This window comes from Paenilisteria rustica (assembly GCF_013820765.1).
Classification (GTDB): Bacteria; Bacillota; Bacilli; order Lactobacillales; family Listeriaceae; genus Listeria_A; species Listeria_A rustica.
Genome location: NZ_JABJVM010000011.1, coordinates 1 through 57,671, shown reverse-complemented (window position 1 = coordinate 57,671; position 57,671 = coordinate 1). Strand labels below are relative to the sequence as shown.

At 44.0% G+C, this 57,671-nt stretch carries 54 protein-coding genes and 1 rRNA gene (1 of these 55 running past the window's edge); 9 read left to right on the top strand and 46 right to left on the bottom strand.

The window, feature by feature from the left end; all coding sequences use genetic code 11:
- A protein-coding gene (gltB, locus tag HPK16_RS11135; RefSeq protein WP_181677030.1) for a glutamate synthase large subunit crosses the window boundary here: on the bottom strand, nucleotides 1-2,586 show its 5' portion. Its footprint begins 2,010 nt before the window's first position; only the first 2,586 of its 4,596 coding nucleotides appear in the window; its start codon is at nucleotides 2,584-2,586; its stop codon lies beyond the left edge, outside the window.
- 223 nt (nucleotides 2,587-2,809) lie between these two features.
- On the opposite strand from gltB, the gene HPK16_RS11130 reads away from it, so the two are divergent.
- Complete coding sequence (locus HPK16_RS11130; protein WP_181677029.1) at nucleotides 2,810-3,706, top strand: LysR family transcriptional regulator; 897 nt, start codon at nucleotides 2,810-2,812, stop codon at nucleotides 3,704-3,706.
- Between the two features lie 57 nt (nucleotides 3,707-3,763).
- Here HPK16_RS11130 and HPK16_RS11125 read toward each other — a convergent pair whose 3' ends face one another.
- Nucleotides 3,764-4,249, bottom strand: a complete 486-nt coding sequence (locus HPK16_RS11125; protein ID WP_181677028.1) for a hypothetical protein — start codon at nucleotides 4,247-4,249, stop codon at nucleotides 3,764-3,766.
- A 221-nt stretch (nucleotides 4,250-4,470) separates the two neighbouring features.
- Nucleotides 4,471-6,255 carry a P-loop NTPase fold protein gene (locus HPK16_RS11120; RefSeq protein WP_181677027.1) on the bottom strand — a complete coding sequence of 595 codons (1,785 nt, stop codon included), beginning with the start codon at nucleotides 6,253-6,255 and terminating at the stop codon, nucleotides 4,471-4,473.
- Nucleotides 6,256-6,432: 177 nt separating this feature from the next.
- Between HPK16_RS11120 and HPK16_RS11115 the strand changes: the two genes are divergently transcribed.
- Entirely contained in the window at nucleotides 6,433-7,770 is a 1,338-nt protein-coding gene (locus HPK16_RS11115; protein WP_181677026.1) for an AAA family ATPase, read from the top strand.
- Nucleotides 7,771-8,427, top strand: a complete 657-nt coding sequence (locus HPK16_RS11110; RefSeq protein ID WP_181677025.1) for an RloB domain-containing protein — start codon at nucleotides 7,771-7,773, stop codon at nucleotides 8,425-8,427. It begins immediately after the preceding gene.
- Nucleotides 8,428-8,567: 140 nt separating this feature from the next.
- Here the strand turns inward: HPK16_RS11110 and HPK16_RS11105 are convergent, their stop codons facing one another.
- From HPK16_RS11105 to HPK16_RS11085, 5 genes are read right to left on the bottom strand one after another with little or no spacing between them, the layout of a single operon-like run.
- Nucleotides 8,568-9,062 (bottom strand): GNAT family N-acetyltransferase, encoded by a 495-nt coding sequence (locus tag HPK16_RS11105; RefSeq protein ID WP_181677024.1) that lies wholly within the window; start codon nucleotides 9,060-9,062, stop codon nucleotides 8,568-8,570.
- Nucleotides 9,059-10,171 (bottom strand): iron-containing alcohol dehydrogenase, encoded by a 1,113-nt coding sequence (locus tag HPK16_RS11100; protein WP_181677023.1) that lies wholly within the window; start codon nucleotides 10,169-10,171, stop codon nucleotides 9,059-9,061. Before HPK16_RS11100 ends, HPK16_RS11105 begins: the two co-directional genes overlap by 4 nt.
- A 6-nt stretch (nucleotides 10,172-10,177) precedes the next feature.
- Nucleotides 10,178-11,221 carry a sensor histidine kinase gene (locus HPK16_RS11095; RefSeq protein WP_181677022.1) on the bottom strand — a complete coding sequence of 348 codons (1,044 nt, stop codon included), beginning with the start codon at nucleotides 11,219-11,221 and terminating at the stop codon, nucleotides 10,178-10,180.
- A gap of 1 nt (nucleotide 11,222) precedes the next feature.
- Nucleotides 11,223-12,953: an adenine deaminase gene (ade, locus tag HPK16_RS11090; RefSeq protein WP_181677021.1), complete on the bottom strand. Its 1,731-nt coding sequence runs from the start codon at nucleotides 12,951-12,953 to the stop codon at nucleotides 11,223-11,225.
- A 37-nt stretch (nucleotides 12,954-12,990) separates the two neighbouring features.
- Entirely contained in the window at nucleotides 12,991-13,437 is a 447-nt protein-coding gene (locus HPK16_RS11085; protein WP_036077661.1) for a hypothetical protein, read from the bottom strand.
- Nucleotides 13,438-13,770: 333 nt separating this feature from the next.
- Between HPK16_RS11085 and HPK16_RS16710 the strand changes: the two genes are divergently transcribed.
- The gene (locus tag HPK16_RS16710) at nucleotides 13,771-13,860 is read left to right on the top strand and encodes a putative holin-like toxin (protein ID WP_220132323.1); all 90 of its coding nucleotides are present in this window, start codon (nucleotides 13,771-13,773) and stop codon (nucleotides 13,858-13,860) included.
- A gap of 99 nt (nucleotides 13,861-13,959) precedes the next feature.
- Here HPK16_RS16710 and HPK16_RS11080 read toward each other — a convergent pair whose 3' ends face one another.
- From HPK16_RS11080 to HPK16_RS11060, 5 genes are all read right to left on the bottom strand, one after another.
- Nucleotides 13,960-14,838 carry an NAD-dependent epimerase/dehydratase family protein gene (locus HPK16_RS11080; protein ID WP_181677020.1) on the bottom strand — a complete coding sequence of 293 codons (879 nt, stop codon included), beginning with the start codon at nucleotides 14,836-14,838 and terminating at the stop codon, nucleotides 13,960-13,962.
- Nucleotides 14,839-14,851: 13 nt separating this feature from the next.
- On the bottom strand, nucleotides 14,852-15,529 hold the full coding sequence (locus HPK16_RS11075; RefSeq protein WP_181677019.1) for a response regulator transcription factor: 678 nt from the start codon (nucleotides 15,527-15,529) through the stop codon (nucleotides 14,852-14,854).
- 57 nt (nucleotides 15,530-15,586) lie between these two features.
- Entirely contained in the window at nucleotides 15,587-17,566 is a 1,980-nt protein-coding gene (locus HPK16_RS11070; RefSeq protein ID WP_181677018.1) for an ABC transporter permease, read from the bottom strand.
- Nucleotides 17,553-18,320 carry an ABC transporter ATP-binding protein gene (locus HPK16_RS11065; RefSeq protein WP_181677017.1) on the bottom strand — a complete coding sequence of 256 codons (768 nt, stop codon included), beginning with the start codon at nucleotides 18,318-18,320 and terminating at the stop codon, nucleotides 17,553-17,555. Before HPK16_RS11065 ends, HPK16_RS11070 begins: the two co-directional genes overlap by 14 nt.
- Before the next feature lie 203 nt (nucleotides 18,321-18,523).
- A complete protein-coding gene (locus tag HPK16_RS11060) occupies nucleotides 18,524-19,000 on the bottom strand; it encodes a hypothetical protein (protein ID WP_181677016.1) in 477 nt (158 codons plus the stop codon).
- Nucleotides 19,001-19,128: 128 nt separating this feature from the next.
- On the opposite strand from HPK16_RS11060, the gene HPK16_RS11055 reads away from it, so the two are divergent.
- On the top strand, nucleotides 19,129-19,467 hold the full coding sequence (locus HPK16_RS11055; protein WP_181677015.1) for a DUF898 family protein: 339 nt from the start codon (nucleotides 19,129-19,131) through the stop codon (nucleotides 19,465-19,467).
- 49 nt (nucleotides 19,468-19,516) lie between these two features.
- Here HPK16_RS11055 and HPK16_RS11050 read toward each other — a convergent pair whose 3' ends face one another.
- Together HPK16_RS11050 and HPK16_RS11045 are read right to left on the bottom strand one after the other, a co-directional pair.
- Nucleotides 19,517-19,846: a helix-turn-helix domain-containing protein gene (locus HPK16_RS11050; RefSeq protein ID WP_246369394.1), complete on the bottom strand. Its 330-nt coding sequence runs from the start codon at nucleotides 19,844-19,846 to the stop codon at nucleotides 19,517-19,519.
- A gap of 240 nt (nucleotides 19,847-20,086) precedes the next feature.
- Nucleotides 20,087-20,647, bottom strand: coding sequence for a molybdate metabolism regulator (locus tag HPK16_RS11045; protein ID WP_220132322.1), 561 nt, complete (start codon nucleotides 20,645-20,647; stop codon nucleotides 20,087-20,089).
- A 153-nt stretch (nucleotides 20,648-20,800) separates the two neighbouring features.
- Between HPK16_RS11045 and HPK16_RS11040 the strand changes: the two genes are divergently transcribed.
- Nucleotides 20,801-20,992, top strand: a complete 192-nt coding sequence (locus HPK16_RS11040) for a DUF3311 domain-containing protein (protein ID WP_220132321.1) — start codon at nucleotides 20,801-20,803, stop codon at nucleotides 20,990-20,992.
- On the top strand, nucleotides 20,989-22,446 hold the full coding sequence (locus tag HPK16_RS11035) for a sodium:solute symporter family protein (RefSeq protein ID WP_181677013.1): 1,458 nt from the start codon (nucleotides 20,989-20,991) through the stop codon (nucleotides 22,444-22,446). Before HPK16_RS11040 ends, HPK16_RS11035 begins: the two co-directional genes overlap by 4 nt.
- Nucleotides 22,447-22,462: 16 nt before the next feature.
- On the opposite strand, the gene HPK16_RS11030 is transcribed toward HPK16_RS11035, so the two are convergent.
- The 16 genes from HPK16_RS11030 to pcrB all read right to left on the bottom strand — a co-directional run bounded on the left by HPK16_RS11030 (nucleotide 22,463) and on the right by pcrB (nucleotide 39,734).
- Entirely contained in the window at nucleotides 22,463-22,738 is a 276-nt protein-coding gene (locus HPK16_RS11030) for a hypothetical protein (RefSeq protein ID WP_181677012.1), read from the bottom strand.
- 103 nt (nucleotides 22,739-22,841) lie between these two features.
- Nucleotides 22,842-24,197, bottom strand: coding sequence for an APC family permease (locus HPK16_RS11025; RefSeq protein ID WP_181677011.1), 1,356 nt, complete (start codon nucleotides 24,195-24,197; stop codon nucleotides 22,842-22,844).
- 1 nt (nucleotide 24,198) lies between these two features.
- On the bottom strand, nucleotides 24,199-25,104 hold the full coding sequence (locus HPK16_RS11020) for an acetamidase/formamidase family protein (RefSeq protein ID WP_246369392.1): 906 nt from the start codon (nucleotides 25,102-25,104) through the stop codon (nucleotides 24,199-24,201).
- Between the two features lie 163 nt (nucleotides 25,105-25,267).
- Nucleotides 25,268-25,525 (bottom strand): hypothetical protein, encoded by a 258-nt coding sequence (locus tag HPK16_RS11015; RefSeq protein WP_181677010.1) that lies wholly within the window; start codon nucleotides 25,523-25,525, stop codon nucleotides 25,268-25,270.
- Nucleotides 25,526-25,656: 131 nt separating this feature from the next.
- Nucleotides 25,657-26,010 carry a hypothetical protein gene (locus HPK16_RS11010; RefSeq protein WP_181677009.1) on the bottom strand — a complete coding sequence of 118 codons (354 nt, stop codon included), beginning with the start codon at nucleotides 26,008-26,010 and terminating at the stop codon, nucleotides 25,657-25,659.
- A 24-nt stretch (nucleotides 26,011-26,034) separates the two neighbouring features.
- Nucleotides 26,035-26,634: a YdeI/OmpD-associated family protein gene (locus tag HPK16_RS11005; protein WP_181677008.1), complete on the bottom strand. Its 600-nt coding sequence runs from the start codon at nucleotides 26,632-26,634 to the stop codon at nucleotides 26,035-26,037.
- 73 nt (nucleotides 26,635-26,707) lie between these two features.
- Nucleotides 26,708-28,072 (bottom strand): 23S rRNA (uracil(1939)-C(5))-methyltransferase RlmD, encoded by a 1,365-nt coding sequence (rlmD, locus tag HPK16_RS11000; RefSeq protein WP_181677007.1) that lies wholly within the window; start codon nucleotides 28,070-28,072, stop codon nucleotides 26,708-26,710.
- A 60-nt stretch (nucleotides 28,073-28,132) separates the two neighbouring features.
- Nucleotides 28,133-28,897 carry a hypothetical protein gene (locus HPK16_RS10995; RefSeq protein ID WP_181677006.1) on the bottom strand — a complete coding sequence of 255 codons (765 nt, stop codon included), beginning with the start codon at nucleotides 28,895-28,897 and terminating at the stop codon, nucleotides 28,133-28,135.
- A gap of 174 nt (nucleotides 28,898-29,071) precedes the next feature.
- A complete protein-coding gene (locus HPK16_RS10990) occupies nucleotides 29,072-30,013 on the bottom strand; it encodes a diacylglycerol kinase (protein WP_181677005.1) in 942 nt (313 codons plus the stop codon).
- 195 nt (nucleotides 30,014-30,208) lie between these two features.
- A complete protein-coding gene (gatB, locus tag HPK16_RS10985) occupies nucleotides 30,209-31,639 on the bottom strand; it encodes an Asp-tRNA(Asn)/Glu-tRNA(Gln) amidotransferase subunit GatB (protein WP_181677004.1) in 1,431 nt (476 codons plus the stop codon).
- Nucleotides 31,640-31,654: 15 nt separating this feature from the next.
- Nucleotides 31,655-33,106 (bottom strand): Asp-tRNA(Asn)/Glu-tRNA(Gln) amidotransferase subunit GatA, encoded by a 1,452-nt coding sequence (gene gatA, locus HPK16_RS10980; protein ID WP_181677003.1) that lies wholly within the window; start codon nucleotides 33,104-33,106, stop codon nucleotides 31,655-31,657.
- A gap of 26 nt (nucleotides 33,107-33,132) precedes the next feature.
- Entirely contained in the window at nucleotides 33,133-33,426 is a 294-nt protein-coding gene (gatC, locus tag HPK16_RS10975; RefSeq protein ID WP_181677002.1) for an Asp-tRNA(Asn)/Glu-tRNA(Gln) amidotransferase subunit GatC, read from the bottom strand.
- 227 nt (nucleotides 33,427-33,653) lie between these two features.
- Nucleotides 33,654-34,775, bottom strand: coding sequence for a CamS family sex pheromone protein (locus HPK16_RS10970; protein WP_181677001.1), 1,122 nt, complete (start codon nucleotides 34,773-34,775; stop codon nucleotides 33,654-33,656).
- Nucleotides 34,772-36,787, bottom strand: coding sequence for an NAD-dependent DNA ligase LigA (ligA, locus tag HPK16_RS10965; RefSeq protein WP_181677000.1), 2,016 nt, complete (start codon nucleotides 36,785-36,787; stop codon nucleotides 34,772-34,774). The genes HPK16_RS10970 and ligA overlap by 4 nt, the downstream gene beginning before the upstream one ends.
- 14 nt (nucleotides 36,788-36,801) lie before the next feature.
- A complete protein-coding gene (gene pcrA, locus HPK16_RS10960; RefSeq protein ID WP_181676999.1) occupies nucleotides 36,802-38,997 on the bottom strand; it encodes a DNA helicase PcrA in 2,196 nt (731 codons plus the stop codon).
- A gap of 71 nt (nucleotides 38,998-39,068) precedes the next feature.
- Nucleotides 39,069-39,734: a heptaprenylglyceryl phosphate synthase gene (gene pcrB, locus HPK16_RS10955; protein ID WP_181676998.1), complete on the bottom strand. Its 666-nt coding sequence runs from the start codon at nucleotides 39,732-39,734 to the stop codon at nucleotides 39,069-39,071.
- 453 nt (nucleotides 39,735-40,187) lie between these two features.
- Between pcrB and HPK16_RS10950 the strand changes: the two genes are divergently transcribed.
- Entirely contained in the window at nucleotides 40,188-41,537 is a 1,350-nt protein-coding gene (locus tag HPK16_RS10950; RefSeq protein ID WP_181676997.1) for a sodium-dependent transporter, read from the top strand.
- 76 nt (nucleotides 41,538-41,613) lie between these two features.
- On the opposite strand, the gene HPK16_RS10945 is transcribed toward HPK16_RS10950, so the two are convergent.
- Nucleotides 41,614-41,907, bottom strand: coding sequence for a YerC/YecD family TrpR-related protein (locus HPK16_RS10945; protein ID WP_036130617.1), 294 nt, complete (start codon nucleotides 41,905-41,907; stop codon nucleotides 41,614-41,616).
- A 128-nt stretch (nucleotides 41,908-42,035) separates the two neighbouring features.
- Between HPK16_RS10945 and HPK16_RS10940 the strand changes: the two genes are divergently transcribed.
- Nucleotides 42,036-43,883, top strand: a complete 1,848-nt coding sequence (locus tag HPK16_RS10940) for a DUF2207 domain-containing protein (RefSeq protein ID WP_181676996.1) — start codon at nucleotides 42,036-42,038, stop codon at nucleotides 43,881-43,883.
- 57 nt (nucleotides 43,884-43,940) lie between these two features.
- On the opposite strand, the gene purD is transcribed toward HPK16_RS10940, so the two are convergent.
- The 14 genes from purD to rrf form a co-directional block, all read right to left on the bottom strand.
- Nucleotides 43,941-45,203 (bottom strand): phosphoribosylamine--glycine ligase, encoded by a 1,263-nt coding sequence (purD, locus tag HPK16_RS10935; protein ID WP_181676995.1) that lies wholly within the window; start codon nucleotides 45,201-45,203, stop codon nucleotides 43,941-43,943.
- A 17-nt stretch (nucleotides 45,204-45,220) separates the two neighbouring features.
- On the bottom strand, nucleotides 45,221-46,750 hold the full coding sequence (gene purH / locus HPK16_RS10930) for a bifunctional phosphoribosylaminoimidazolecarboxamide formyltransferase/IMP cyclohydrolase (protein ID WP_181676994.1): 1,530 nt from the start codon (nucleotides 46,748-46,750) through the stop codon (nucleotides 45,221-45,223).
- On the bottom strand, nucleotides 46,747-47,307 hold the full coding sequence (gene purN, locus HPK16_RS10925; RefSeq protein ID WP_181676993.1) for a phosphoribosylglycinamide formyltransferase: 561 nt from the start codon (nucleotides 47,305-47,307) through the stop codon (nucleotides 46,747-46,749). The genes purH and purN overlap by 4 nt, the downstream gene beginning before the upstream one ends.
- A gap of 1 nt (nucleotide 47,308) precedes the next feature.
- Nucleotides 47,309-48,358, bottom strand: a complete 1,050-nt coding sequence (purM, locus tag HPK16_RS10920; protein ID WP_181676992.1) for a phosphoribosylformylglycinamidine cyclo-ligase — start codon at nucleotides 48,356-48,358, stop codon at nucleotides 47,309-47,311.
- A gap of 16 nt (nucleotides 48,359-48,374) precedes the next feature.
- Nucleotides 48,375-49,805: an amidophosphoribosyltransferase gene (gene purF, locus HPK16_RS10915; protein WP_181676991.1), complete on the bottom strand. Its 1,431-nt coding sequence runs from the start codon at nucleotides 49,803-49,805 to the stop codon at nucleotides 48,375-48,377.
- Nucleotides 49,790-52,015, bottom strand: coding sequence for a phosphoribosylformylglycinamidine synthase subunit PurL (gene purL, locus HPK16_RS10910; RefSeq protein ID WP_181676990.1), 2,226 nt, complete (start codon nucleotides 52,013-52,015; stop codon nucleotides 49,790-49,792). Before purL ends, purF begins: the two co-directional genes overlap by 16 nt.
- Entirely contained in the window at nucleotides 52,008-52,691 is a 684-nt protein-coding gene (purQ, locus tag HPK16_RS10905) for a phosphoribosylformylglycinamidine synthase subunit PurQ (RefSeq protein ID WP_181676989.1), read from the bottom strand. The genes purL and purQ overlap by 8 nt, the downstream gene beginning before the upstream one ends.
- A gap of 2 nt (nucleotides 52,692-52,693) precedes the next feature.
- Complete coding sequence (gene purS, locus HPK16_RS10900) at nucleotides 52,694-52,939, bottom strand: phosphoribosylformylglycinamidine synthase subunit PurS (protein WP_036066366.1); 246 nt, start codon at nucleotides 52,937-52,939, stop codon at nucleotides 52,694-52,696.
- Complete coding sequence (gene purC / locus HPK16_RS10895) at nucleotides 52,940-53,647, bottom strand: phosphoribosylaminoimidazolesuccinocarboxamide synthase (protein WP_425487931.1); 708 nt, start codon at nucleotides 53,645-53,647, stop codon at nucleotides 52,940-52,942.
- Nucleotides 53,648-53,746: 99 nt separating this feature from the next.
- Complete coding sequence (purB, locus tag HPK16_RS10890; protein WP_036061607.1) at nucleotides 53,747-55,039, bottom strand: adenylosuccinate lyase; 1,293 nt, start codon at nucleotides 55,037-55,039, stop codon at nucleotides 53,747-53,749.
- A 19-nt stretch (nucleotides 55,040-55,058) separates the two neighbouring features.
- Nucleotides 55,059-56,183 carry a 5-(carboxyamino)imidazole ribonucleotide synthase gene (gene purK / locus HPK16_RS10885; RefSeq protein ID WP_036061605.1) on the bottom strand — a complete coding sequence of 375 codons (1,125 nt, stop codon included), beginning with the start codon at nucleotides 56,181-56,183 and terminating at the stop codon, nucleotides 55,059-55,061.
- On the bottom strand, nucleotides 56,176-56,664 hold the full coding sequence (purE, locus tag HPK16_RS10880) for a 5-(carboxyamino)imidazole ribonucleotide mutase (protein ID WP_036061604.1): 489 nt from the start codon (nucleotides 56,662-56,664) through the stop codon (nucleotides 56,176-56,178). The genes purK and purE overlap by 8 nt, the downstream gene beginning before the upstream one ends.
- 172 nt (nucleotides 56,665-56,836) lie before the next feature.
- A complete protein-coding gene (locus HPK16_RS10875) occupies nucleotides 56,837-57,358 on the bottom strand; it encodes a DUF2179 domain-containing protein (RefSeq protein WP_220132324.1) in 522 nt (173 codons plus the stop codon).
- Between the two features lie 193 nt (nucleotides 57,359-57,551).
- A 5S ribosomal RNA gene (gene rrf / locus HPK16_RS10870) occupies nucleotides 57,552-57,667 on the bottom strand.
- Between the last annotated feature and the right edge of the window lie 4 nt (nucleotides 57,668-57,671).

Here is a 57,671-nt window from a genome sequence, read left to right as displayed (position 1 = left end):
CTTGCGACCATGCGAATTGAATGTCAGCAAACCGCGAAGGAAAGCGTTATTTTGATTCTGCATTAAATCCGAGTATAGATTGTACGTTTCGCGATTGTTTTCACGCGTCGCCTGTTGCAACGAATGGATCGCGAGCGGATTGAAAACGTGATATTCGCCGTTCGAGCGCCATTGATACTCGCCACCTGTGTTCAACGTGAACTCTTGGAAACCGATATCATGAAACGCCTCGCGGTGACGCAACCATGACTCTTGCGCAATGACTTCCAGTGGAATCCCGCCGAGTTGCGACGCCGTTCCTGGGAAGTAATCCGCAATCACATCATTGCCAATGCCAATCGCTTCAAAAATCTGCGCGCCCCGATAACTTTGCACGGTAGAAATGCCGATTTTTGACATCACCTTCAAAATCCCGTCCGTAATCGCCTGAATGTAACGCGACTCCGCTTCATCAACTGTAAAGCCTTTAATACGGCCATCTTTGATCAAATTCGTAAACACATCGATCGCCAAATATGGGAAAATCGCGTCTGCACCGTAGCCGACCAGCATCGCACAATGATGCACGTCGCGAGCCTCCGCTGTTTTCACAATCAAGCTCACTTTCATCCGCGTGCCCCGTTTCACCAAATGATGATGCAGACCACTCGTGATGAGTAGCGCCGGAATCCCGATAAACTCATCGTTCGTGCCGTCATCTGTAATCACGAGCAACTCCGCTCCAGCCTCAATTTTCGCATCCGCTTCCGCAAAAAGTCGATCCAGCACTTCCGCCAAATTCTCCTTTTCCTCCGCCTTAAACAACGCATTAATGAACGCTGTCGGTTTCGCAAATTTCTTCTGTAACGCAATCGAAGCGTACTGTTTCCGAGACAAAATCGGCGTCTCCAAACGGATTCGGTTCGCATTTTCAGCCGTCGGATTTAAGATATTGCCCTCATTCCCAAGAAGCGTCATCGTCGAAATAACCGACTCCTCACGCAACCCGTCAATCGGCGGATTCGTCACTTGCGCAAACAACTGCTTGAAATAGTTAAACAACAACTGCGGTCGGAAAGAAAGCACAGCAAGCGGCGCATCGTAACCCATCGCCCCCATCGGATCCTTTTTCTCCGTTACCATCGGAATCAATATTTTGCTCAGCTCGTCCTGCGTATAGCCAAACGCCCGCTGCAACTTGAAGCAATCCTTCTTATTCAATGAAATATATTCCAAACGATCCTTATCCGTCAACGTTCCAATCTCCGTCAACTCCGCGTCCAGCCATTCACGATACGGCTTATCCGTCGTCAACTCCGATTTAATCACATCATCCGAAATAATCTCGCCTTTTTCCAAATCGATTAACAACATCGTACCCGCGCCAACCGTCACTTTGCGAATTACTTCCTCCGGGTCAACTGGCACAACACCCGTCTCCGAAGAATAAATAATCGTGTGATCTTTCGTCTCATAATAACGCGCAGGACGCAAACCATTCCGGTCCAAAATTGTCCCAATCACGCGCCCGTTCGTAAACGAAATCGACGTCGGCCCATCCCAAGGCTCCATCAGCGTGCTGTGATACTCATAAAACGCCCGTTTCGGATCGGTCATCGCCTTATTTTTATCCCAAGGCTCTGGAATCAACATCATCGCCGCGTGAGGCAGTGCCCGCCCCGTTTGCACCAAGAATTCTAGCGCATTATCCAGCGTCGCCGAGTCACTCCCATCCTCATCAATAACCGGCAAAAGCTTCGCCAAATCCGCGCCAAACAAATCCGATTCCGCGCGTTTCTCACGAGCCTTCATCCAATTCAAATTCCCACGCTGCGTATTAATTTCACCATTATGAATCAAATAACGATATGGATGCGCCCGTTCCCAACTCGGAAACGTATTCGTACTAAAACGCGAATGCACCAGCGCGTAAGCCGACGTATAAGCAGGATCCGCCAAGTCCAAATAATACTGATTAATCTGTTCCGGCGTCAACATCCCTTTAAAAATAACCGTCCGCGTCGACAAACTCGGCACATAAAACGTTTCCGTAATCCGCGCATCGCCCACCGCAAAACGCTCCACTTGTTTCCTAATTAAGTATAATTTCCGCTCAAAAGCTTCCTCATTAAGCGTCTCATCTTTCGCGATAAAAAGTTGATACACAGCCGGTTCCGTTTTTTGCGCACCCAGCCCGACTTTCGTCACATCCGTTGGCAACTTGCGCCAGCCCAAGAACGTTTGCCCCTCTTGCTCGATAAAGCACTCCGTCGCCGCTTGTAAAATTTTGCGTTGCGCCTCGTTTTGCGGGAAATTAAACATCCCGACCGCATACTGATATTTTTCAGGTAATACAATATCTATTTTCGCACAAGCATCGCGGAAGAAGTCATCCGAAATTTCCAGAAGAATACCCGCACCATCGCCCGTATCGCCGCCAACTTCGCCGCCACGATGTTTCAGCTGACAAAGCATGTGAATTCCCTGCTCGACAATTTTATGCGAAGAACGCCCTTTGATATTCGCTACAAAACCAATACCACAAGCGTCATGTTCATTTTTCGGATCGTACAATCCATGTTTTTCAGGCATATTCGTCTGTTTCATCCTAATTCCTCCTCGGTCTTGCTTATTTTTTAAGAGTTCAGATAATTCGATCCCCAACTAACTGACCGTAATTATGTATTTCCATCCCGTTCTATTATTCTACCCATTAATTTCTAGTTTGTAACGTTTTGGTGTAATATCTATTCTAATGCTTTTCATTTATCGAAACAATATATATAATAGAATAAAACGATCTCATTTCGAGATAGATCGGAGACAAGCAATGGAATTACGACAATTAAAGTACTTTATCGAAGTCGCGCGCGTCGAACATATGACCCAAGCATCGGAAAATTTGCACGTCGCCCAATCTGCCGTCAGTAGACAGATAACAAAACTCGAGGAAGAGCTCGGAATCAAGCTGTTCGACCGGATTGGCCGCAATATGCAACTGACAGCGGTAGGTCAGGATTTCTTGCGCCAAGCCAAAATCGGTTTACAGGAGCTACAAAAAGCCCAAGCAATCGTGGAAGAATACGCCGACCCAACGATTGGTGAAATCCGCATCGGACTGCCAAACTCGATCGCCACAAAAGTGCTGCCCGCCGTTATTTCCGCGTTTCGGGAAAAGTACCCGCAGATTACGTATCGTTTTATGGAAGGTTCGAATCGTGATTTGAAGCAGATGTTGGTGGCTGGCGCGCTTGATGTGACGTTTTTATCACCGGTGCCGGAAGAAGATGACGAGATTATGCCCCATCGTTTTTTTGATGAAAAGTTGAAGTTGATTGTGCCGAGCGGGCATCGATTAGCTGGGAAGCACTCGGTTTCGCTTGCAGATTTGGCGGACGAGAAATTTATTTTGTACCCGCAAGATTTCGATTTGTATCATTTAGTGGAAGATACGGCGCGGATGAAAGGCATTGAACTCGAGACAATTTTTCAAAGCCGTGATTTTCATACGATTCAAGGATTGGTTGGGGCGGGACTCGGAATCAGCATTTTGCCCGAGATGATTTTGGATGGGGCGATATTTAAAGAGACGCGAAGCATTGCGTTGATGGACCAGGAGTTGCGGCGGTCGGTTGGGATAATCACGACAAAAAGACGGAACATGTCGCCGTCTGAGACACTGTTCCGTAATTTTTTATTGGGGTATTTTGAGGAGGAAAAACAATGATTACTGAATCTCATGCAAAAATTACAGTTCTAAATAAACTTTAATTTCAATGAATAGTCAAAAGAATTTTTTCTGTATTATCATGCTTATCTTATTATATTTTTGATTAGTACTGTTAATAAACTTGGCAAATTCGTCATTATCGTAAGTACTATTCATAGTTTTCACCAGGTCATCTTCAAATTCTTGGACATTCTTGATTAGCTTTAGATAAAATTTCTCATCAGTATTCTTATAGAATATAGAGTCTTGACGCAAATCATTTAAAACTTGAACTAACGTGTCAGTCCCAGTAACACGCGATTCGGAAAATGTTAAAAATGACTTTGCTTCTGGTATTTTTTTTATCAGATATTCTTTATAGATATCATTAAAAAGATTAAACTCTAGGTTCTTTTTATTAACTTTCTTTTCAATTACAATTTGAACTATCAAAACTCCCGCTGAAATAATGATAGCCAATATTGATAAAGCATTATCAATGTTAAAGCCTTCCAACTCTTGCACTGCTCCTACTAAAAGATTAGAAAAATACATGTTCATACTTTAGGTTCACCTACTTCTACTTAAAATTACATCAGTCAATTTTTGAGATTTAGTTGAAATTGTTATGTTTTCCAAAATAAAATTATAACCTTTTTTGGAGACTATCTCCGAAAAAACCTTGGATAAAAGATGATGCGACATTTTCAATATGATCAGGAAATTCTATGTTAATTGGTTCATCAAGGCCTCATAATCTTTTTTTATTTGCTGACTAGTACCTACAGACCTTGGTTCTCATTTAGTTGTTTATTTATTAACTTATCTAAAAACGGCTTCAAATTTTCCCCTCTTTGCACCATACTTTGATTAATAGGTAATTCAATATCTATATATATTATTTCATTTTCATCTAAATAGGATAACATCTCATAATACCTATGACCTACTTCAAAATTCCACGCAAAACCTTTATGATTAATATAAGCCACAGGTTGCATATAATCAGATGACACTAAGATAGTTGCTGTATATGAAATATTAAATTGCGTATCAGCCTGCTCTTCCTTGCATATAATTACCCCATCAATACTGTCATGATAGATTCCTATTAACCTGTACAGCATGCTTATTTCAGTGGTTTCAATTAAGACTGGACGATAATTATTTCCTTTAAAGTTTGGATGCTTAGAGCCGTAATATTTAGAAATCTCAGTTGCTAAGCTCTCCTCACTCTCCGGTACATTTATACATTTGTAATCACTAATTATACTACCTACCCTTTTAATTACACTGTTTACTGTGGGATTCAGCATTAGGTATTCTTCTTTTACCTCATTAAGTTCTTGGCTAGTTATACTTTTATTTATTTGATACATATCAATAATATCAAAGATAAAATCAATAGCTATCTCTTTTAAAGGTTCTGGCAAATCACTGATATAATCATTCTCAACTAAGCCTACAACAATATAAAATGAATCATTTATATACTCTATATCTCTTAGACTACTTTGATGATCTAATTTAGCATTGAATCCGTAAAGATTATTGTAGTCTTTTTTTATTTTTACTACTTCCCTATAATTCCCCTTTGAATAGTAATAGATACTTCTGAGCGTTCTCAAATTTGATATTTTTAATATTTTAGGAACAACCAGAAGAAACTCTTTCCAATTCAATCTAGGAAGATATATGTAATCTCGAATCAGATTATGCATAATCGCAAAACTTTTATCATATTTTAATGAAACATACTTTATATGATCCACTAAAAGGAAAAAGACTGCCGAGCTTTCTGTAAAGATTGTTTTATTCTCTCGCATGAACTTTTTAAAATCTGTATTATTCATCTTATCTAATTCATCCATAATTATAACAATCGCAACTTCTTTTGAAAGAATATCTATTAAGTCAATAACTTCTGCTATTAAATCTTCTTTTCTTTGCCTTGGAGATTTTATTCGCCTATTTCTTATTTCTTTATATGCCAAATGTTTAATCTCCTTATTGATACCTAATTTAAAAGGAATCGCATTTAGAAATATATCTTTTAAAGAAAAAGTAACATTCATATATCGATTCCTTCTATCTGCAACTGAGTCTTCTTTAATTTCCTCAAGAAATATGTCAAATAACACTTTCTCTTTAAGACTATTTATTCGTTCTTCATATCTTTTATTCATAATTTTTTTCTTTTTAAAAATTTTTTTATCATCCACAATTTCTTCGTATTTTTCCCAATTTTCATCATATATTTTTTCAATAAATAAAACAAGTTCTCTCAATAAATCCGTTTTATCATTGGCAACATTCAAATGTAGAAATTTATATCTAATATGCTTGGGTTGACCTAAGTGTTGGTATGAATCCATAACAAATTTTTTCTCAATTGAATTTATAAGAGTGGTTTTTCCTGCTCCTCTATGTCCACCAATAATATATGTACCTAAATACAGATTTCTTAATATACTTTCAATATCCGCTATTTTGATCATTAATGTCGATGAAAAAATAGCATGTTCTAAAAATTCATTATCTAAAGGTTTCATATCATGCTCAATCATCCATCATCCCCCCTTGTCTCACTATTATATGAAAAATATTCCCATATGTACAGTTTACAATTGAAATAAAAGCTAATATTATTCAAAATATAATTTGCAGTTTGGGATTACAATTCAGTAAATTCCCCCCCTCATACATGGTATAATAAAACAAAAAAAGACAAGGAGTCGAATCCGATGTTTTCTAAAATAACTATCAGCAATTTCTTTTCCATCCACGACCAAATAAGCCTGACACTAGATCACAGCTACAGCCCAGCCGATATTTTCAACCAAAACACCCTCTACACCTACTACGATAACCAGAAAAAGCGCAGCATCCTAAACGGCGCAATACTTTACGGCGCAAACGCATCCGGCAAAACAAACCTACTCTACGCCTTCGAATTCATGCGTATCATGATCCAAAAAAGCCATACCTACAACGAAAAAACAGATTTTGATATCGCGCCCAACGCCTTCAAATTTTCAACGGCGAAAGAAACCACTAGCCGCTTCACCATCACCTTTACAGAACCCAACTTCCAGGAAAATCAAGACATCCAATACACCTACGAACTCGCCATCGACGCGGGCACCCTAGAAATCCAAGAAGAATCCCTAACGTACAAAAAAATACTCAAAACAACATTATCCAAGCCAATTATCGTTTTTGAACGTCTAAAAAGCCAAATTCCCAAAAAAAGCAGCCAACTAAAAAGCCTTTTTACCAAAATCGAGCAAGAAAACATCACCTACAAATCCATCCTATCCATGCTCATCCACGACATCAATAAAGCCTATTTCAGCAAAGAAACCGCATCTCTAGCCTATAAAATCGTCGAAAGTCTGGCAACCGAAGTTACCAAAGGCTTCCAAACCAAACAATTCGATGGCAATTCCCTAGAAGCATTCGCTGAACAAATCAACAAAGACAGCGATTTCAAAAAAGAAATACTAGAAACCCTTTACGATTTCGATTTCGCGATTCAAGATTTTTCCGTCACCGACATGACCGATAATCTCGTCGAATCCATTGAACAAGCCACTTTTTCCGATGACGTCAAAGCCCAACTAATCGCGACAACGAAGAAAAACCGCCGCTTTGAGATCAGCACCGCGCATATCGTGGACGACGTGACATACCCACTAAGCATGAGTATGGAATCCGATGGCACCAAGAAATTCCTAGAAAGCTCGATCCGACTTTTCGACGCGCTGCAAAACGAAATCCTATTTATCAGCGATGAATTCGACAATAAATACCACACGAAAATCCAAGAAGGTCTGCTAAACAAATTCATCCATCAAGAAAACGACAAAAAAGCGCAGTTTCTAATCGCTTCCCATAACCCGCTTCTACTAAATCCCGATCGTTTCGCCAAAGAACAAGTCATTTTCATCCAGAAAGACCGCAAAACCCAGGCCAGTGAAGTTTTCAGCCTCAGCGAATTCCATGAAATCACCTACGACAACCACAATTGGACGAATCTCTATTTAGACGGTCGTTTTGGAGCCGTTCCGGAGGTGTTTTAAATGAGCCGTGAAATCAGGAAAATCGTCCACCTCTTCATCCCCGAAGACAGCGGTGGCATCAAACCAAACAGCTGCGAAGCCCACTACTTCAAACTACTTTTCCAGCGCAGGCTAAAAAACTACCAACTAAAAATCTACACACACGCCCAAGAAACGAAATTCAAAAAAGCACTGAAATTCAGCGCCCATCCCGATGATAAATTTTTCATAATAACCGATCTAGATTTCACAGAAGATCGCTCCAACCTCCGATACGTCAAGAAAAAGATTCGCAACCTCGCCGCTCTCGGAGAAAACGCCCAACTCTTCGTCTCCGGCCGCAGTTTCGAAGTCTGGCTCTGCATGTACCACGGCGTCTACACCAAACGTTTTATATCCCAAAGCGCCCTCAACAAAGCAGTCACCCGAGACTACACAAAAAAAGAACGCTGGTACATCAAGGAACGCGGGCGACTCTACAACAATTTGAAACCAGCCAGCGCCAACGCAAAAAAATCCCGACGCATCATCCTGTCAGGCGGCTCGCGCGACCACAAACGCTATGTAACAGAACTTCCCAATTTCAACGACGAAGCCCTGCTTGACTATTTTATTGCTCGCGAAACCTTCACATATGTGGATTTGTTAGTGAAGGAATTGCAGCATTTGAGTCGGTGATAGGAAAGTTAAAAGTGGAGAATCCTATACCTGGATTTCTCCACTTTTGACTTTCTGAACCATTTGAGCATTATTTATAACCGCTAAATAAGATTCATATTCTTGTTGGTCCGACATTTCCACTCCGTAGAGATTCACCCTTAAACCACATCAAAACTCGCTGGGTAACGCACCACTCCCGACGGAATCCTTTCCGCCAACGGATACACCATAAAATTCACATCCGGAACTTCAAACGGCGCCGCGATTTGGTAGTTTTTCGCTAATTCAAAGCCGAATCGCGGATAATATATCTCATGTCCCAAAACACTAATACAGCTATAATTCGTGTTTTTCGCCTTAGCAATCCCAGCCTCAATCAACTGTGCGCCAATGCCTCGTGACTGCCATTCGGGTTTCACGGCAACCGGAGCCAACACAAGAATCCGTTCCTCGCCGACAAAACACTCACTCAGCAGACTGTAACCAATGACTTCCGCACCATCCTTCGCAACGAGCGCAAGTTCTGGCAAATAGTGCTCGGAAGCCACAATCGCATCCACTAAATCAGCTTCAGCAGGCGTCGGAAAACTTGCCTCCAACACGTCACGAATTCCTTTTGCATCTTCAATTTTTGCCACCTCAATCAAAATCATGAGGCATGCACCTCCGCGCGTAGTTTTGCTATTAAAACTTCCAAATCTTTCATTGCATCGAAAACCGTCGTCGCCGTGATTTCGCCGGGCATCAAATGAATCGTCTCATCCGCTATCGTCGCGCGTTCCGCCACCTGTTTCAGCGCCTCATCTGATAATCCGTCCAGCCCCATATCAAGCAAACACGTCGGCAATCCCAATTCCTCATAAAAACCACGCAATGTCGCAATCTCGTCCGGCCGATTCTCAATCATCAACTGCACAAAAACACCATACGCCACCTTATTCCCATGCAACAAATGATGCGTCGCGTCAAGCACCGTTAGCGCATCATGAATCGAATGCGCACCAGAAGTCCGGCCGTAATCATCGCCGAATCCTCCGACCATACCACCGATCATAATATTCGTCTCGACCACCTTCACAAACGCCTCGCTCAATTTCCCATCACGCATCGCCTCAAGCGCGCCAACACTCGATTCCAGCAGAATATCCCGACACAATTTTGCCGTGTAATGTGACATATCAATCGCAACAGACCGTTCCGTGAGCTGCGAAATAATCACGTCAGCCTCATACCATTTTGCCAGCGTGTCACCAATTCCCGCGACCATCAATTCGATCGGCGAATCCAGAATCACCGCAGGATCAAGCAGCACCAACGCATTACTCCGCGCAAAAATATCATATTGCAACATCTCGCCACGCGTATCATACATCACACTAAGCGGCGTCCAAGCAGCACACGTCGCCGCCAATGTTGGCAAAATCACAACCGGCATCGCCAAATAAACCGCAACAGCCTTCGCTAAATCCGCAACTTTTCCGCCTCCGACACCAATAATCACGTCCACATTCGCCGTTTTCGCAAGCACCGCCATCCGGTCCCGCTCCTCAAACGAACATTCACCGTTATACTGCTCAAAAATCGCGTCCACACCCGGCAACTCGGGAAAAAACCGTCTCGCCTTATCCCAAGAAACGCCACCATGAATCACCAAAACCCGCTTCAAACCGCGGCGTTCCAAATGGTTACCAAGCGCGTCCCAAGCACCGACCCGACATTCAAATTCCTGCGGCGCACCGCGAACAATCAAATTTTTCTCCACAAGTCCTCAGTCCTTTGCAATTAATAAATAATCCTCTTTTTGCTGGAAGGTAAGCACGATTTCCGTACCAACACCGTGCTCCGACGAAATAGCGATTTTATGCCCAAGCTTACAAGACATTTGGCGCGCTAAATAAAGCCCCATTCCCGTCGCTTTTTTCTCCATACGTCCAATCATTCCTGTAAATCCCTGCTCAAACACACGAGGCAAATCCTCTTCCTTAATCCCGATGCCATTATCGCGAATATGTAACGCTACCGTTCCACCAGACGCACTCACATCGCACCAAATCTTGACTTCGCCACCCGCATCCGTATATTTCAGCGCATTCGTCATCACCTGATCCAAAATAAAACCAAGCCACTTACTGTCACTACGAACATCGATTTTAATCTCCGCCAAATCAAGCTTCATTTTTTTCGAAATAAACAGCTTCGAATGCCGTTTCACACATTCACGAATAACCGGGCCAAGCGCCATTTCCTGAATGAAATAATCCTTCGCAAACGTGTCCAGCCGCGAATAATAAAGCGCCTGCATCACAAGTCGATCAATCGAATCCAGCTCCGCCTCCACCCCGCGATAAATCGTCGTAGGATCATTCAAATCCGGATTATTAATCAACATTTTACTTGCCACAATCGGCGTCTTCACCTCATGCACCCAATACAAAATAAAATCATGATATTCCTGCTGTTTATCACGCAATTTCGTCAGCTCTCGTTGCTCCTCCAGGTGTTTTTTACGCATCAATTCATTGAAAAAAGCCTGCTCACGCGTCCTCGGTTTTGGCAATAATTCCAGAATATTTTCCTCGATTTCGCCATCTACCAATTCCTTCATTTCATTCCAATACGTGCGTTTAAACGAATAACCGAGCACCAAATACGCGATCAAAAACAGCAACATAAAGACATACAAATAAATAATATTCCCCAGCGTCAACTGACTATTCGGATCAACCGCAAGCAACACACCAATAAAAAACATCACGACCACAAAGAACAGCAAGAAAAACTTTTTATCGCGCACATAGCTCCACCAATTCATGTTAAACCTCCACTTCAATAAATCCAAACTTGTTAAAATCAAATAACCCCTGATCCGTCAATTTCAAATTCGGAATAACTGGCAATGTCAAAAATGATAACGTCAAAAATGGGTCAAATCCTTGTTTCGCACTCACATCACGGAAAGCATCATTCAAACGTCCTAACTGTTGCTGAATCTCCTCATACGGTTGCACACTCAAAAGCCCTGCAATCGGTAACGCCAGATCCGCTGCGACTTTTCCGTCCTTCACGACCGCGATGCCGCCACCAATTTTTGTAATATGTTCGATTGCCGCCAGAATATCTGCGTCCGTCGAGCCCACCGCCACGATATTATGTGAATCATGCGCGACCGTCGTTGCAATGGCACCATTTCTGATGCCAAAACCTTTCACAATTCCAACGCCAACACAACCTGTGCCCTTATGCCGCTCGACAACAACCATTTTCAGCTGATCCGCTTCGACCGATGTCTGGAATTCGCCGTCTTGCACCGTAACCGTCTCCACCAAATGCTCCGTAAATAGGCTATTCGGCTGCATTCCAATCACGTTCGCCGTGCTTTTCACCATCTCAAGCTTCAAATCCTCACGCTTTAACGAATGCCTAATCGCCGGCGATACAAAACCACTATCCGTTTTTTGAAATAACGCTTCGACACGCAAACCATCATCCACAACCACCTGACCACGCTTCATCACCTTCGTAATCATCACCGTTTCCAAATCACGCAAAAACAAAATATCCGCCTGATATCCCGCCGCAACAGCACCAAGATGTGGCAACTTATGACACGTCGCCGCATTAATCGTCGCCATCTGAATCGCCATCACCGGATCAATCTCATTCGCAATCGCGAGCCGTATATTATAGTTAATCGAGCCCTCTTCCAACAAATCATCAATCAATTTATCATCCGTGCAAAAACAGAAACGATGACTATTCTTCGGATTCACCGCCGGCAACGTATGTATCATATCACGACCAACCGTACCCTCACGAAGCATGACGAACATCCCAGCGCGCAACCGATCCATCGCCTCAACCGCCGTCGTACTCTCATGATCCGTACGAATCCCGACCGCCAAATAATTGTTTAAATCCGCCTTAGAAAGTCCAGCACCATGCCCATCAATCCGACCACCATGCCGTTCCGCGTCCACAATTTTTTGCAACATATCTTTATGCCCTTCCGCTACAGAAGGAAAATCCATCACTTCCGCGAGTCCAATCACTTTTTCATGCTGATAAAGCGCGCGTAAATCACTCGCATCAAGCGTCGCACCATTATGCTCAAACGGCGTTGCAGGAACCGAAGACGGTAGCATCACGTACATATCAAGCGGCGTTTCTTCTGCATCATCCAACATAAACTCAATACCCTTTACACCCGCCACATTCGCGATTTCATGCGGATCCGTCACAATTGTCGTCACACCATTTGGCAACAACACCCGTGCAAATTCAGAAGGAGGCACCATCGCGCTCTCCACGTGCACATGCGCATCAATGAAACCAGGCACAATAAACTGACCTCTTGCATCAATAATTTCGGTAGCCTCATCAAAGTCACCAATCCCAACGATATAACCACTCTTTATCGCGACATCGCCCTCCATGATTTCACCCGAAAAAACATTCACAATCCGGCCATTTTTAATCACAATATCCGCTGCAGCACGCAAATCACTCACCGCAACCCGTTCCTGCAATTGCTTTACTTTCCGCATCAACGTCTCCCCCTTTCACGTCTCACTCGGCTTTAACTCACTGAAAACCTTCGTCGGCCAAATAACCATCCGCCGCTTCACGAGAAGGGAAAATCGCCTCTAAATGATCGTCCGAATAAATCGCCCACATTTTGTTCTCATAACGCAAAATCACGACCGTCCGATACGCATCACGAAACGCTTCCTCGTAACCCTCTTCGAACTCATCCCCATCCGTACTCAAAAACGCGATTGCACCCGTAATCAACTCCCGAATCTCACTTTCCGTCGCCTCACGAATGTTAATAAAGCCGTTCTTGTCCGCATCATCCAAATAAGGCGCATACACAAAAGCATTCCCATTCGGATGCAAATGATTGACCGCAATTCTTTTCTCACGCACACTTTCCGGGAAGTGATAATTAATCCGCCCCATCGAAACGGGATGTGCCTCTAGTTCTGTATATTCATCAATAATATTCTTTTTTTCTTCAAAGGAAAGCATTCCTTCGTCACATCCTTTTTCTCATTTTTCTTCACTGCCTTATTATACACTAAATCCACTGACAAAACGCGGAATCTAAAGTATAAACCCGACTTTTATTCCAATCCCAACACGCGTTTTCCAAAAACCCCTAACAAAATCAGTTTTTCATTAGGTCAAAAACTACTATTTTGCTTTAAAAAACAATATTCAAAAAATCCGATACAGCAACAAATATCTCTGTTATAATAGCCTGATAGAGAAGTTGCGATGGTGCTGAACCTGATGAAGGGGTGATGCTTTGATTTCTAATGTTTCTATGCTGTTACTCCTTTTTCAAGAGAGGAATATATCATGTCTACTTTTGAGACACTTACACTAATGATCGCATTTGCGGGCTTAGTGGTTCTCATTATCGGCCAGCAAAACGACAAAAAGAAATGACCTCCAACTTTTGACGAGTTAGGTCATTTCTTTTAATGTACTGAACTATGTCACCGTTTGTAACGGCTCTGTTAGGAAGCCATGTTAGCGCATGGCTTCTTATTTCTTTTTCATTATAACAGATTCCACCAACTTCGGCAACCACTCGTGCAAATTTTGAAACGCAAATCCTGCCTCGTTCGCCTTCGTATTATCCAAGTAATACGTCTTTTCCACGCCAAAAGGAGAATCGTCATTATCTTCGGTATTTTCTTCCACGATCGCAGTTTTTCCAGTCGCTGTCTCGATCAAGTTCATCAGTTCAGACAACTGGTACACCGAATCACTCGCCGCATTAATTGGCCCAACAATATCTGACTTCGTGCCGACCCAACATAAGAAATCTGCCGCTTCATCCGATGAAATAAAGCCCATTTCAGCATCCTCATTCGGCATGCCAATCTCTTCTCCCGCCTGCACATGGTCGATATGAAACTCGAGTCTACCCGTGTAATCATCCTCGCCAAGCACAATCGGAAAGCGCACCGCTACAACAGGAAAGTTCGCCTTTTGGAAATAAACCGCCTCCGCCAAACGTTTCCCTTCCCCATAATCAAAATCTTCGCGCGAACCCGTCACAATTTCATAATGGAACGGATCAAAATCAGCTTCCACTAGCGCGCGGTCTCGCATCCGATATACAGAAAGCGACGACGTATACACATACTTCCCAACCTTATCCCGAAAAGCAGCAATCGAATACAGCGCATCTTGCGGCGAAAAACAAATATTGTCATAGACCACATCCCACTGCTCCTGCCCCAAACAAAACAAAGCCTCACGCGATTCCCGATTCATCGTTACACGTTTCACCGTATCACCAAAATCATCCGCCGTTTTACCCCGCGTCGCAATCGTCACATCATGCCCATCTGCAAGCAATCTCGTCACCAATTTCTTACCAAAAAAACGCGTTCCACCAAAAACTAGAATTTTCAAACCAAGCACTCCCTTACTCGATCATGTATCCCTGACCTTTTTTAGTTGTAATAAAATTTGCCAAGCCGATTTCCGTCAACTTTTTGCGAATCCGAACAACATTCACCGTTAGCGTATTATCATCCACAAAGCTCTCATCTTCCCAGAGCACACGCATAATCTCATCGCGACTCACAATTCGACCTTTTTGCTTCAATAACTCATATAAAATCAAGAATTCATTCTTCGTCAATTCCACTTTTTCATCGAGATAAGTCAGTGTATTTGTGTCGATATGCAGGAAAACATTATTATGCTCCATCACGTTCGGCTCCTCAAGCTCCACATACGAATACGTACGGCGAATCAGCGCATTAATCCGCGCCATCAGCACATCCAAATCGACCGGTTTTTCAATATAATAATCCGCTCCCATATTCATACCCATAATCTGGTCCATCCGCGAATCCCGTGACGACAAGAAAATAATCGGAACATTCGAGACCTCGCGAATCTGATTACACCAATAAAACCCATCAAAATACGGCAAATTCACATCCAGAATCACCAACTGCGGCTCCACTTCCAAGAACTCATTTAAAATATTATTATAATCAGCCACAACAGCGACCTCAAATCCCCATTTTGACAAGTGTTTCTGAATCGTATCACGAATAACGATGTCATCCTCAACTATATAAACCTTTACCATGCTCATCTCTCCTTCGCCTCATTCCATTGTACAGAAAATTCGGCCACCATTCAAACCTTAATCATCACCACTTGCCACCATCTTCGTATACGTATTCACACAAACAAAATAATAAACAATGAAAAACACCGTATAAATCGTCGTACTAATCATAACCGGCGCACCAACACTATACATCAGATTCACCGACAAACCAATCAACGCTGCCACACTATGACAAATACCCAAAATAAGCGGAATCAAAAAGACTGGTAACACTTGTTTCGCGATAACAGAACGGACCTCTTTCTGGCTCATTCCCAACTTCTGCAATACCTCGAACCGTGGCTTTTCATCCACAGCCTCCGTAATCTGTTTGAAGTAAATAATACTCCCTGTCGCCGCAAAAAATACAATCCCAATAAACATTCCAATATACAAAATAACACCGATAAGCGTACTCATCCTATGATAATTCGAATAAAAGCTCGACATACTAACATTATACATATAAGGATTCCCGCCGATTATTTTTTGGATTCTGTGATCTAAAACCTCGGCCCTATCCTCATTTGTCACCTGGAAAATATCAATATGTTTCGGCATCGTTTTCTGACTGATTTCCTGATAAATCCTATCGCTCACAATCAAAGTGGAAGAAACCATATCCATATTAAACACCTCATGATTATAAATAGCTTTTATTTCCAAACTATATTGAACTGGGTTATTCTTAAAAGTCACCGTATAAGGATCCTTCATCCACAAATCGGCGCGCTGCTTATTTTCAAACCCACCAACCGGACTAAGAAAAATAGCCTCCCCATCCGCTAAATACTTTATTCGCTTCGAATCATTGTCTAATTTCGTCGCCAATCGATTGTAATCCGACAAGCCCATCACCGAAAATTGAGACATCCGTTGATCCCTATAAGGAACACTTTCATCAACCTTATCAATCACTTCCCCCTTATAAACATCGACTGCTTCATGATACACCAACGTATGCAACTTACTTTCTCGAATAGCCTCCAAAATTTCCTCTCGCTCCGTCTCCGTACTCCAAGCCGTCTGATAACTATTGGGATTCGAGCTCTCCGCAAAAGAAATAATATTCGTATAAAAGGAACTCAGCGTGCCAATAATCGTTAATGTCGTCGCGCTTAGTACCGCAATCATCGTCAATGTCCCCGCCGTTTTTTTCATGCGATACCGCAGCCAAGTAAGCGTTAAAATATTCGTCCCACTATAGAAAAAGGACTTACGCAAAAACAATTTATAAACAATATATGGAAACAAAAAGCGCAATACTAGCCACGTTCCCAAAATCACGCCAAATAGGATAAACAACATCGACGAAAAGAAAAAATTATCCGTCCAAAAAATAGAGTCCTCAACGGGTCTTGTCGCTAAAAAATAACCAAATCCAATCAAACAGACACCAACGATCGATAATGTAAGCGATCCCTTCGCTGGATTTTTTTCCCGAACATCCGCTTTAAAAAGTTCGACCATACTATACCGGTACACAATCCAGTACCCATTCGCCGTCGTCACAACCAAAATAATTCCAAATACGAGCATGGTAGATAACATGGCGGACACCGAAAACGTGAAACCACTGTCAATCGACAAATCCATGATCCAAAATAACAACATCGAAAAGAATTTAGAAAAGAAGACACCAATCACAATACCCGATACGACAGCCATAACATGCATCATCAAATTCTCATAAAAAATAATCCGCCCAATCTGCGACTTACGCAAACCAAGCAACGAATACAGTCCCAGCTCCCGCTTCCTGCTTCGCGTAAAATAATTACTAGAATAAAAAACAAAAAAGGCCACAAATAAAATCAACACAATCGCCGCAGCCATAAATACGCCCTGACCACCGATTTCCCATTTTTCAAAAATCACACCGATACTTTTCGTGTACGCCAAAGAAACGAATGTAAAATAAATCAACACGCTCAAAATCAAAGAGCCCAGATACATCGAAAACTGACCGAAATTTTTGCGCATGTTCGTAAAAGCAATATTAAATAGTGTCATTCAAACCACCACCAAGCATTGCCAACACATCTAAAATCTTCTGGAAAAACTGCTTCCGAGTCGCCGTCCCGCGATAAATCTCCGTGAACAACTCCCCATCCTTAATAAACAAAATCCGCTCACAAAAACTCGCCGCAAACGCATCATGCGTCACCATCATAATCGTCGCATTCCGCGCTTCCTTCGCCTGCACCAAACCCTCCAACAGGTTTGTCGCAGCCTTCGAATCAAGCGCCCCAGTTGGCTCATCCGCAAAAATCAGCGCAGGATTCGTCACCATCGCACGGCTCACCGCCGTCCGCTGCTTCTGTCCACCAGAAACCTGATTCGGATATTTCGCCGCCAAATCTGAAATCCCAAACTGACACATCACCTCAGCAACACGCGTCTCCACCTCACTCGGCTTCACTTTTGAAAGCGACAACGGCAACGCAATATTATCCTTAATCGTCATCGTATCCAACAAATTATAATCTTGAAAAATAAAACCCAACTTATCCCGTCTAAAAATCGCCATCTCTTTCGCACGCATATCCTCAAACGGTTTTCCAGCGATTTCAATACTACCCGAAGTCGCCTTATCAATCGTTGACAACACGTTTAGTAACGTCGATTTCCCAGCGCCACTCGGACCCATCACACCGACAAATTCGCCTTCATGCACCTCTAAACTCACACTATTTAAAGCAGGAAAAAGCGTACTTTTCGAGCCGTATACTTTTCTCACATTTTTTGCTTGTAAAATAACACTCATTCACTGAAACCTCCGCTCCAAAATCTCTCTTACCCATTGTACACTAAATGCCAGCAGCTGCCCACCTGACCTTAAGATGTAGTTACAAAAAAAGCCTTTCATGACGATACTATATCCATCAAGAAAAGCTCTATTTGTCGTCATGCTGAAGTTGGCGGAATACCCACGTAAAGCAGTTTATCTACAGCCTGGCTCTACTTCCTTTACTCGTTTGTTTTATACAATTCCATGCATTCTTTAATCAACATTTCCAAGTCCGCAAGTGGCATATTCACATCCGCGGCAACGATATCCCAAGCCATTTCTTGCTGATCCTTGATTTTCGTATAAACCAACATTCTACCTTGAGAGAAAAGTTTAAATGAAGGTATTGTAACCCGCACTTCCTCCACCCGATTCCAAGCTTGAAAATCCCCACGATAAGCCATTCCTTCTGTGGAAAGTTCTAGCGTCGGCGATAGATTAAGCAATCGAAATAATGGTCGCAAAACAATAAAACCAATAAAAATCAGTAAAATCAGTTTTTCAGTTCCATTCACTGCCTTTACATGATCAAAAATAACATACAACAATAATCCAATTGCAATCCACAAGAGACTGCTTGAAATAACTAGCACATGATTCACCTTAAACTGCGCCTTTTCCCCACTTGCAATTTTCTCTGCAAAATTTTCTGTCAACATCAAAACCTCATTTAAATTTAGACTTATCTTTATTGTACCTTGAATAAAACAAGAAAGATAGGGCTAATCTAGACAATTTTTCGATTTTTGCGTTAAAATAGACCTATACGGAAGGTGGTTTAAATATGGCTCGAGAAGATTTTTATGAAACAAAGAACGGAAGAACTTCTTTTTTTGACGGCGGCTTACTGCAATTTATCGGTTGGAGTATCCTTGGAATCCTTGTTACTGTTGTGACGCTAGGCATTTGTTATCCCTGGGCGTTGACGATGATTTACGGTTGGAAAATCAATCATACCGTCATCGAAGGCCGCCGGATGCGCTTCAATGGTTCCGCGTTTGGCCTATTCGGAAATTGGATTAAATGGTTACTGCTCATCATTATCACGCTAGGTATCTACTCTTTCTGGGTTTTCATTAAATTGGAAGATTGGAAAGCGCGAAACACAACGTTTGTACATTAATTTATACATTGAGAAAGGTCTCGAGTTCAGTATGAACTCGAGACCTTTCTCAATGTATAATCGCTGCATTTTCTATCGTAAGCTCACCCATAAATACTTCTGGATTCGCCTCAAGCAATTGCAGAAGGCGTGACGCTGAGCCGTTTGGTTTATTTCGCCCGCTCTCCCACGCTTCTACCGTTTTGACAGAGATACCCATCAATTCAGCAAAAGTGCTTTGCGTAAGCTCCAATTTTTGACGAAATGTCTTGATATCTTTCGCTGTATAAGTTGGAAGTTCGGTAATCATGATTTTCTTAGTACGTGCTTTCTTCGTATTGTCCGCGTGAGCAACTGCCTGCTTCAATCCTCTTTCTAGAGAATCAAATAGTTCCGTCATGTCCATCACTCCTCATGCAAGGTATAATTCCTTCAATTGAGACACGAACTTACCGAGATACTTGAGCTGTGCGTCGGTAAGGTTATCAGCAGAATCAAATGATGGCTCTCGATATCCAGATAAAAAATCCGAAATCCGCCTCGCTTTCTTTTATTACACCCTACTAAATAGGGTAAGTCAATTTTTTATGTTTCCTAACTATACTAAAGAAGCTCCCCCAGAAACCTTGTTATTCCCCGCTTACATCTGACATCTCTTACACCAAAGATCCGGCAGTACCGACACATAAGTCTTATCAAATGTCATCAAATCATACAACATTTTGTCATAGTAACCGAATTCATCTTCGTGCCCTAAAAGATCATTCGTCGCTTTCATCCGACCAAGAGCATCATGTGCCATATCCTTCAGCGCAGGAATAATATACCCTGTTATCTTGATTTGCCCAAATGCCGTTGCCAGAACAACCTGATCCGACTGCCACACATCATGCTCACTCGCCGCAAGCAACTTAGCAAGCGAACCTTCATCCATATCTTTCGGAGGAAAATACGTCATGCCCCACTGATCCTCCACAATATGCCTCGGAAAATCCGATAAACTGATTCCCTCCACTTCCTTATCTTGAAAAAATTCCTCCAACGCGACCAATACATCCGCACCTTCATCACTTCCAAACGGCGCTTCCTCGTCCCCACAATCGAAATAAAAGTCTGATTTAAAATGCGCCACAAAATGCGGATGGCTCGTCTTGCGGTCTGGCCCAACTTCCGGATCATCAAAATACATGTCAATTGCCATTCTATTCGTCTCCTCTTCACGCTTCATTTGTGATTCTTTATACAATCCTATTCTATCAAAGCTAACCGAAAAACAAAAGCGTTTCCCCATTGAAAAAAACGGCACAGTATTGTAAGATGAAAGCAGTTTTCAATTAGGAAAAGAGGGATTGTCATGGTCAAGCTGCTACTCATTATTCCATTTATTTTTATACTAGCCGGAATGCCCTTTGCCAACCGAATCCAGCCGATGGTTCTTGGCATGCCGTTCAATCTATTCTGGGTTGCCGCGGGAATACTGCTCTCCACATGCATCCTAGGCATCGTCTACCATTTCGATAAACAAAATAAGGGGGAAGAACAATGATCGCACTCCTTATTTTAACCGCTTTTTTCATACTCACCTTAGTCATCGGAATTAGAGCGCGCCAAAAACAGAAAATGAACCTAGAAAACTGGGCAGTCGGCGGACGTAGTTTCAACACCGTCTTCGTATTCCTACTCACAGCAGGCGAAGTATACACTACCTTCTCCTTTCTCGGCGGAAGCGGCTGGGCCTACTCCAAAGGGATATCCGCAGTCTACGTCATGGTTTACATCGCCCTATCTTATGTAACATCCTACTTTTTATTACCACTTATTTGGAAATACGCACACGAACACCGACTCGTCTCCCAGTCCGACTTTTTCGCTAAAAAATACAACAGTGATTTGCTCGGCGTAGTGGTCGCCGTCGTTGGGGTCATTGCCATTATTCCAATCGTGGTCATCCAATTAAAAGGACTTGGCATCATTGTTTCCTTGACATCATACGGCGCAATTCCAATGAAAGTTGCCGTCGTCGTTGGAACCATCGCCATCATTATTTATTCCGTCATCTCCGGTATTCGCGGCATCGCTTGGATTGCGGTCCTGAAAGACTTCATGATTCTGGCGGTTATCGTCTTTATGGGTATCTATTTACCAATCCATTATTACGGTGGTATCGGCCAAATGTTCGACCAAATTGCAGCGGTAAAACCCGAATTACTCACGTTTCCGCATACGACTTACACCGTGACTTGGTTCATCTCGACCGTCCTATTTTACGTGCTTGGTTTCTACATGTGGCCACAAGTTTTCGCATCGACATTCACGGCCAAAAACGCCCGAACCTTTCGTAAAAATGCGATTATCAGTCCAATCTATACATTAATGCTCTTATTTGTTATTTTTATCGGACTTACCGCTGTTTTGCAGGTTCCGGGGCTAGAAGGCGACGCAAGCGATCTTGCCCTATTGCAACTCGCGATGAAGACGTTCGATCCATGGTTTGTTGGTATCATTGGCGCGGCAGGCATGCTCACTGCCCTCGTTCCAGGCTCCATGCTCCTCATGAGCGCGGCGACCTTGCTAACGAAAAACATCATTTACAGCTATAAACCCGACACCCCCGACGCAAAAATTGCGAACCTATCCAAGTTTTGCGTCCCAGTCCTTGCGATTATTTCCTGTCTATTCGTTTTTCAAGGTGGAAATGCCCTCGCGGCTATTCTGCAAGTCGGCTATAGCTTGATTGTGCAACTTTGTCCGTCATTATTCGCCAGTCTAATGAAGCGTAATCCAGTAACAAAACAAGGCGCACTCGCTGGAATTATCGTCGGTATCTTGATTACGATTTTCATCAGTAACTACAGCATGACACTCGCGACACTACTTCCAGGCGTACCAACTGCGATTAGCGATATCAATATTGGCTTCCTGCCTCTAGTCGCAAATGTCATCGTGACGCTGGTTGTAAGCCTCCTAACACGCAAAAAACTCGGAACAGACACCATTTGATGTCTGCTCCGAGTTTTTATTTCTTCCTGCGTTTCGTCTCTATTCCTGATAATCTCTCTGCTTCTTTTAAATGAAGTGGCGTGTCAACACTTTCATGCACCTTGTCATGACTTGGGGCTGTTGCGCTCCATGTAACTGTTTTATCCAAATCAGGCATCTTTTGTTCAACAACAGCCGCATGTACAACTTGCTGCGTATTTAAGAGCATCTCACTCGTCGTACCAAATCCTGTGAAGAAGCTAAGAGACAGCATGATAACAACGCTGAGTTTTAAAATCGAGTTTTTCTTCATGGCTACCTCCTATTATGTTGTGAAGTTACAGAGCAAGTATAACAGATAGGAGACTGCTGTATCATGAATAAATGATAATATTTGTGCCATTTTTCTTTCATAATTAATCCATATCAATCGTCGTTTTCTTCTTCGTCAAACGCAGAATCGTGTAGTACACAACCCCAACCGCAAGCCACGAAATACCGATGATTTTAGCCAAGTTATCCAGATTAATCATCACATATAGAATAATCAAGAAGCCAATCACTGGCACCACCAAATGTAGCAGATAATTTTTTGATTTCATTTTGATGATGTAATGGTAAACCACCGAAACGTGAATCACTAGAAACGCCGTCAACGCACCGCAGTTAACGATTGATGACAGAATACCGATATCATTTACGAACACAAGTCCGACAACCAACGATACAAAACCAACCATCAATGTGCTCAAATATGGCGTCTGGAAACGAGGATGCACTTTTGCGAGGAACTTTGGTAAGTTCTGATCCCGTGCCATTCCGAACAGAATACGTGAAATAGCGGCCTGTGCTGCAAGAGCATTCGCGAAGCCCCACGAAAGAATCGTCGCAATAATCGTTACATTTTTCAAAAACGGTCCGCCAGCTTCTCCCGCAATTTGATAAAATGCCGTGTCAATATTATCAAAATTAAGATAATCTGGATGAATCAACGCCGCAATGTACGTCTGAATGATAAACAAGAATCCAACCAACATCAGCGCCCACAAAATCGCTTTTCCGACCGTCTTATTACCACCTTTTGTCTCTTCAGCAAGCGTACTAATCCCGTCAAACCCTAGGAAACTAAGCACCGCGACCGAAACCGCAGTCATCACAAATGGCAAATTAAAATCGGCTGCGTTATAAATCGGCTTCATCGTCACACCATCACCCGCACCATTCGAAATCGCGACAACGCCTACAGCAATGAAAATCGCCAAAACAATCAATTCACCGACTAGGAAAATAATGTTCGCCCGCGCCGTAAATGCAATCCCGCGAATATTAATCCAACTGTTCACCAAAATAAACACCACAAGCCAAATCCAAACTGGCACATCCGGAACAATCGCTTTTAACGAATTCGCCGAAACCACATAGAGTAGCGCCGGTACAAAAACGTAATCCAGCAAAATCATCCAACCGGCGAGAAATCCGACTGTTTTGTTAATTCCACGCTGTGCATAGGCGTAAACCGAACCAGCGATTGGAAAAGCCCGCGACATCGAGCCGTAGCTAAGCGCCGTAAACAGCATCGCGACCATACCAATCATATATGTAAGTACGATCATTCCCTTCGATGCTGTTACTACCTCCCCGTAAATTCCGAACGGGGCAATCGGGACCATAAAAATCAGGCCGTATATAACTAAATCTTTCAACGTTAGCGTTCTCTTTAACTCTTGCTTGTAGCCAAAAGACTCCAAACTCCCTTTTTCTGGTTGTGTCATGTTAGTTCAGCTCCTCTGTGCTCCAATTTGTAAGATACGTAAGTGGTAATTCCATTCGCGCCGTTTTATTCGGATCGACAATTTGACAAACCCGCAAATCCGCCGCAAGGGATAGTAAATGCGCTGCGTTTCCTTTTGACAAATTCGTGTACTGCTCCACAAAATGAACCATCTGCTTCGTCGCCATCACGCTTGCCTCATCTAACGTTTTCGCAGAAGCAATCGTCGCCAATTTCCCATCACGAATTAAAAATGGCGTCGGCCAATCCTTATTTTTGACAACTTTCACCGTCACTGTGATATCGCAAGACACTTCCGCTCCGCAAACCGAAACTTCACCGTCGCCCATCGCCGCATGACAGTCACCCATCGCAAGCAACGCGCCAGCCACATTGACCGGTAAAAATAGCGTTGTTCCTTCGCCAATCTCCTTACAATCCATGTTCCCACCATGCGCATCTGGCGTCCCACATGAAACCGCATCTCCCGCTGGCGCCGTTCCAATTACACCAATCATCGTATTTAGCGGTATATCTATCTTTTCTGAAAACTTAATCACGCCGTTCTCAATCGGAAGGCGGCGAATCGTGTTCTCCGTCAACTCATCACCCATCACGCCCGAATCAGGCCCTGTGAATAGCGTCGCCGTATCACCGATATCCAATTTCTCAATCGTCACCGCCAGAATATCGCCAACCTCCGCGCCTTCCACATAAACCGGCCCAGTCGCAGGGTTAATCCGATTCCAATCCAATTTTTCAAATGCGCCATGTTCGTCTGTAATTTGATCCTCAAAACAGTCATAAGCTTCAAAAATCAGCTGGTCGCCATCTTTTGCCGTTGCAATTGCTTGATTCGCTTTATCCATCGCATAAATCGGCGCGCCTTTTTTAATTATCTGTACCATTTCTATGTCACCCTCTCCACTTGAATGCATCTATCTTATAGCTAAAATCGCCGTTTGTCAATGTAGATTTTTGACAATTGCGAACATAAAAACTAGACACAGAATACACGCATCCATGTCTAGCTTTTGATTCTGTGCCATAACGTCTAAAATCGGCGTACCATTATTCCAATATAATATCCGCCTTCCTTGTCCAATCAAACGTGATACCATATGGATTTTTACGATTAAACGCCTTTGTAGCACGCCCAAGCATCACCTCTGGATGCAAAAAGAAGGTAAGATATTTCGTGCTATGCTCAAATCCGTCCCCAACATCATTTCTAGCAATGATTGTAATATGCGTATACATCTTCGTACTTTCAGACACTAATCGAATTTGAAAACCATCCATCTTTTCTTGAAAATGAAGTTCCCGCATAGTACCATCGCCTCTCGCTAAATTATATGTATATAAGCCTTTTACCACAAAAATTAACATACCAAACAAAAAAACACCATACAGAATTCCGTACGATGTCACATTCCTTATTTTTTGAAACGTATGCACCTCTACCCGTTTAATTGTTTATCTAACCTCTCTTTAAAAGCCATAATCATATCAAATGCAATCACAAAATCAAAATCACTCATACTGTAATTACTTACAAATTCGCCGTCACGATAACGAATCATTAATGAAGGACGAATCGTGTCACCAATCGCATCCTTACTCGTAGCACCACCATAAAACACCCAATGCGTCGCAGTCGGTGCATTCTCCGATTTCTGTGCCAAATCCGTTTTCACAGTCGACACAATGGTTTCTTGCAACGCCGCGTCTAGGTCCCCTTCTACATAACCATACCAAACCGTACGATAGTAACGAGCCTCAGATTCATGCGTTTCATCGAATAACTTTTTCATTTCTGTCTCCTCCTCATGTCTCTATTAAAATCGATCATTCAATCCAATACCATCCATAATTCGGTCAACATTCTTCTCAATCCGCGATTCCCGCGTTTTCGCTTGTTTCGGCGTCGCAAAAAACAGGATATAAGCGCGCTGACGTCCCGGTGTTAATCCCTCAAACGCCTCTTTAAAAGCCGGCATTTCATCGAATTTCAGCTGTAACTCTTCCGGAATTCCTACCTCTTCCTGCTTTTTAAATTCCACTTCCGCCCCTGATTTTTCAACGGCGATTGCTTCCTCCATATAAGCCTTAATAACCGGCTCCATCTCCAAAACCTGCTCCAAACTCGTGAACCGGATCTGGCGCGCCGACTGCACATTGGGCGTTTGCTGAATTAGAATACCATTCGGATCCTTAAACAGCACACCTTTCATAAATAAAATCGCGAAATACTCTTTAAAACCATGTATCAAAAAAACATTCTTGCCCTCCGACATGAAACAAATATTTTTCCATTTAATATCTTCTGTTACGCCACATTCCAGCGCTATTCTTCTCAATTCCGCAAATTCGTCCTTATACCTCTTCGCCTTACCTAAATATTCATCTACTTTAGGCGTCATTTCACCTGCTGCCATCAAAGAACACCTCACTCTAAAATTCTATACTATATCACGTGTTATTTTAACTTAATTTAGGAGGACTTGCAAATTACGCGCGTCTTTCTAGAACCGTTACACACTCCACATGCGTGGTATGAGGGAACATGTCTACAGGCTGAACAACTTTCGCCACATAACCACCATCCGTCAACACCAACATATCCCGCGCTAATGTCGATGGATTACACGATACATACACGACCCGCTTCGGTTTCATTTTTAAAATTGTCTCAAGTAGCGCCTCGTCACAGCCTTTACGCGGTGGATCAACGACAAGCACATCTGCCACGATACCATTTTTAAACCAAGCCGGAATCACCTCTTCCGCTTTCCCAACTTCAAACGTGACATTATCCATCTTGTTCAATTTAGCATTCGCGCGCGCATCCTCAATCGCTTGCGGCACAATTTCCACACCATACACATGCTTTGCCTCTTTCGCCAAGCAAAGCGATATCGAGCCGATCCCGCAATACGCGTCAATCACCGTCTCCTCGCCCGTCAGTTCCGCCAATCGCAGCGCCTCCGCATACAAAACTTCCGTCTGCTCCGGATTCACCTGATAAAACGACCGCGCCGAAATTGCAAAAGAAATCCCGTGAATCGTGTCCATAATGTACTCACGACCCCACAAAACATCCGTACGATCCCCAAAAATCACATTTGTATTCGCCGCATTCACATTCTGAACAAGCGATGTCAAACCAGGAATCGCCGTCTCCAACTCCGCCACAATCTGCTCCTTATTCGGAAAATTCGGCTTCGTTGTAACGATCACAAGCATCAATTCGCCTGTCGTCGTCGCAAAACGCGTCATCAAATGACGCAGCACTCCTTTTCGCGTCGTTTCATCGTACGGTTCAATATGATACTTCGCAAAAACACCACGCGCTATCTGGATTGCCGCGTCATTTTGTGCGTGTTGAATCAAGCACGTATCCATATCAATAATCTGATGCGAGCGCTGCTGATAAAATCCCGCGACCAATTTCCCGTTCACAAACCCAACTGGAACCTGCGCCTTATTCCGGTAACGCCAAGGCTCCGCCATACCAAGCGTCGGAAATACCTCGACATGCTGCTTCCCAATCCGCTTCATCACTTGCTCCACTTGTTTCTGCTTCACGCGCAGTTGCCCGTCATAACTCAAATGCTGCAACTGACAACCCCCACATTGCGAATAAACAGCACAAGGCGGCGTCACTCGATCCGCGCTTTCCTTCATCAACTCAATAATTTTGCCAAATCCGTAGTTCTTATTCGTCTTAATAACCTTAATCCGCGCCATCTCTTCCGGCAAACCCTGCGGCACAAAAACCGGATAACCATTTATCTTCGCGACAGCATTGCCATCATGCGTTAAATCCTCAAAAACAACATCAATACACTCATTCTTACTCACTGGAGCACCCATATTTGCCCTCCCTCTCATATCTAGACTCTTCATTATACCAAAAAAAAGATAGGTGCACACCTATCTTTTTTCCTTAATCACATATTCCAATCCAACTGGTTGCGTAATCTCCTCGTCGCTATCCCCTTTAAAAAAGACAAGCGATGTTTTCTCAGCGCTAAACTGATATTCCATCTGTCTAGGATAGGCAGTCACTGTTTCCCCAGTCTTAATATTGAATTCATCTTCTAAATATTGACTCGATATCTTCGGATTGATGCCTAAAACTGGTGCGATTTTTGAAGCGAGATTACTTGAATACACCGTCTCCAACTTCTCATTGACCTGCATCGTTGTTCCTGATTTTGCGGTAAGCCCAAAGCTTTTTCCCGCCGTTTTATCCAAGGTTCCATTCAAAATCGAATAGCTCGTCAAAAAGCCATCCACCTTATCATGTGTATACTGGAATGCTGCTGGGTTCATCACCGTTGATACCTTGTTCGCAAAAATTCTAACTCGAAAACGATCCATCGCTTGATATTTCGAGTCTACTTTGGCCATTTTTGTTAAAACAGCTTCATTCGTTGTGTCGAGAATTAAATCGCCATTGCTTGCGATGCTCGTTACCGTGCTGTCCCCTTTGATAGGAACATTCAGATTCGGTCCAATCGCAATGCTTGTGTTCGTTTTAATCCACGTTCTATTACTATCCATTAATTTCGCTTGATCAACCTCAGGCATCACTTCTTCTGCCTGCACATTCCAAAATATAAGAAAGGCTGCACCCCCGATGGCTATGCATGCCAACAAACCAATAATAAAACGGCTTACACGACTGCTTTTCAAGTCGCAAACACCTTCTTCCTTGTTTCTAACTGTGTCATAACAGCTTACTCCATTATATCGCATTTTACGGATTAATACAAGTTCTTTACAAAGATTACAGTTATGGTGAGGTATATTACGAATATCAAATGACATTGTCCTGTCTAAGAGTCATTCAGCTTATAATTTCGGTTACTAATCAATCATTTCCATTTGTTTGTTATTTAAATCCGATGCTGGAATATCCGCCACATTCGCAAAGAAGGAAATATGTTGCTTCAAGTTTTGGAAGGTCATTGGTGTTTCGCCGCCAAGTTCCCCATCCAAATTGATTAACATCTGTTCGTCTGAGTGCACAATGACCTTTTCCGATTTCACATAAATTACGTTTGGCTCCTTGATATGATCCCCTCGCAAGGCTAGTGTCACCAGACGAATAAACTCCGCTAGGTTCACTTTTTTCACGATAATCAATGAGAATTTGCCATCATCTAATTTTGCATCTGGCGCAATTTTTTCAAAGCCGCCAATCGAATTCGTAAGTCCAAGTAAGAAGAACATCGCTTCGCCCTCAAAAATTCCATCATCATATTCGACCTTCACCTGTGTTGGTTTGAGTGATGGCAACATTTCAATGCCTTTCAAATAGTACGCCAACTGACCAAGCATCGTTTTCAAGCGACTCGGAACATCATACGTCAGCTCGGTAATCCGTCCACCGCCGCCAATATTAATAAAATACGTGTCATTCGCTTTTCCAATATCCATCGCGACACTGGCGCCTTTGGCAATGATTTCCGTTGCTTTGATCACGTCTCGTGGAATTTTAAGCGCCCGTGCAAAATCATTCGTCGTACCAGTCGGGATAATCCCAATTTTCGGTCGATAATCCTGCTCTGCGATGCCATTAATAACTTCATTGATTGTACCGTCGCCGCCCGCCGCAACAACTAAATCATAGCGATCTTCCACCGCTTTTCGCGCCTCATTTTTCGCGTCATTTTCCGCTGGTGTCGTCGCATGGGAGCTCGTTATATATCCTGCATTCTCCAATATTGTCAGCACATCGGCCAGGTTTTTCTTGATAATCTCTCGCCCTGATGTTGGGTTGTAAATCACCCGCGCTCGTTTTTGCATAGTATATTCTCCGTCCTCTCAAATCTGAATACAAACGCTTCGTCCATATCATCAGACTAATTTTTACGTTTGTCACAGCCCCGAATACTTACCATTATACCAAATTACTACTCAAAAACCCATTTTGAAGATAACCAATACGCAAAAAAAGTTACTAGGAGCTGTATCGATGCTCCCAGTAACTCTGGATATTATTTAGCGTTTATTCATTTCATCCACTAAAATTTCATTGACCATCGTTGGATTTGCTTGGCCTTTTGTGGCTTTCATAACTTGTCCAACTAGGAAACCAACCGCGCGATCTTTTCCGTTTTTGAAATCAGTCACGGATTGCTCGTTTTGGTCAAGGATACCAGAAATGATACCTCTTAGTTCGCCAGCGTCGGAAATTTGAATTAGACCTTTCGCTTTTACAACTTCTTCCGCGTCGCCACCGTTCATAATCAACTCACGGAAAACTTTCTTCGCGATTTTAGATGAAATGGTACCTTTTTCAATAAGCCCAATCATGCCCGCTAGATTGTCAGGTGTTAATTTCGTATCTTCAAGCTCTTGTTGCTCTGCGTTTAGATACGCCGAAACTTCACCCATTAACCAGTTAGAAACTTGTTTGGCATCGGCACCTTTTGCGATCGTTGCTTCAAAGAAATCGGACATCTCTTTTGTAAGCGTAAGTACCATCGCGTCATATGCTGGAAGGCCTAAATCAGCAACGTAGCGCACTTGGCGTTTATCTGGAAGCTCTGGAATTTCAGCACGAATACGTTCTTTCCAAGCGTCATCAATATACAAATCTACCAAATCTGGCTCTGGGAAATAACGATAATCATCCGAACCTTCTTTAATACGCATCAACGTCGTTTTACCCGTCGCTTCTTCAAAGCGGCGTGTTTCTTGTTCAATAATGCCACCCGCCATCAGAACTTCTGCTTGACGCTTGATTTCATATTCGATACCTTTACGTACATTGGTGAATGAATTCAAGTTTTTAAGCTCGGTTTTCACGCCGAATTCTTCTTGACCAACTGGACGAATTGAGATATTTGCATCGCAACGCATCGAGCCCTCTTCCATTTTCACGTCCGAAACGCCTGTGTATTGGATAATCGACTTGATTTTTTCAAGGTAAGCATATGCCTCATCAGCTGTACGCATATCTGGTTCAGACACGATTTCAACAAGCGGCGTCCCTTGACGATTAAGGTCAACAAGTGAGTAACCGTGCGATGTATGCGTGTTTTTACCAGCATCTTCTTCTAAATGAAGGCGTGTGACACCGATACGTTTCTTCTCGCCATTTACTTCCACATCAATCCAGCCGTGTTCGCCGATTGGTTTATCGAATTGCGAGATTTGGTATGCTTTCGGATTATCCGGATAAAAGTAGTTTTTACGGTCGAATTTCGTATGTTCTGCGATTTCACAGTTGATTGCCATCGCTGCTTTCATACCATATTCCACTGCTTTTTTATTCAAAACTGGTAAAACGCCTGGCATCCCAAGGTCGACCACATGTGTGTTTGTATTCGGTTCAGCGCCAAAATGAGCAGGTGCCGGCGAAAAGATTTTGGATTCTGTTTTCAATTCTACGTGGACCTCAAGTCCGATTACTGTTTCAAAATTCATATGTCTCGCCCTCCCTTATAAACTTGGTTTTTCTTTATGGAATTCTGTAGCTTGTTCAAACGCATGTGCGACACGGTAAATCGTTTTTTCATCAAAGTAGTTACCAATCACTTGCAAACCGACTGGCATACCTTCTGAAAGCCCACAAGGAACCGAAATCGCCGGAAGTCCAGCCAAGTTAATCGGAATCGTCAACAAATCGTTCAGGTACATTGTGATTGGATCATGAATCAAGCCACCGATATCAAATGCGACAGTTGGTGCACTTGGACCGATAATAACATCATAATCTTTAAACACATTCGCGAAATCTTGCTTAATCAGCGTACGTGCTTGTTGCCCTTTTTTGTAGTAAGCATCGTAATAACCCGAGCTAAGCGCAAAAGTTCCAAGCATAATACGACGTTTGACCTCATCGCCAAAGCCTTCTGCACGTGATTTTTTGTAAAGTTCTTCTAAAGTGTGGGCATTTGGTGAACGATAGCCGTAACGTACGCCATCAAAACGAGCCAAATTGGAAGATGCTTCACTCGATGCTAAAATATAATAACTTGCAACGCCATATTCAGAGTGAGGTAACGATACTTCATCCCAAGTTGCGCCTAAGTCTTCTAATGTTTTCAATGCTTTTAGAACCGCTTCTTTCACGCCTGGCTCCACGCCTTCACCGATATATTCTTTCGGCACGCCAATGCGCAGACCTTTAATATCCCCTGTCAAATGAGCAGCGAAATTCTCGACTGGTTGATCGATAGACGTTGAGTCATAAGGATCCACACCAGAAATAGCTTCTAACAAATACGCATTATCTTCCACTGTACGCGTAATTGGTCCAATTTGATCAAGTGATGAAGCAAAGGCAATTAAACCATAACGGGAAACGCGGCCATATGTAGGTTTCATCCCAACAACACCACAGAATGCAGCAGGTTGACGAATCGAACCACCAGTATCTGATCCCAATGAAAATAATACTTCACCAGCAGCAACACTTGCAGCACTACCACCCGAAGAGCCACCAGGTACTTTATTTAAATTCCACGGATTCGTTGTTGTTTGGAAATAAGAGTTCTCCGTTGATGAACCCATTGCAAACTCATCCAAGTTCACTTTTCCGATATTGATTGTTTGTGCCGCTTTCAATTTTTGCATAACCGTTGCATCATAAATCGGATCAAAGTTCTCCAAAATTTTACTCGCAGCAGTCGTACGCAGGTTTTTCGTCACGATATTATCTTTAATTCCGATTGGAAGTCCAGCTAGCATATTTTTCGGATCAATTCCAGCATCCCCAAGTTCTTCCGCAACATCTAGCGCTTTCTCGCGATTTAACGTAATGAACGATTTCACTTTATCCTCAACAGCATCAATACGGTCAAACGATTCTTTCACAAGATCGTATGGCGCGATTTCTTTTTTCACAAGCTTTTCATGTAAGTCTTTTACCGAATGCTCAAATAATCCCAAATTAATTCCCTCCTGATTTGTCTGAATTAGTCTTCCATAATTGTCGGTACTTTAAACATGCCATCTTGTTTATCTGGCGCATTCTTTAGTACTTCTTCACGCGGCAAGCCTGCAATCGATTTATCCTCACGTAGCACATTTGATACTTCAATCGCATGCGACGTTGGCTCGACATTCGCCGTATCCAGCTCATCTAATTTCTCCACCATATGAATGATGTTTCCTAATTGTTTCGCAAAGTTTTCCGCCTCTTGGTCACTCACTTCTAAACGCGCCAAGTTCGCCACTCGCTCTACTGTTTCTTTTGAAATAGTTGTCAAAATTTTTCCTCCTTTAATATTTCGATTACCCCAGCCAACTGAGCCTATATTTTATAGTTTAGGCTCTCCATTTCGCTTTAAACAAATCGAGCGAAAGCGTTTGTGTTCCGCAATTTTGGTTGGAGCCGGAAGCGGAGTGTACGATTTGTACACGAGAACCGGAAGTCCACCAAAATTGTGGAGTACGAGCGCTTGTCGCCGATTTATCTGGAGTAACATCCATTTATTTAGTCAAAGATGTGTGCTGTTGGTGTATCATCATTCGCTTTACGCGTAATCAGAGCCGCAGTACCATCAGTTGTAGTAATATTAACCTGAATTGCTGCATTTGTCGAGAGATGTTTTCCGAGTAAATCGGTCACATACTGTGTAAACCCAATAATTTCAGCTTCCCCATAAAATTGTAACGGGATATCAATATTTAAATCTGCCATCTCCCCGTCTTCATAACGAGCACGCCCAACGACGCCTGTATAGTTTGGATAATATTTCTCAATATCAGCTTTAAAATCTTCAAATGATGTGTTATCCGTCTTATGATCCGATTTCGCATCGGCTGACGGCAAGACATAACTTTTCTCATCGATTGTTTTCCATTTGCCAAGACTCGCGGCATCCGCACTCGCCGAAGCAATAAAGTTACCTGGAACAACACCGTCACGCTTCCCTTGCTTATAAATCGCAAACGTTACTGGTACAGAATCCAAGCCTTTTGTCGCCCGAATTCGGTTCAATACAGTAGCCGCCATTTCTTTCCCTTGCGAAAGCAGTTGGCTGTCCGAAATATTTTGCTCAAATGTAGCGCCATATTTCTCTTTCTGATAATAATCCACAGAATTCATCGCCAAAGCAATCGAAATACCGCCAAGTCCTACCGTATTCTTATCCGTTTTCTTCAAATAATCTTGTTCTAAAATATGCGCCAAATAAATCGGGGCACGTTGATCATCACTTTTGCCATTATCTTTCGGATTCAGACCATCTTTATTCTTATCGCTCGAACGATCTAACCACTTCGTCAACGTCTCTGTTGTCAAATATTGCCCCTCTTGAAAAAGATAATCATCTGGGGAATAACTTTGTTGGGAAACGCGCATCAAGCCTGATTCCAACTCATTGATGTCATAGCGCGAGTTGATATTCGAAACGACTAATCCACGTGATTTACTGGCCTTATACGGCAAAACAGTTTTATAATAATCCGCGGAAATCTGATTTTTTGTCATGATACCTGTTTCCGCTTGCTTCGTGTCTTTTTTCTGTACAACCTGTTCATCCGAATTGAGGCTCGGGGCACATCCTGCAAGTAAAAGAGCGGTGCTAAGGGAAACGACTAGTAATTTTTTCATTTGTTTTGACCACCTTCATCTGGTAAATATTCCATTAATTTTTGCTCACTCCATACGGCTATCCCTAATTCTTCAGCTTTCGCCAATTTGGAGCCTGCATCACTTCCTACCACAACAACATCCGTGTTCTTACTTACACTCCCCGTTACATTTCCACCTAAACTTTCAATCAACGCCTTCGCTTCCTCACGCTTCAGATGTTCTAATTTCCCTGTTAAAACAACTTTCTGATTCGCAAAAACAAGCGCCTCTTCTGGCATCAATTCCAGTTTTGGACCTGTATAAACCATATTTACTTCGGCTTTTTCTAACTTCGCTAACAAATCATGCACTTCTTCATTCTCAAAATAAGCAACAATCGAGTCCGCCATTTTTTCACCAATATCAGGCACCTCAATCAAAGCCTCTTTTTCAGCGACACGAAGCGCGTCCATCGTCTCAAAATACTGTGCTAAGACCTTCGCTGCCTTCGCACCAACATGACGAATACCAAGTCCAAATAGCAGTTTCTCCAAAGAATTATCGCGGCTTTTATCGATCGAAGCTAGTAGGTTCTGAACAGACTTCTCGCCCATTCTCTCTAATTCTACCAGTTTTTCACCCGAAAGGAAAAACAAATCTGCTACATCTGTAATTAATTCTTGTTCGAAAAGCTGAACGACGACTTTTTCACCTAAGCCGTCAATGTTCATCGCATTACGCGAAACAAAGTGAATCAAACCTTCTTTTAGCTGAGCTGGGCATTTTGGGTTAATACAACGCAAGGCAACTTCGCCTTCCAAGCGAACCAGCTCACTCTCACACGTTGGACAATGCGTCGGCATGTGATACGGAACTTGCTCCTCCGTCCGGTCTTCCTCCACCACACGAATCACTTCAGGAATGATGTCGCCCGCTTTTTTAATCAAAACCGTGTCACCAATCCGAATATCACGATCGCGAATCAAATCTTCATTATGAAGCGATGCCCGACCAACCGTTGTTCCAGCTACACGAACCGGTTCTAGAATCGCAGTTGGTGTCACAACGCCAGTGCGCCCGATGCCAAGCTCGATATCTAACAGTTTTGTGGCGACTTCCTCAGCTGGGAATTTATAAGCAATCGACCAACGCGGTGACTTCGCAGTGAAGCCAAGCGTCCGTTGCTGTTCTAAGCTGTCCACCTTGATGACAATCCCATCGATGTCATACGCAAGTCCTGAACGAGCTGCCGTCCATTCCTCAATATACGCAAAAATTTCTTCAAGAGACTGGCACAATCGGCGTTCTTTGTTCACCTTCAGGCCTAGTTTCTCTAAGTGTGCCAAACCTTCACTATGCGTCGCGACGCCCATATCACCGAAATCCGCAACCGCATATAAGAAAATATCCAAGTTTCGTGATGCCGCTATTTTTGTATCTAATTGACGCAGAGATCCCGCTGCCGCATTTCGCGGGTTAGCAAAGACCTCCAAGCCATCTTCTTCTCGTTTTTCATTCAGTTTTTGAAATGACTGCTTTGGCATGAACGCTTCTCCGCGGACTTCAATCGTGAACGGCTCTTGTAGCGTCATCGGAATCGATCGAATCGTTCTTAAATTCGACGTGATATCCTCGCCAACCGTTCCATCACCACGTGTTGCACCGCGTTTATACTTCCCTGCTTCATATTGCAAAGAAACCGCTAAACCATCAATTTTGAGTTCGCACATGTAAGCTACGTCCTCGCCAACTTTCTCGCGCACACGGCGGTCAAAGTCTCGCAAATCCTCATGATTGAACGCATTGCCAAGACTTAGCATCGGCGTTTCGTGCGCCACTTTCTGAAAACCAGCAAGCACTTCCCCACCAACACGCTGCGACGGCGATTCTGGTGTCACCCAATCCGGATTTTTTTCCTCCAAAGCAATCAATTCATGCAAAAGTTGATCATAGAGGGAATCCGGAGATGTTGGGTTATCCGCGACATAGTATTCATAACTAAGCCGCTCCAGTTCCTTTATTAATTCTTCATAACGTTCTCTTTCAGCCATTTCGCTTCACCTACTTATACTTTTTCAACAGGCGCAAATTCCGCCAGCAATCGTTTTACCCCAGTTGGACTTGGGAAGGCAATATCAAGTTCCATGTTGCTCCCCGTTCCTTTCACGCTGACAACCGTTCCGACGCCCCATTTCTTATGACTCGCCTTGTCGCCAACCGTCCACGCCTCTTTCTCAGCGCCAGACGCACTATAACCAACCACCGATTTACTATGCATCGATGACTTGGCAAACGGCACTTCTGTCAAACTGTTTTCATGCGCCATTTCAATCAAATCATCTGGAATTTCATCGATAAAACGCGATTCCTTATTCGCCGTTGAACGACCATATAACATCCGTGAAAAGGCACTTGTGATATATAATTCCTGTTCAGCACGCGTGATACCAACATACGCCAATCGACGTTCCTCTTCCATCTCATCTTCTTCCATAAGCGCTCGACTATGCGGGAAGATCCCTTCCTCAAGTCCCACTAAAAAGACAACCGGGAACTCGAGGCCTTTCGCCGAATGCAGCGTCATGAGCGTTACCGCACCACGAGATCTGTCCTCTTCATCCAACTTATCCACATCAGCAACAAGCGCCAAATCCGTCAAAAAGCTAATCAGCGTTTTGTCGTCGCTTTCCTTTTCAAAGTTTTGCGTGACAGATAAGAACTCATCAATATTCTCCAAACGCGTCTGCGCCTCAATTGTCCGTTCGTTCTCAAGCATCGCCCGATATCCAGACTTCTCGAGTACCTGCTCCACCAGCTCCGTCACCGACAAATAATCTTGCATCTGCGTAAAGCCCCTGATCAAGTCGTGGAACTCCACCAATTGTTTCGAAATCTTCGCCGATAACCCGACCATTTCAATCCGGTCCAACACTTCAAAAATCGTCAAATCATAAGCCGCCGCCATGTTCGCCACTTTATCCATCGAACCAGCACCGACACCACGTTTTGGCACATTAATAATCCGCGCTAAACTAATATCATCATCGTTATTCGAAATCAGACGCAAGTAAGCCAGCACATCCTTGATCTCCTTACGATCATAGAACTTCGTGCCCCCAACCATTTGATACGCCATATTCGACTTCATGAAAAATTCCTCCATGACACGCGACTGCGCATTCGTCCGGTACAATATCGCGAAATCCGAAAGCGGACGACTCGTCTCCTTCACGATCTCTTGAATTTTACCAACAACGTACGAAGCTTCTTCCTTCTCCGTCAACGCCTTGTGGTAGAAAATTTTCTTACCTTCATCATTATTCGTCCAGAGATTTTTCGGTTTCCGGTTACTATTGTTCTCAATCACACGATTCGCCGCTGCCAAAATCCGCTTCGTTGACCGATAATTCTCCTCCAACAAAATCGTCTGCGCATTCGGATAATCCTTCTCAAACGTCATAATGTTCGTGATATCCGCACCACGCCAACCATAAATCGACTGATCCGAATCCCCAACAACACACAAATTACGGAATCGTGCCGCCAGCAACTTCACTAAAATATATTGCGAATGGTTCGTATCTTGATACTCATCCACGTGAATATACTGAAACTTCCGCTGATAAAACTCCAACACGTCCGGCACGCGCTCAAACAACTGAATCGTGACCATAATCAAATCATCGAAATCAAGCGACTGATTCTTTTTCAGCTTCTTCTCATATTCCACGTACACATCCGCAACCATCTGATCAAAAAAGCCAAACGCTTCCTTTTTGTACTCCTCGGCGTTCATCAGCTCGTTTTTCGCATTACTAATCGCTGCCAAAATCCCACGCGGCTCAAACTTCTTCGCATCCACATTCTTATCTTTCAAAATGCCTTTAATAACCGAAAGCTGGTCCCCGCCATCCAAAATCGTAAAATTACGGTTAAATCCAATTCGTTCAATATCGCGGCGCAAAATTCGCACACACATCGAGTGAAACGTCGAAATCCAAATCGATTCCGCTTCTGGTCCTAGCAAATTACCAACACGCTCTTTCATCTCACGCGCCGCCTTATTCGTAAACGTAATCGCCAAAATATTATAAGGATTTACGCCACGCTCTTTCATCATATACGCGATACGGTGCGTCAAAACACGCGTCTTCCCGCTTCCTGCCCCAGCCATAATCAAAAGAGGTCCCTCTGTGGCTTCGACCGCCTTCTTCTGTTGTGGATTCAATCCTTTTACTAAATCTTCCGCATTTAATTGCATTTTATCCTCACACCGCCAATACAAACATTTGTTCTTATTTTAACTTTTTAAACAACCGAAAGCAAGTGATATTATAAAACCGCACTTACCGTTTCCAACGCCTGCTCAAAATCTTCATACAAAATATTACCGACGATAATCACATCCGCGATTTCACTCATTTCGCGCGCCTCGTCAATCGTCCTGATGCCACCACCGTACCAAAGCTTCGTGTTCACAAGCTCATCCCGCGCGGCTTGAACCATTCGACTATCACCAAAAACACCACTATATTCGATATAAAAAATCGGCAATCGCAGCATATTTTCCGCAATACTCGCGTAAGCCGCAACATCACTTTCCGTCAAATCCGTATTCGCCTTCGCCAGTTGCGCCGCCTTCGCATCCGGATTTAAAATACAATACCCTTCCACCAAAACATGCGGCCACGGAATAAAGTCACCATACTGCTTCACTATCCCATGATGCGCACCAAGTAACCACTTCACATCGGTCGTATTCAGCACCACCGGAATCAAGTATTGGCTCGCACCAGGCACAATCATTGCCTCATCGCTAACCTCCATAAAAACCGGCAACCCCCGACTCGCAAAATCCCGAAACAAGTCCTGCACCGCATCCATCTGCAATCCATCCGATCCCCCGATAATAAAACCATCCGTACCAGACCGAACCAACCGATCCACAGCCCCATCCGGCAAAACCTTCGCAGGATCCAACTTAAATAAATGTCTCACTAATAGCCCCTCCACCATGAACTCCCTACGAACTAGCGTGACGCGACAAATACTCAGATTCTAGGCAAAGCCGAGCACCGAAACGGAGCGTACGACTGTACGAGAGTATCGGAGCACAGGTTTTAACGACGAAGATGAGCGTTTGTCGCGTCACGCGCCACCTATAAGTATACCATTTTTGAGTAACTCCCGCACCACTTCCTAGACGCTTTTATGAAAATCTTTAACTTTTCCCAAAAAGAGGGATGCAATCAGAAAAATTCTGTGCTATGATAAACCTATAAAATCAGATTCTATAGCGATAGGAGTCTGGTGCATAGCTCAGATAAATCGACAAGAAGTGTTCGAGTTGTATCAAGTGACGTTTTCATCCTTTCCCCAGCACAGGGTTAGGCGTTTTCTCCTTAGTTCGAGTTGTGTCCCAGTCTTTTTTGATATGAAAGGAAGTCGGCGATGAATAGAAATAGAGAACAATGGAGTTCGAAATGGGGATTCGTTTTAGCTTCTGCTGGTTCCGCCATCGGAATCGGTGCTATTTGGAAATTACCTTACATCGCTTCCACTGCTGGCGGCGGCGCATTCTTTCTTTTATTTACAGCACTTACTTTTTTAGTTGTTCTGCCCATCTTGATCGGTGAATTTATTATTGGACGCAGCTCACAAAGCGATGCTATCAATGCTTACAAAGTCCTTGCACCTAATACGCATTGGAATTTACTTGGAAAAATGGGCGTTTTTGGCTCCATCTTAGTCCTTGCTTTTTACGGTGTCGTAGGTGGTTGGATTCTGGGTTACATTGTAAAAGCAATTAGTGGCTCCGTCAGCCACGGCAATCAAGCACAACTAGCCCTTCAATTTGATTTAGTAACAGCCAATACAGCCATCGCCATCGCAGGAACTGGTATCTTTCTTCTATTAGTTGTACTCGTCGTAACACAAGGCATTCAGGCTGGAATTGAGCGCATGAGTAAATTTATTCTTCCAGCGCTATTCATTCTTTTTATTATTCTAATTATTCGGTCCTTAACGCTACCTAACGCCTTGGATGGTCTTCACTATTTCCTACGTCCCGACTTCTCAAAAATAGATAGCAAGACGATTATTATTATTTTAGGACAAGCTTTCTTTTCGTTAAGCGTGGGTATTTCTCTCATGGTTACTTATGGCTCTTACCTGAATCGCAAAACAAGTATTCCAGGCTCTTCAGCAGTTGTTGCCATTTTAAGCCTCATTATATCGCTTTTCGTCGGGTTAGCCATCTTTCCTGCCGTATTTTCGTTTGGCATTGTCCCAAATATGGGGCCAGGTATCCTGTTCGTGATACTGCCTTCTATTTTTAATCAACTACCGTTTGGGACCTTCTTCTTTATCGTCTTCCTGATTCTATTCTTCTTCGCGGCACTGTCATCTAGTTTTTCTTTACTCGAAACTGCAACAGCACCATTTATGAAGCGACTAGGAGGACGAACAATAGCGACTTGGGTTATGGGCGGAATCATCTTCCTGCTGACTATTCCAGCAGCGCTAAGCTTTGGGATTTGGAGTCACGTCACCATCTTCGGTATGACGATATTCGCAGCCTCAGATTACTTAGCATCAAATATTATTCTACCATTAGGCGCCCTATTCACAGCCATTTTCGTCGGATTCCGTTTGCCACGCCAACTACTATGGGAAGAATTTACAGCAAACAGCCGATTCGGTAAGAAGTTTTTCTTCATCTGGTTATTACTACTAAAATACGTAGCTCCACTCGCGATTATACTAGTTTTCCTGTATGCGATTGGCATCTTACCTTTTTAATTTAATAGCAAAAAGCGTTCCATTTCGGAACGCTTTTTATTTCACCTAAAAACATAATTTGGAAGACTAATTTATCTTATTTATCCTTCATTCGATCAAAAACAACTTCATACATATCGTTTCCGTAATTTAAAGAACGTTTTACGCGGGAAATCGTTGCCGTGCTGGCGCCGGTTTCTGCTTCAATAACATTATATGTCTTGCCGTCGTGTAGCATTCTAGCCACTTGAAAGCGTTGCGACATTGATTGAATTTCATTTACTGTGCATACATCATCGAAGAAAGCATAACATTCTTCTAAATTCTCCAGTGCTAAGATCCCTTTAAAAAACGTGTCTAGACCTTCACCACGCAGTTTTTCTATTTGCATGCGTATACCTCCATTTTACTCAGACTCTTCTTTACCATTTTAACGTACTAGTGTAAATAACACAACAAGAAGGTTCAAAAAGTAACGCGAACATGCTATACTAATTCTATAAAAAGGGAGGTCACAGCATGAAAGTAAAAATTATCTTATTTTTCTCACTCTTATTCATGATTCTCATAACATTTCATCTGCCAGTATCGGCGGATCGCTCTTTTACAATACCCAAGTATGAAAACTATGTCCAGATTCAGCAAAACGGAACAGCAAGAATCACTGAAAATGTCCGCTATGATTTCGATGGTGCATTTAATGGCGCCACGATGGATATTGATACATCAGGGTTGCCGCAGATTACAGACCTGCAAGTAGCTGTAGATGATCAAGCCTTTGTTAGCAGTAACTCCGAACAAACCGGAACTTTTAAAGCAAATTATGCTGGCGATACATTGAAAATTCGCGTTTACTCCCCAACCGATACAGCGAAAAAAGATTTTACCTATACGTACACACTAAAAAATGTGATTACCAATTACAATGATACCGCAGAATTCAATCGAAAACTAGTCGGAAGTAATTGGGAAGAAACGCTAGATCATGTGGCTATCACCATTATGCTTCCTAAAGCAACACAAAATGGAGAACTTCAAGCATGGGCGCACGGACCGCTAGACGGAGAGGTTACACTACAGGATAATAAAACCGTGAAGCTAACCGCCGATAATATCAAAGCTGGGCAATTTGTTGAAGCTCACGTTATTTTTCCAAATAATATTGTACCTTTCAATCAAAATATCCAAGCTGTCGATAAAAAGGCCGCCATTCAAGCGCAAGAAGCCAAGCTGGCGGATCAAGCTAATTTTAAACGAACAGTCGCAAAAACCATTTTTTATGGTGGCAGTTTGCTTATTTTATTAATTATTCTCACCACCATTATTGTGACATATGTAAAGTACACGAAATCAAAAACAGCTGTTTTCAAAGATAAGTATTGCCATGATATTCCGCTCGACATGTCGCCTGCTGTTATGAATAAGCTTATTTTCATGCAGACAGGAGCTAATGATATCGTTGCGACCATCATGGATTTAGTTCGCAAAAGACAGCTCACCATCGAAGAACTTCCACACCCTTCTGGCAACAAGAAAAAAGCAACATACACCATCACAAAATTACCAGTTCCCTCTCCAATAGAGCTTTTATCACACGAAACTAGACTCATTACATGGCTCATAGATAAAATTGGAGATGGTGAAAAAGTCACGCTAAAAGAAATAAATGCCTACGCGAAAAAAAATACGACTACTTTCCGAACCACTTTTACCAGCTGGAAAAACAGTGTGAGTAACGAAGCCAATAAATATGATTACTTCGATAAAGAAGCAAGTTCCAAAGCAACGAAACTACTAATTGGTGCTTTAACGGCTAGTATTTTGATTGGCGTCGCTATCATTATTTTCAGCATTTTTGCGGGTATTTTCTCCCTGTTTGCTTGTATTGTTAGCATTGTCGCTTTCGTTATTCTAATTGTTTTTTGGATTACCCAGTTTCCCATTAAAAATCAAGAAGGGACAGAGGAGTTTGCGAAATGGCACGCATTTAGACACTACATGAAAGATGTTGCGAATATGGATATCGCAGACGTTGGCTCCATCGCAATTTGGGATCATTACCTTTCCTACTCCATTTCACTAGGACTAACAAAAGAAGTCCTAAAAGCAGCATCGATTCACTTCACACCAGAGCAAGTACAGCAGCATTCTGGATTGCTTTACTATTACTACGGTGGCGCAATGCTGGGCAGTGTAAACCACGCAAATATGGACACAGCCTTTGCAGAAAGCTTCCAAAACTCTTTCGAAAGCTCCTTTAGTGGCGCATTGGCAAGCAGTGCATCCTCAACCACAGGAAGTGGCGGTGGATTCAGCGGCGGCTCCAGCGGTGGAGGTGGCGGCGGCTCAGGTGGCGGTGCTTTTTAATCCATACAAAAACGTGCAGTACATCTCAAAAATTTTGAGGTATACTGCACGTTTTTCTTATTTAACAGCTTTCGTCCCAATATCCATCCGATAAAAGAAATCTGGGTTATCAAGCTTCTTCATTTCTTTATAAAGTTGTGTTTGCGCTTCTGTCATCGATTCAGCTGTTGTCGACACAAGCAACACGCGCCCACCATTTGATAGAAAAGCATCGCCATCTTTTGCCCGCTTCGTTCCCGCGTGGAAAACCTCAGCTTCTACATCCGCAAGTCCAGTTATTACATTGCCTTTCGCGTACTCCTCAGGATATCCCGCACTCGCCAAGACAACGCCAAGTGTGACCCCATCCGACTCCCATTCAAGCGCTGGTTCCCGGTCGTGCAACAAAGCATCAATAACCTTCGCAAAATCAGATTTCAAGCGAGGCAACACCACTTGCGTTTCAGGATCTCCAAAGCGCGCGTTAAACTCAATCACTTTCGGCCCATCTTCGGTCACAATTAAGCCTGCATATAAAATGCCTGAAAACGAACGATCCTCCGCGACCATCCCTTTTGCCGCTGGAAATAAAATTTTCTGAATCGCTTCATCGACAGTGGTTTGCGCTATGTGCGGCACAGGCGAATAAGCGCCCATTCCACCCGTATTTGGTCCTTTGTCGCCTTCATATGCCCGTTTATGATCTTGCGCAATCGCCATCGGATACACTTTTTCACCGCGTACGAAAGCCATCAACGAAAATTCCTCACCAGCTAAAAAGTCCTCAATCACCACTTTCGCTGACGCTTCGCCAAACTTACTGTCCAGCATCATATCTTTTAAAGCAAGTACCGCTTCTTCCATATCAAAAGCGACCACGACGCCTTTCCCAGCCGCTAAACCATCCGCTTTTATCACGATTGGTACACCTTTTTCTTGTAGATACAGAGATGCTTTCTCGTAATCCGTAAACGACTCCGAATCAGCTGTTGGAATCGCGTATTTTTTCATGAACTGTTTCGCAAAATCCTTGCTTCCCTCAATTAAGGCTGCTTTTTTCGATGGTCCGAAAGCTTTGATCCCAGCTTCTTCAAAATCATCCACCAAACCGTTTAGCAGTGGTACTTCTGGACCGACAATGACCCAATCGACAGCCTGCTCTTTCGAAAATGAAATCAAAGCCGCCGCGTCTGTCTCTGAAATAGCGTGTGTTTCAATGCCATCGCCCAGCATCCCGTCATTTCCAGGCGCGCAAAATACCGTTTCTACATCGTTACTTTCAAGCAATTTCTTACTGATCGCATGCTCACGACCACCGCTTCCGACAACTAAAATTTTCATCGCATCGACACGCTCCTTTAATGTTTAAAATGGCGGACATGTGTGAGAACCATTGCAATACCGTGCTTATTCGCCATCGCAATCGAATCTTTATCCTTGATTGAGCCACCCGGTTGGATAATCGCTTTTATACCAGCTTTAGCCGCAGCTTCCACCGTATCGTCCATCGGGAAAAAGGCATCTGAAGCCAGAACTGCGCCCTGCGCCTTGTCTCCCGCTTGATTCAAGGCAATCAGCGCCGAGCCAATCCGATTCATCTGACCCGCGCCAATTCCAAGCGTTTGTGACGCATTTCCAACGACAATCGCGTTCGACTTCACATGCTTCACAATTTTCCACTGGGCAACAAGTGCTTTCCACTCATTTTCCGTTGGCTCTGCATCCGTCACGACTTCATACGTCGCCACATCTTCTGCCACCGCGTCGCCATCTTGCAGCAATAATCCACCAATCACCGACGTTTTTTCGACCGCGTTCACAGGACCCGCAAAAGGAACCGTCAGCAAGCGAATATTTTTCTTCTGTGCTAAAATCGCGAATGCCTCCTCCGAAAAACTAGGCGCGATAATGATTTCTAGGAAAATCTGACTCATATGTGTCGCCGTCGCCGCATCGACTTCCCGATTAATCGCAACAATCCCACCAAAAATCGAAGTTTCGTCTGCTCCATAGGCCTTCAAATACGCTTCCTCTGGCGTTGCACCAACACCGACACCGCACGGGTTCATGTGTTTCACAGCCACTGCTACAGGTTCCGTAAATTCAGAAGCTATCCGAAGCGCGGCATCCGTATCACGAATATTATTGTACGACAACTCCTTGCCGTGCAACTGTTTCGCCTCACTAATCGAGTTTTTCGTACCCAATGGTTCTGTATAAAAAGCCGCATCCTGATGCGGATTCTCGCCATATCGCAAATCTTGTTTCTTATTATAGGTCAATGTTAATTTTTCAGGGAATTCCTCTCCAACAATCTCCGTCAAATAACCCGCAATCAACGCATCATAAGCCGCCGTATGACGGAAAACCTTCGCCGCCAAACGCTGATTCGTTTCAAAAGTGACCGCGCCATGATCGCCAAGCTCCGCTAAAACAGGTGCATAATCCGCGCTATCCACTACGACCGTCACCGCCGCATAGTTTTTCGCAGCCGAACGTAACATCGAAGGGCCGCCGATATCGATATTTTCAATCGCCTCACCAAGCTTCACGCCGGGTTTCGCAATCGTTTCTTGGAACGGATATAAATTCACACAAACGAGATCAATTTTAGCAATATCATGCGCCTCAATCGCTGCCATGTGCGCCGCATCATCACGACGAGCAAGCAACCCCCCATGAATCGCCGGATGTAGCGTCTTCACACGCCCGTCCAACATCTCTGGAAAATCAGTCACTGCCTCAATCCCAATCACTGGAACCGCACTATCCTCTAAAGCCTTCTTCGTTCCACCCGTTGAAATAATCTCAAAACCAAGCCCCACAAGCGATTTCGCGAACTCCACGACACCTGTTTTATCTGACACACTAATTAACGCTCTTTTCATGATTGTCCCCCTATTATTTTTTTGACCACTTCTGGATAAAATGCATGCTCTACTTTATGTATTCTCGTCGCGAGCGATTCCACCGTATCTTCTGGCAAAATGGCAACCGACTGCTGTGCGATAATCGGCCCCGTGTCCATTCCAGCATCTACAAAATGCGCGGTGACACCCGTTTCCGTTACACCCGCGGCAAGTGCCTGACCCATTGCATCTTTTCCAGGAAACGCTGGAAGTAACGACGGATGCAAATTGATAATCTTGTTTTCATACGCTTCCAATAATGTCGACCCGATCAAACGCATATATCCCGCCAAAACGAGAAATTCTACCCCTGATTCCTGCAATTTAGCCACGATTTCCCGTTCAAAAACCGCTTTATCCGCGAAAGTCTTCGGAGCAAAGACAAACACTGGAATTCCAGCCGCCTCTGCCCGATCCAACACATACGCGCCCGGTTTATCGCAAACGAGCAACGCCACCGATTCCTTAATCATCGCGTCGTCCACAAGTGCCTGAAAATTACTACCCGATCCCGAAGCAAAAATCGCTATTTTCATCTTAGTTGCCTCCTGTAAACACGACTTGCGCGCCAGCTTCTTTCGGCGTCACTTTTCCGATCGTATACGCTTTTTCACCTTGTTCCGCTAAAATAGCAAGCGTTTGTTCCGCATCTTCTGCCGCAACAACAAGCACCATGCCAATTCCCATATTAAAAATGCCGTACATCTCGTCCGCATCAATTTCACCATAACTTTGCAACGCATCAAAAATCGGCAAAACTGGCCACGCGTCACGCGTAATCGACACCGCCAAATCCTCCGGCAATACACGTGGCAAATTCTCGATAAAACCGCCACCCGTCACATGCGAAATCCCATGCACCGTTACATTTTTAATCACTTCCAAAACAGGCTTCACATAAATCCGCGTCGGCGTCAACAGCTCATCACTAAGCGTCTTGCCCCCAAGCTCCGGCAAAACCGTATCCAGCGCAAAGTCATGCTCCTTAAAGAAAATTTTGCGTACCAACGAGTATCCATTACTATGAATTCCACTCGACGGAAGACCAATCAAGACATCGCCAGCCGCCACCTTTTCACCCGTAATCACGTCCGCCTTCTCGACCGCACCGACCGTGAATCCAGCCAAGTCATAATCATCCGCACCATACATGTCCGGCATCTCCGCCGTCTCACCGCCAACAAGCGCGCACCCAGCCAACTCGCAGCCATCCGCAACCCCTTTGACAATCTGCTCCATCTTGCCCGGAATCGTTTTTCCCGTCGCAATATAATCCAAGAAAAACAGCGGTTCCGCGCCCTGCGCCAAGATATCATTCACACACATCGCGACACAGTCCACGCCGATCGTATCATGCTTATCCGCCTCAATCGCAAGCAGCAACTTCGTACCAACGCCATCCGTCCCCGAAACAAGCACAGGTTCACGCAAGCCAAGCCCGCTAAGATCAAACATTCCGCCAAACGAGCCAATCGCGCCCATCACACCGTTGCGCTTCGTGCGAGCCACATGCTTTTGAATCCGCTCCACAACCTCATAACCCGCCTCTACATCAACGCCCGCCTTACTATACGCATTCTCTGCCATTTGCAAAATTCCCCTCTCAACGTGACTCGGCTTCTAAACTCGCCAAATATTCTTTTTCATAATCAAATAATTCCGTCGGGTAATCCCCGTTAAAATACGCCATGCAAAGTCCACCATAAGGCTCATCCGGATACGGCTTACCAACTGCTTCAACCAAGCCGTCCTCCGACAAATACGTCAGCGAATCCGCACCGATAATCCGACAAATTTCATCCACCGAATAATTCGCCGCAATCAACTCACTCCGCGTCTGAATATCAATCCCGTAAAAACACGGAAAAGCAAGCGGTGGCGAAGCAATCCGCACATGGACTTCTGCCGCACCCGCCTCACGCAATAACTGCACAATCCGGCGACTCGTCGTTCCGCGCACAATCGAATCATCAATCATGACTACCCGTTTGCCCTCAACAACACCGCGCACCGCCGACAATTTCATTTTCACACCTTGCTCCCGTAACTCCTGCGACGGCTCAATAAACGTCCGCGCCACATACCGGTTCTTAATCAAGCCCAGCTCATACGGAATGCCCGTTTCCTCCGCATAACCAATCGCCGCCGAAATACTCGAATCAGGAACACCCGTCACCACATCCGCCTCAACAAAAGCCTCCTTGGCCAACCGTTTCCCCATCCGTTTTCGCGCCGAATGGACATTAATTCCCGCAATATTCGAGTCAGGACGCGCAAAATACACATATTCCATACTACAAATCGAATGCTTCACGTCTTCCGTAAATTTCTCAATATGCAAGCCATCATCATCAATAATAATCAGCTCACCCGGCTCCACATCACGCACAAACTCCGCGCCAACCGTATCAAACGCACACGTCTCCGAAGCAATCACGTACGAATCACCAATTTTCCCAATCGAAAGCGGCCTAAAACCATTCGGATCAAGCGCTGCAATCAACTCATTCTCCGTCAAAAGCATATACGCAAAACCACCCTTGACCTTGTTCAGCGCCACTTTCAAATCCTCCACAAATGATTCCGTCTGGCTGCGCTTCAGCAAATGCGCCAGCACCTCCGTATCCGAACTCGTCTGGAAAATCGCGCCTTCCTCTTCCAACTCCTGACGTAGCGTCTGCGCATTAATCAAATTCCCATTATGCGCCAGCGCCAGACTCGAATTATGGAAGTGGAATAAAAACGGTTGAACATTGCTCAAACTCTTGCCACCAGCCGTTGCATAACGCACATGGCCAATCGCCGACTTCCCAACAAGATCATCCAGTTCCCCGTGCTTAAACACATCCGCAAGCAAGCCCAAGTTACGATGCCCCTTTAACGTCACGCCATCCGTCGACACAATTCCAGCACCCTCTTGCCCCCGATGCTGCAAACTATGCAGACCATAATACGTGATCTGCGCCGCACTCGGATGATTCCAAATCCCGAAAATGCCACATTCCTCGTTCAATCCTCTTATTTCAGTAGACATGGAATAGCCCCTTCCCAAACTTGTTTTAACTCACTAAGTTCGGCTGTAATTACTGATTTTTCCGTTTGCACCACCAATTTTGGCACCTCTGTGACTTTGCCTAAACGCACCACTTTTTCCGTTTCAAACAACTGCTCAAATTTTGCAGCATCATCCGCTTTCACCGATACCAAGAACCGCGATTGCGACTCACTAAACAACCATTCTTCCGCAAAAGGCACTTTGATTGCTGCGCCCAAATCGTTCGCAAAGCCTGCCTCAGCAAGCGCTACCGCCAAGCCACCTTCTGCCAAATCATGCGCCGAAGCAACAAGACCCTCACGAATCGCCGTCAACAAGAACTGCTGATAACGCTTCTCCACCTGCAAATCAAGCTCAGGCGCGCGACCACTAATTTTGCCCTGTTCCAGTTTTTGCAATTCCGAACCACTAAATTCCGGCTTCGTTTCGCCGATTAAATAAATCACATCGCCCGCCGCTTTGAAACTTTGCGTCGTAATATGCGCCACATCCTCGACCAAACCAACCATTCCAATCACCGGCGTTGGATAAATTCCTTCGCCATCCGTCTCATTATACATCGAAACATTCCCCGAAATAACTGGTGTATCAAGCTCTAAGCAAGCCGCACTAATGCCGTCCGCCGCCTTCTCAATCTCCCAGAAAATTTCCGGTTTCTCCGGATTCCCAAAATTCAGACCATCCGTAATCGCCAGCGGTTTCGCGCCCGAACAAACAATATTCCGCGCAGCTTCCGCAACCGCAATTTGGCCACCTTTTTCAGGATCCAAATACAAGTAACGTGAATTACAATCCGTCGTCATCGCAATCGCCTTATTCGTACCACGAACCCGCAGTACCGCCGCATCCGAACCTGGCGCAACCGCCGTATTCGTCCGAACTTGGTAATCAAACTGCTCATAAATATGACGTTTACTCGCAATCGTTGGCTGTCCAAGTAGCGTTTTCCAAGTCGCCACAACATCCGTCACAACCGGCGCAAAAGCCTCTTCCGCTTGGAAATCACGATAACGCTGCGGCTCCGATGAAGGCTTATGATACACAGGCGCATCCTCAGCAAGCGCATCAACCGGCACATTCGCCACAACCTCCCCGTGATGTACAATTTTATACATCTTGTCATCCGTCACCGTTCCAATCGTCACAGCCTCCAAGCCATAACGCTCAAACAGCGCCTTAATTTCCGCCTCATGTCCTTTTTTCACACATAAAAGCATCCGTTCCTGCGACTCCGAAAGCAACATTTCATACGCCGACATATGCGTTTCCCGTTGCGGCACATCATCCATAATGAGCTCCAAACCAGACCCAGCCTTCGATGCCATCTCCGAACTCGAACTTACCAAGCCGGCCGCACCCATATCCTGGATCCCAATCAAAATATCCGAATGATCGCGAATCAAGTCCAGACACGCCTCCAGCAATAATTTCTCCATAAACGGATCGCCAACTTGAACCGCCGAACGCTGCTGCTCGCCCTCTTCACTAAATTCCACCGAAGCAAAAGTTGCACCATGAATCCCGTCGCGCCCCGTTTTCGCACCAACGTACATCACTGGATTACCAACACCAAGCGCCTGACCTTTTTGAATATCCTCTTTTGCAATCAGGCCAACACACATCGCATTCACCAGCGGATTCTTCGCATAACACGGATCAAATTGCACCTCGCCGCCAACCGTCGGAATCCCAATCGAATTCCCATAACCAGCAATCCCAGCCACAACCTCATTCACCAAATATTTCGTATGCGGATTATCAATCTCACCAAAACGAAGCGAGTTCAGCATCGCAATTGGACGCGCGCCCATCGAAAATACATCGCGAATAATGCCACCAACACCAGTCGCAGCGCCTTGATACGGCTCCACATAAGACGGATGATTATGACTCTCCACTTTAAAAGCAACGCCAAGTCCATCACCAATATCGACAATCCCAGCACCCTCACCAGGACCTTGCAACACTTGCGGGCCCTCCGTCGGGAACTTGCGCAACACCGGTTTTGAATTTTTATAACTACAATGTTCCGACCACATTACCGAAAACAAGCCCGTCTCCGTATAGTTCGGTTTTCTCTTCAAAATATCACAAACAAGACCATACTCACTCTCACTGAGCCCCATCGTCTCATAAATTTTCTGTTCCTCAATTTGCGCCGCTGACGGTTCCTGATTCACATTAAGCATGTACTTGTTCCTCCTTCCAAGCCTTCAACATCGATTTAAAAACACCAAGTCCAGCCGTTCCACCAACAACGTCCTCCACAGCACGCTCCGGATGCGGCATCATACCAAGTACATTTCCAGCCTTATTCGTAATCCCAGCAATATTCGCAATACTCCCATTAGGGTTTTCCGAAGCATATGTGAACACAATTTGCCCATTCGCCCGCAATTCCTCAAGCGTCACATCATCACAATAATAATTCCCCTCACCATGCGCCACAGGAATCCGAATCTCCTCCCCAACCGCATATTCCGACGTAAACATCGTCTCCGCGTTCTCCACACGCAAACTCACCGTTTTACAAACAAAATGAAGATTATTATTCCGAATCAAAGCCCCAGGAAGCAACCCGCTCTCCGCCAAAATCTGAAAACCATTACAAACACCAAGCACCGGTTTCCCAGTTTCCGCAAACCGCACCACTTCCGGCATAATGTTCGCAAATTTCGCAATCGCGCCCGTCCGCAAGTAATCCCCATACGAGAAACCACCAGGAAGAAGCACCGCATCAAAACCGTCTAAACTCGTCTGGGCATGCCACACATATTCCGCCTCTTCCCCGAGCGCATCTTCTATCGCATGCAACATATCTAAATCACAATTCGAACCTGGAAATTGAATGACAGCAAATTTCATCCTTAAGCCTCCTCGATTTCATAACGATAATCTTCCATCACTGGGTTTGTCAGCAACTTATCACACATTTCATCCAAGACCGCATGAATATCACGATCCGATTTCGCCACTTGAAGTTCCATATATTTTCCAATCCGGACATCCTCAACCTCGCCATAATTCAAACTCTTCAGCGATCCCATCACAGCCGTCCCTTGCGGATCCAACACACTTTTCTTCAACGTCACAAACACCTTCACATTATACATTCAAACAACCTCCTTTAATCTTTTCAAAACTTCCTCATAAACCGCAGTTAAATTCCCAATATTCCGACGAAAGACATCCTTATCCAGCTTGGCATTCGTATCCCGATCCCATAATCGGCACGTATCCGGCGAAATCTCATCCGCAAGCAAAATATTCCCGTTCTCATCACGCCCAAATTCTAATTTAAAATCAATCAGCGTAATATTCATTTTTGCGAATAATTCACACAACACCACATTAATCTCAAGCGCCGCCTGCTTCAAAATCGCAATCTCATCCTCCGTCGCCGCCTCTAAATAAAGCACATGCGCATCATTAATAAACGGATCATCCAGCGCATCTTCCTTATAATAAAACTCCACAATTGGCCGTGATGTCGGCGTCCCCTCTGGAACCCCAAGACGCTTAGCAAGACTTCCCGCAATCACATTTCGCACCACAACCTCAAGCGGAATAATCTCCACCGAGCGCACCAACTGCTCCGTATCCGACAACTGCTCCACAAAATGACTCTTAATCCCAGCATCTCGCAAATATGTAAAAATCCGCGACGTAATCTCATTATTCAAGCGCCCCTTACTCGCAAAACTCTCCTTACGCTCCCCGTTCAGCGCCGTTGCATCATCCTTATACGCCACCCGCAACACGCCATCCTGATTCGTACTAAACAACCGTTTCGCCTTACCCTCATACAATAAATTCGCCACTATGAAAAGTCTCCTTTAAAATCAGAATTTTGACCCATATAAAGCATGAAAAACCATGAAGACACCGTAATCCCTCATAGTTTTTCATGATGCATTTCCTTAAAGTCCTAAGCGTTTAAAAATCATATCCACCTGTTTCAAATGATAATTATAATCAAAACAGCCATCAATTTCATCCTGAGAAAGCAAATCCGTAATCTTAGGTTCCGCCTCAACTAGCGTCTTAAAAGGCACTTGTGTCTCCCAAGCTTCCATCGCCTTAGGTTGCACCGTATCATACGCCTCCTCACGAGCCATCCCCTTATCAATCAGCGTCAACAACACACGCTGCGAATAAATCAGACCCAGCGTCCGGTCCATATTGCGCTTCATATTCTCCGGGAACACCGTCAAGTTCTTCACGATATTACCAAAACGATTCAAAATATAATCAAGCAAAATCGTCGCATCCGGCAAAATAATCCGTTCTGCAGAAGAATGCGAAATATCACGCTCATGCCATAACGGCACATTCTCATAAGCCGTCACCATGTGCCCACGAATCACACGCGCTAAGCCAGTCACATTCTCCGAACCAATCGGATTACGCTTATGTGGCATCGCAGAAGACCCCTTTTGCCCCTTCGCAAAAAACTCTTCCACTTCACGAACCTCACTCTTTTGCAGCGCACGAACCTCCACAGCAAATTTCTCAACAGAAGTTGCAATCAAAGCCAGCGTCGCCATATAATCCGCATGACGATCCCGTTGCAACGTCTGCGTCGAAATCGGAGCCGGCGTCGTACCTAATTTCTCACATACATACTCCTCCACAAAAGGATCAATGTTCGCATACGTCCCAACAGCTCCAGAAATCTTCCCGAATTCCACACCATCAGCAGCACGATTAAACCGCTCCAAATTCCGCTTCATTTCCTCATGCCAAAGCGCTAATTTCAAGCCAAACGTCGTCGGCTCCGCGTGCACACCATGTGTCCGCCCCATACAAACCGTATGCTTATACTCTTTCGCTTTGTTCGCCAAAATCTCGATAAAACGCTCCAAATCCGCACGTAAAATTTCATTGGCCTGTTTCAAAATATACGAATTAGCCGTATCCACAACATCCGTTGACGTCAAACCATAATGTACCCACTTGCGCTCATCACCAAGCGATTCCGACACACTTCTCGTAAACGCCACCACATCATGACGCGTCTCAAGCTCAATCTCCTGAATCCGCGCCACATCAAACGTCGCATTTTCACGAATCTTCGCTACATCCTCTTTCGGAATTTCACCAAGCTCCGCCCAAGCCTCACAAGCTAGAATCTCAACTTCCAACCACGCCTGAAAACGATTTTGCTCCGTCCAAATATTGCCCATTTCTTCTCTCGTATACCGTTCAATCATTGTTTCTCAAATCCCCCAATTAACTCCAAATTTGCATTGCACGTAATTTTTCTATCTCCACAAGCGGATTATCACTGAGCACCGTTATATGCCCCATTTTGCGATCAATCTTCGCCTCTTGTTTTCCATAATAATGAACAAACCATTCCGGATGCGCGTCCAGCACCTCATTCACACCATCCACATGTTGCCCCAAAATATTCACCATCATCGCCGGACGCAACAACTCCACTTCCAAAAGCGGCAATCCAGCAATCGCTCTGATATGCTGCGTAAACTGCGAAATATTACAAGCCTCAATCGAAAAATGTCCCGAGTTATGCGGTCTAGGAGCCAGCTCATTTACATAAATCGCACCCGAACTCGTCACAAACATCTCAACAGCCAGCACACCTTCCAAATGAAGATATTCCGCCAACTTCACCGCAATAGACTCCGCCTCATGAACCGATTCCGTATCAAGCGTCGCCGGCACAACCGTCGTGTGCAATATATTGTTCTTATGATCATTTTCCGCCACGGGAAATGTCTCAATTTGTCCAGCAGCATTACGCGCCACGATCACTGAAACCTCCCGCTCAAACGGAATCCAAGCCTCCAGCACACACGTCCCAAAACGCAGTAAGCCAAGCGCCTTATCAATATCATCCTCACTTTGAATCACATACTGCCCCTTACCATCATAACCACCCTGCGTCGTCTTAAGCACCGCCGGATAGCCCAAACTGCTAATATGCTGAACAATATCATCCTTATCTACAATCACCGCATAAGGCGCCAAATTAATATTAATCGACTCCAAATACGCTTTTTCTAAAATACGATCCTGCGTAATCGACAATAACTCCGAACCTTGCGGAACACGAACAATGTCTTCAATCGAACGAATCGCATCATTATCCACATTTTCAAATTCATATGTCACAACATCACTTTTCTCAGCCAATTCCTTCAAAGCTGCCAGATCTGTATAATTCGCAACAATCTGCTCATCCGCCACTTGCCCACACGGAGCATCCACAGTAGGATCAAGTACAATCACTCGAAATCCCATCGCTTTTGCAGCCAAAGCCATCATTCGGCCTAACTGCCCACCTCCGATAATTCCAATCACGCTGTTTGGTAATAAATACGTTTTACTCAAGAGAATCACTACTTTCTAGAACATTTTCTTCTAGTGTATCACGTCTATTTTCCAAACGGCTAGCAATTACCTCATTTTCGACCGATAAAATTTGCGCAGCGAGCAACCCAGCATTTACCGCACCCGCCTCACCTATTGCGACAGTAGCGACTGGAACCCCTCCAGGCATCTGCACAATCGATAATAAAGAATCCAGTCCATTTAACGCTTTTGACTTCATAGGAACACCAATAACAGGTAAAGTCGTCTTCGCAGCAACCATACCTGGCAAATGAGCCGCGCCTCCAGCCCCTGCAATAATGACCTTAATCCCGCGACTTCTCGCATTTTCTGCATATGTAAACATCAAATCCGGTGTGCGGTGTGCAGAAACAACCTTCTTCTCATAAGCAATTTCAAGTTCTTCCAATACCTCACATGCCTTCCTCATCGTCTCCCAATCAGAAGTACTTCCCATAATGACACCAACTTGTGCACACATTCAATGTTCAACTCCTCAACATTCTTATTTTATCCAACACTATTTGACCTCTTCATTCTAACAATACCTGTCAGCAAAGTCAACCAAAAAATCGAACGATAAAAAGAAAGTCTATTTTAATGTTCGTGTTTAGTCCCATTTTTAACAAAAAAAAGAAACTCTCCGTAGAAAGTCACTTTTTCTTAACTCCACCACGTACCTGCTTAACCCAAAAGCCACCATAAATCTGCTTAGGCTCCGATGATACAATAAAAGCCTTATCATCAATCGCAATAATACGCTGATACAATTTATTCTCATTTTTACGAGGTGTTAATATCTCCAACATCATTCGCTCTCCGTCACGTCCACTAGCAATCCAGCTAGTAACCCCATAACCCGCGTTCCTAATCTGATTAGCTAAATCCAAGTTATAGTCCTTCGTGATCACATTAACCGTAATATACCCTAGAGCAAGCCGCTCCTCAATCTTCATACCAACAATAATACCTACTCCAAAACCAAGCGCATACGCCGCAATGTTAGCAATATCATTCAAGTTACTCATAACCATCCCAAGGGCAACAATATAGACCACAATCTCGAATACACTCACAATAGCCGCCCGATAACGATACCCTTTCATCGTCATCAATAATCTCACCGTATTCAGCGACACATACAAAATATTAATAATAAAAATCGTGAGCACCATTCCAACAGCATCTCCCACATCAATCCCCCCTCATACACAGCTCTTACCTATATTTTCACTAATTACAATATCTCAAACCTAATCCTACCTTAAAATCTTATAACTATCAATAACCCCTTAACAATACCAACAAAAAATTTATGAAAGACAAATAAAAAAGCACTCAACAAAAAGTGAGTACTTCATATACATTGCCCGGCGACGACCTACTCTCACAGGGGGAAGCCCCCTACTACCATCGGCGCTGAAAAGCTTAACTTCCGTGTTCGGGATGGGAACGGGTGTGACCTCTTCGCCGTAACCACCAGACAAT

Excerpts from the sequence above, each read along its gene's own strand:
- HPK16_RS11130 (WP_181677029.1), top strand. The coding sequence starts at position 2,810 with ATGGAATTACGACAATTAAAGTACTTTATCGAAGTCGCGCGCGTCGAA.
- HPK16_RS11125 (WP_181677028.1), bottom strand. The coding sequence starts at position 4,249 with ATGAACATGTATTTTTCTAATCTTTTAGTAGGAGCAGTGCAAGAGTTG.
- HPK16_RS11120 (WP_181677027.1), bottom strand. The coding sequence starts at position 6,255 with ATGATTGAGCATGATATGAAACCTTTAGATAATGAATTTTTAGAACAT.
- HPK16_RS11115 (WP_181677026.1), top strand. The coding sequence starts at position 6,433 with ATGTTTTCTAAAATAACTATCAGCAATTTCTTTTCCATCCACGACCAA.
- HPK16_RS11110 (WP_181677025.1), top strand. The coding sequence starts at position 7,771 with ATGAGCCGTGAAATCAGGAAAATCGTCCACCTCTTCATCCCCGAAGAC.
- HPK16_RS11105 (WP_181677024.1), bottom strand. The coding sequence starts at position 9,062 with ATGATTTTGATTGAGGTGGCAAAAATTGAAGATGCAAAAGGAATTCGT.
- HPK16_RS11095 (WP_181677022.1), bottom strand. The coding sequence starts at position 11,221 with ATGAATTGGTGGAGCTATGTGCGCGATAAAAAGTTTTTCTTGCTGTTC.
- ade (WP_181677021.1), bottom strand. The coding sequence starts at position 12,953 with ATGCGGAAAGTAAAGCAATTGCAGGAACGGGTTGCGGTGAGTGATTTG.
- HPK16_RS11085 (WP_036077661.1), bottom strand. The coding sequence starts at position 13,437 with ATGCTTTCCTTTGAAGAAAAAAAGAATATTATTGATGAATATACAGAA.
- HPK16_RS16710 (WP_220132323.1), top strand. The coding sequence starts at position 13,771 with ATGTCTACTTTTGAGACACTTACACTAATGATCGCATTTGCGGGCTTA.
- HPK16_RS11075 (WP_181677019.1), bottom strand. The coding sequence starts at position 15,529 with ATGGTAAAGGTTTATATAGTTGAGGATGACATCGTTATTCGTGATACG.
- HPK16_RS11070 (WP_181677018.1), bottom strand. The coding sequence starts at position 17,566 with ATGACACTATTTAATATTGCTTTTACGAACATGCGCAAAAATTTCGGT.
- HPK16_RS11065 (WP_181677017.1), bottom strand. The coding sequence starts at position 18,320 with ATGAGTGTTATTTTACAAGCAAAAAATGTGAGAAAAGTATACGGCTCG.
- HPK16_RS11055 (WP_181677015.1), top strand. The coding sequence starts at position 19,129 with ATGGCTCGAGAAGATTTTTATGAAACAAAGAACGGAAGAACTTCTTTT.
- HPK16_RS11050 (WP_246369394.1), bottom strand. The coding sequence starts at position 19,846 with ATGACGGAACTATTTGATTCTCTAGAAAGAGGATTGAAGCAGGCAGTT.
- HPK16_RS11045 (WP_220132322.1), bottom strand. The coding sequence starts at position 20,647 with ATGGCAATTGACATGTATTTTGATGATCCGGAAGTTGGGCCAGACCGC.
- HPK16_RS11040 (WP_220132321.1), top strand. The coding sequence starts at position 20,801 with ATGGTCAAGCTGCTACTCATTATTCCATTTATTTTTATACTAGCCGGA.
- HPK16_RS11035 (WP_181677013.1), top strand. The coding sequence starts at position 20,989 with ATGATCGCACTCCTTATTTTAACCGCTTTTTTCATACTCACCTTAGTC.
- HPK16_RS11030 (WP_181677012.1), bottom strand. The coding sequence starts at position 22,738 with ATGAAGAAAAACTCGATTTTAAAACTCAGCGTTGTTATCATGCTGTCT.
- HPK16_RS11025 (WP_181677011.1), bottom strand. The coding sequence starts at position 24,197 with ATGACACAACCAGAAAAAGGGAGTTTGGAGTCTTTTGGCTACAAGCAA.
- HPK16_RS11020 (WP_246369392.1), bottom strand. The coding sequence starts at position 25,104 with ATGGTACAGATAATTAAAAAAGGCGCGCCGATTTATGCGATGGATAAA.
- HPK16_RS11015 (WP_181677010.1), bottom strand. The coding sequence starts at position 25,525 with ATGCGGGAACTTCATTTTCAAGAAAAGATGGATGGTTTTCAAATTCGA.
- HPK16_RS11010 (WP_181677009.1), bottom strand. The coding sequence starts at position 26,010 with ATGAAAAAGTTATTCGATGAAACGCATGAATCTGAGGCTCGTTACTAT.
- HPK16_RS11005 (WP_181677008.1), bottom strand. The coding sequence starts at position 26,634 with ATGGCAGCAGGTGAAATGACGCCTAAAGTAGATGAATATTTAGGTAAG.
- rlmD (WP_181677007.1), bottom strand. The coding sequence starts at position 28,072 with ATGGGTGCTCCAGTGAGTAAGAATGAGTGTATTGATGTTGTTTTTGAG.
- HPK16_RS10990 (WP_181677005.1), bottom strand. The coding sequence starts at position 30,013 with ATGCAAAAACGAGCGCGGGTGATTTACAACCCAACATCAGGGCGAGAG.
- gatB (WP_181677004.1), bottom strand. The coding sequence starts at position 31,639 with ATGAATTTTGAAACAGTAATCGGACTTGAGGTCCACGTAGAATTGAAA.
- HPK16_RS10970 (WP_181677001.1), bottom strand. The coding sequence starts at position 34,775 with ATGAAAAAATTACTAGTCGTTTCCCTTAGCACCGCTCTTTTACTTGCA.
- ligA (WP_181677000.1), bottom strand. The coding sequence starts at position 36,787 with ATGGCTGAAAGAGAACGTTATGAAGAATTAATAAAGGAACTGGAGCGG.
- pcrA (WP_181676999.1), bottom strand. The coding sequence starts at position 38,997 with ATGCAATTAAATGCGGAAGATTTAGTAAAAGGATTGAATCCACAACAG.
- HPK16_RS10950 (WP_181676997.1), top strand. The coding sequence starts at position 40,188 with ATGAATAGAAATAGAGAACAATGGAGTTCGAAATGGGGATTCGTTTTA.
- HPK16_RS10945 (WP_036130617.1), bottom strand. The coding sequence starts at position 41,907 with ATGCAAATAGAAAAACTGCGTGGTGAAGGTCTAGACACGTTTTTTAAA.
- HPK16_RS10940 (WP_181676996.1), top strand. The coding sequence starts at position 42,036 with ATGAAAGTAAAAATTATCTTATTTTTCTCACTCTTATTCATGATTCTC.
- purD (WP_181676995.1), bottom strand. The coding sequence starts at position 45,203 with ATGAAAATTTTAGTTGTCGGAAGCGGTGGTCGTGAGCATGCGATCAGT.
- purH (WP_181676994.1), bottom strand. The coding sequence starts at position 46,750 with ATGAAAAGAGCGTTAATTAGTGTGTCAGATAAAACAGGTGTCGTGGAG.
- purN (WP_181676993.1), bottom strand. The coding sequence starts at position 47,307 with ATGAAAATAGCGATTTTTGCTTCGGGATCGGGTAGTAATTTTCAGGCA.
- purM (WP_181676992.1), bottom strand. The coding sequence starts at position 48,358 with ATGGCAGAGAATGCGTATAGTAAGGCGGGCGTTGATGTAGAGGCGGGT.
- purF (WP_181676991.1), bottom strand. The coding sequence starts at position 49,805 with ATGTCTACTGAAATAAGAGGATTGAACGAGGAATGTGGCATTTTCGGG.
- purL (WP_181676990.1), bottom strand. The coding sequence starts at position 52,015 with ATGCTTAATGTGAATCAGGAACCGTCAGCGGCGCAAATTGAGGAACAG.
- purQ (WP_181676989.1), bottom strand. The coding sequence starts at position 52,691 with ATGAAATTTGCTGTCATTCAATTTCCAGGTTCGAATTGTGATTTAGAT.
- purS (WP_036066366.1), bottom strand. The coding sequence starts at position 52,939 with ATGTATAATGTGAAGGTGTTTGTGACGTTGAAGAAAAGTGTGTTGGAT.
- purB (WP_036061607.1), bottom strand. The coding sequence starts at position 55,039 with ATGATTGAACGGTATACGAGAGAAGAAATGGGCAATATTTGGACGGAG.
- purE (WP_036061604.1), bottom strand. The coding sequence starts at position 56,664 with ATGTGTGCACAAGTTGGTGTCATTATGGGAAGTACTTCTGATTGGGAG.
- HPK16_RS10875 (WP_220132324.1), bottom strand. The coding sequence starts at position 57,358 with ATGGTGCTCACGATTTTTATTATTAATATTTTGTATGTGTCGCTGAAT.